The organism is [Erwinia] mediterraneensis (assembly GCF_900604315.1).
GTDB classification, from domain to species: domain Bacteria; phylum Pseudomonadota; class Gammaproteobacteria; order Enterobacterales; family Enterobacteriaceae; genus Pantoea; species Pantoea mediterraneensis_A.
Genome location: NZ_LR026978.1, coordinates 3579316 through 3636820, shown reverse-complemented (window position 1 = coordinate 3636820; position 57505 = coordinate 3579316). Strand labels below are relative to the sequence as shown.

Sequence of the window (57505 nt, the reverse complement as noted above, 5' to 3'; positions counted from 1 at the left end):
ATAGGCAGCATTGTGTTGGCGGCGACATCCAGCGGAGAGAGCATGCGATCAAAGCGCTGGATAGCATTACTGGCAAAATTCAGCGACTGTTGTTCCACACGCGCTTTTTCTTCTATAAAGCGAAAGGCCAGAGTAATAATCAGAACCAGTAAGGCGATCATTAATGCAATAAACAAACGTTTGCGGCGAAACTGTCCAACAAATTGCTGGGCACTTTGCATCAGTAACCACCTTCCATAGATAAAAATAACAGCAGGCTAACGGGGGTGTTATCGGCATCCCGCCTGTTGGGTTTAGCCGTAGTTAATCAGTGGTTCTGCGCAGGCGCTGCTGGATGACAGCGCCATGCGTACTGATCTCATGCTGAAAAAGAAAAGCGGATTCTGCACGCCGCAGCCGGGGAAAATCGACTGGGGCGGGTGACAGTGTCACTAATCGCACTGCACTTTGATCGCCAGGCCACCGCGTGACGTTTCGCGGTATTTCGCATTCATGTCTTTGCCCGTTTCGTACATGGTTTCAATCACTTTATCCAGCGACACGCGCGGCTCGCTGGTGCGGCGCAGCGCCATGCGCGCGGAGTTGATCGCTTTTACCGAGGCGATAGCATTACGTTCAATACAGGGCACCTGCACCTGACCCGCCACCGGATCACAGGTCAGCCCCAGATTATGCTCCATCCCGATTTCTGCCGCTACGCAAACTTGCTCCGGGCTGCCGCCGAGCAGTTCCGCCAGGCCGGCGGCCGCCATAGAGCAGGCGACGCCCACTTCGCCCTGACAGCCCACTTCTGCGCCAGAAATCGAGGCGTTCATTTTATACAGCACGCCGATGGCCCCGCAGGCAAGGAAGTAACGCACGTAGATATCGGGAGTCACTTTTTCAATAAAGTGATCGTAATAGGCCAGCACGGCCGGAACAATACCGCAGGCGCCATTGGTGGGCGCGGTCACCACGCGTCCGCCAGCGGCATTTTCCTCGTTCACCGCGAGGGCATACATATTGACCCAGTCGATTACGTTCATCGGATCGTTGGAGTGTTTCGATGAGGAAACCAGCAGCCGACGCAGCGACGCAGCGCGGCGCGGGACACGCAGCGGGCCGGGCAGCACGCCTTCGGTGTTGAGGCCACGATCGATACAGGCTTGCATGGTGTGCCAGACGTGGCCAAAGTAATCGTAAATTTCCTGACGCGAATGCAGAGCCAGCTCATTTTGCATCACCAGCCCGGAGAGCGACATACCAGTCTCGTGGCAATGCGCCAGCAGCGCTTTTGCTGAATGAAACGGCCAGGGCACTTTCACTTCATCCAGGGTGGACTGACCGAAATGTTCTTCATCTACAATAAAGCCACCACCAATGGAGAACCAGGTTTTGCTCATGATCACCTGATCGCCGGCAAAGGCGGTGATACGCATCCCGTTTTCATGCAGCGACAGGGTTTCGCTGCGGAAAATCATACCGCCCTCACGCGGGAAATCGACTTCATGCGTGCCGTTGGCGATCAACAGACGCTGACGCTGTTCAACGTCTTTAATAAAAGCGGGGATAGCATCGATATCCACCGTATCGGGTGCCGCACCAGCCAGTCCCATAATAATGGCGATATCGGTATGGTGGCCTTTTCCGGTTAGTGACAGCGATCCATAGACATCGACTGCAATGCGCGTCACGTCCTGCACTTTTCCCTGTTCAGTGAGCAGGTCGACAAACCGCTTGCCCGCTTTCATGGGCCCGACGGTATGGGAACTTGATGGGCCAATTCCCACTTTGAACATGTCAAAAACGCTAATCACAGTGACACTCCTCACAATAATACGTGTGTACTGCAGCCGCAGTAATGGCGCTAATAGTAAACGTACGCACAGGGAAAAGATGACCTTTTCACATGAAATAAACTAATTTCGGGTAATAGAAATTATTATCCTGGAAAGGTAAACCCGCACGTTGCGGAACAAGACTGATCACGCGCAAACGTTGCGTTAACTTTCCATGTCCGTCAGTGCTATCTGGTGACTCAGGGCCCGGATAATCCCGGCAGTCATGCCCCAGACAAAATAATCCTGATACCAGGATAACCAGACCTGATGGGTGCGGCCCCGACGATGAATATTGAGCGGTACATAGCGGCTCAGCTGTAATGCTTCGGCAAGCGGCATTTCAAACGCGCTCTCTACCTCGGCAGGATTCAGACGTAAAGGGAGATCGGGCGGAATAATGCCCACCACCGGCGTCACCTGAAAACCGGTGCTGCTGGTCACTGCAGGCAGCGAGCCAATCACGCGCACCTGCTGGGCGCTGATGCCGACTTCCTCTTCCGCTTCACGCAGCGCGGTAGCGATCAGGGAAACATCATCCGCATCCTGCATACCGCCGGGAAAAGCGACCTGGCCGGCGTGTTTACGTAACCGGGCCGAGCGGCGCGTCAGTAGCAGGCCCGGTTGTTGCCGTGCTACCAGCGGCACCAGCACCGCGGCATGGCGTCCGGCGGGCAGCGGCGACGCATCCTGATGGGGCATCTGCAGCACAAAGCGGCTGAGAAAACTATCCAGCGTCAGGGAAGAGAGGGTCACAGGAGACTCCAGAGAGACAGGGCAGAATACGCTGTAATTTATGCAGGGTTTCCTGATATTCCGCAGCCACATCACTGTCGGCCACGAGACCACCTCCTGCAGCACAGTAAAGCTGCTGATTTTCAGCAATCAGCGTACGAATCGTAATACTGGTATCCATGCGGCCGCACAGGCTGAGGTAGCCGATACTGCCGCACCAGGCATTACGGCGATGCGGTTCCAGCTCTTCAATAATTTCCATCGCACGAATCTTCGGCGCGCCGGTGATTGAGCCACCGGGGAAACAGGCGCGCAGCAGGTCGCTGGCGTGCAAATCTGCCGGTAACCGGGCGCGTACCGTGCTGACCAGATGATGCACGGCGGGAAAAGGCTCCACCACAAACAGCTCCGGCACCGAAACCGATCCGGGGAGAGCGACACGGCCAATATCATTACGCAACAGATCCACAATCATCAGATTCTCGGCGCGATCTTTCTCCGAGGCAGCCAGCTTTTCTGCCTGTCGCGCATCGGCGCAGGCGTCATCGAGGCGCGGCAGAGTGCCCTTAATAGGGCGGGTTTCAATCACGCCCTGTTCCAGTTTCAGAAAACGCTCGGGCGACAGACTCAGAATGACGCTGTCGGGCAGGCGCAAAAACGCACTGAAGGGTGCCCGATTGGCGCTGTTCAGCGCGCAGAACGCCTGCCACTCATCGCCCTGATAACTGGCCTGAAAACGCTGAGCAAGATTCACCTGGTAACAGTCGCCCGCCTGAATATAGGCCTGCACGGCGGCAAAGCGTCTGGCATAGTCGTCATAGCTGAGATTTGAGCGCCAGTCACTGGTGAGGCGGAAGCGTTCCGGCTGGCGCTCCGGCCAGCTTGTCAGCCAGCGCAGTCTGTCCTGCACATCCGCGTGGGCGACCAGCGTCAGGCGCTGCAGATGATGATCGGCGATCAACGCCCAGTCAAAAATGCCGACAGCCATATCCGGCGTCTGCAAATCGGCGCTGGCGCGGACCGGCAGCTTTTCGAAACGTCGTCCGAGGTCATAGCCAAACAGACCCAGCGCACCGCCCTGAAAAGGCAGGTCGGGATGTGCTGTCGCCATTTCTCCCAAAGCTGTACACTGCTGCTGCACCAGGGTGAGGGGATCCGCCGCGCTTTCGGTGACACCGTCACTTGTACTGACCACTGTGATCTCGCCGCGGGTTACCAGGGTTGCGCGCGGATCGGCAGTAAGGATATCAAAGCGATTATCCGCATGATCGGCCGCACCCGACGAGAGCAGCATTGCCCAGGGCAGATGGGCAATACGTGAGAAATGATGCGTCAGGGCATCAGGCGTGTAGGCTAAGTTCAGAGTCTTCGGGATCATAGCTGTCAAAAATAAAAATCAGGGGAAACAGCCTGCCATATTTTTTTGCTGCTGGCACCTGGTAACGCCTCATGAAATAATAGCTTTTTGCCATTCAGGAGGAACATATGATTACAGGTTTACCCGCGCTTTCTCATGAAGAGCAACAGCAGGCCGTAGAACGCATCCATGCGCTGATGGCGGAAGGGATGTCCAGCGGCCAGGCGATCGCCCAGGTGGCGCAGGAGATTCGCCAGAACTATAAAGGCGCTCCGGTTCCGATGCGCTTTGATGAGGAAGATGAAGAGGAGTAGCGCGCCCCGCTGACAACGCTCGCTGCGGCAATGGCGCGCCCGTCAGGTTACATTGCCGCGACGATTTTAATTTCCACTTTATATTTCGGATTCATCAACCCCGCCTGTACGGTACAGCGCACCGGGGCATTACCGGGAGAAACCCAGGCGTCCCAGGCGCGGTTCATCGCCGCAAAGTCCGCTTTATCCACCAGAAAAATGGTGGCGTCGAGAATTTTACTTTTGTCTGAGCCGACACGCGTTAACAGCGCATCAATCACCGCCAGCGCATTAGCAGTTTGCGCTTCCGCATCCTCATCCAGATTTTCCGGCACGCTGGTGTAGTAAACAGTGTTGTTGTGGATCACCGCTTCTGACATACGGTGCTCGGGATCAATACGTGTAATAGTCATTGTTTTCTCCTTTAACGACGCGGGCGCTAGCCTGGCACAGTTACCACCGACCTGTCATCTGTTGCGGCGCTGGCAGGTTTAACAGCTTTGCTGTCAGCGCCACCTTGTTGCTGAAGTTTTTCCAGATTTAGTGCCGTCGTCGCAACCGGGAAACTAGCGACTCAGTAACTTGTTGCCATAGCGGTAAATAAAGAATTTTTCTTTTTTGGTTATTGTATCGATGTTTGTCGTGCTTTCATGTTCAGCGATTAATTTTCTCAAATCAAAACCCTCTTCGCTGAGTTTTTGATGCTTCTGGATGAAACTTTCAAGATAACGGGCATGCTTGTGATTTTTAAGTACCTTAGCGACCTGAACCAGAGCAGTGATAAGCTGGTCTTTTTTAAAGCCCGCGTTCAGAACAGGTTCCACAGACTTTTCTAATATTCCAGTCCATACCGTTGTTCTGAGCAGCTCTGTTGCACTGTCTTCATAATGATAGGCGGTTAAAATATCTTTCAGAAATTTTATGTCTTCGTCTGCCCAGTGTTGTTCGTCGCGTATTTTGGCATTGAGTGAATATAAATACGAGCTTGCCTCCTGCAATACGCTGTACTTGAGGCTTTCCACATTAATCTGGTACTTCCCGGCGACCTCCTGCCAGTTAACCGGGACCGGATTTTCAAGATTGTCCGACTTATTTGTCACTAGGCTCGGGGTGTCCCGTCGCCAGTTAGAAACTATTGCATCGCTACAAGTTAAATGTCGGGGATTATTAGAGAGAATACTCTTTTTAGCGGCGTCTATAATATCATCAATATCATCTTTAATCTTACCTGCCGGAACATCAAACGCTTTGGCGATTTCACAACGGTTTTTAGCGTCATTTTCCTCAATACGCTTGCGGGCCTGGTCGACGGAAAATTTTTGCAGAACATCCTGGTGATTTTGTTCATTGAGGTCGTATTTGTTGGCAACCTGCTTCCAGGTTTCACCGTTAGCAATATCTTCCAGGGCCCGCGCAATAATAAAGTTTTCAATCTCCCGTTGATAAACTTTATTTTTAATAGGCAGTCTGCTGGAGACCTGCTTCCAGTTTTCGCCCTGAGACACACGGATAATAGCTTCTGCAAAACGTAAAGTATCATCACATGTTATACTGCTGGCATGACCATTCCTGTCCATAAAGCTTTTGATATTCTCTGTAAAGAGGGAATTGCCAGCATGATTAATTACTGAGATCGTAGTAACGCCCAGAGGTTTTTCTGGAACAGCGCTTTCAACGTTTTCAGTCTGTGTGGATGCATTAATACATTGGGTTTCAGAAATTTTTGTCATTGGCATGCTAATCTCCTTTTTATAACATTCTGGCATTCTTTAAAATTTGCTGTTTCAATAAAACGCTCAGGTTTTTCATCTGTGTCTTTTTTTGTGGATTAGCTTATGGTCAAGCAGAGTGCGCTTATCCGGATATCTCTGAAGATGTTTTATAAAGAAATGTACCGTATCAACAATAATTACCCGGGTACGGGTTTTTATAAATATAACTTTTAATATTAAAAAACATGACCAGCATCTTTCATCCGTTAATTTCACTCAGGGAAAAGGCGGGGCTTTCCTCTGTAACCATGAAATGTCATTTAACCGCATGAAGGGTTTTGCTCCCTCCCGCTGATACTGACATAATCCCCCCTGTTTTTGCCCGGTTGAGAGAGGATGTGTGGCGGACGATTTTGCAACAGATGGCGCGCTGGCGCAGGCGATCCCTGGCTTCAGGCCGCGCGCAGCGCAGCAGGAGATGGCCACAGCGGTTACGCAAACGGTGAAAGAGGGCGGTGAACTGATCGTCGAAGCTGGCACCGGCACCGGCAAAACCTATGCCTACCTGGCACCCGCACTGCGTGCCGGAAAAAAAGTGATCATTTCCACCGGTTCCAAAGCGCTGCAGGATCAGCTCTACAACCGCGATCTGCCGGGCGTCGCGCGCGCCCTGACCTTTAGTGGCAAAACCGCGCTGCTGAAAGGGCGTTCCAACTATCTCTGTCTGGAGCGCATGGAGCAGCAGACCATGGCCGGAGGTGATCTCAGCGCTCAGGCGCTGGGCGATCTGGTCACGCTGCGCGCCTGGTGTTCGGAAACTGTCGACGGCGATATCAGCAGTTGCAGCGGCGTGGCTGAAGACAGTCCCATCTGGCCGCTGGTCACCAGCACCAATGACAACTGCCTGGGCAGCGACTGTCCGTTGTACAAAGAGTGCTTTGTGGTAAAAGCGCGCAAACGGGCGATGGAAGCGGATGTGGTGGTGGTTAACCATCATCTGTTTCTTGCTGACCTGGTGGTGAAAGAGATCGGTTTCGCCGAACTGATCCCGGAGGCGGAGGTGATGATCTTCGACGAAGCGCATCAGATCCCCGATATCGCCAGCCAGTATTTCGGTCAGCAACTCTCCAGCCGCCAGCTGCAGGATCTCGCTAAAGATATCATTATCGCTTACCGCACCGAGGTGCGGGACGTCCAGCAGCTGCAGAAATCAGCGGACAGGCTGGCGCAGTGCGCACAGGATTTCCGTCTGGCGCTGGGCGAACCCGGTTTTCGCGGTAATCTGCGCGATCTGCTGAGCGATCCAAACGTGATGCGCATGCTGACGCTGCTGGATGATGCGCTGGAGCTCTGTTACGACGTGATCAAGCTGTCGCTCGGGCGCTCCGCGCTGCTGGATGCTGCCTTTGAGCGCGCGGCGCTCTACCGCAGCCGTCTCAGGCGCTTACGCACCATTGATGAGCCGGGCTTCAGTTACTGGTATGAATGCAGCGCGCGTCATTTTACTCTCGCGCTGACGCCGTTATCCGTGGCGGAGCGTTTTCGTGAAGTCATGGATAACCGTAAAGCGGCGTGGATTTTTACCTCCGCCACCCTGGCGGTTAACGAGCAACTGGGGCATTTTGCCGAGCGGCTGGGCCTCAGCCAGGCTAAAAGTCTGATTCTGAACAGCCCGTTTGATTATGCGCAGCAGGCATTGCTCTGCGTGCCGCGCAATCTGCCCGAGCCGAACCGGCCCGGTGGCGCGCGTCAGCTGGCGCGGATGATGAAGCCGTTGATCGAGGCGAATAAAGGGCGCTGCTTCTTTCTCTGTACCTCGCACGCCATGATGCGTGAACTGGCGATTGAGTTTCGCGCCTCAATGACGCTGCCAGTGCTGCTGCAGGGCGAAACCAGTAAGGGACAGCTGTTAAAGCAGTTTATCGACGCCGGTAACGCCTTGCTGGTCGCGACCAGCAGCTTCTGGGAAGGGGTAGATGTGCGCGGCGATGCGCTCTCGCTGGTGATTATCGACAAGTTGCCGTTTACCTCGCCGGAAGATCCGCTGTTGAAGGCGCGCATGGAAGATTGCCGTCTGCGCGGCGGCGATCCCTTTAACGATGTGCAGCTGCCGGACGCGGTGATTACCCTGAAGCAGGGCGTCGGGCGTCTGATTCGTGACGTTGAGGATCGCGGTGTGCTGGTAATCTGCGATCAGCGGCTGGTATCCCGCCCCTACGGCGCGCTCTTTTTAAACAGCCTGCCACCGACGCCGCGTACACGTGATTTGACGCGTGCGGTGCAATTTATCCGTGCCGACAGGGCTCAGTAATTTGTACCAGTCTGTGTTAAAATGTGCGCCATTTTGCACTACCCTGAGGATGTTATGTCTGCCCGAATTTTAGCGCTGGACACGGCGACGGAAGCCTGTTCCGTGGCCCTGATGAATGGCCAGCAACGGGATGCGCGCTTTGAAATCGCGCCGCGCGACCACACGCAACGCATTTTGCCGCTGGTTAATGAACTGCTGCAGGCGCAGCAACTGACGCTTACCGCGCTCGATGCGCTGGCTTTTGGCCGCGGCCCCGGCAGTTTTACCGGTGTCCGTATTGGTATCGGTATTGCCCAGGGCCTGGCGCTGGGTGCCGGACTGCCGATGATCGGCGTTTCGACACTGCTGACCATGGCGCAAGGCGCATGGCGTCGTCAGGGTGCTACCCGGGTACTGGCGGCAATCGACGCGCGTATGGGAGAAGTCTACTGGGCGGAATATCAACGTGACGCCCAGGGCTACTGGCAGGGCGAGGTCACGGAAAGCGTCCTGAAGCCGGAAGCCGTGCTGGCGCGTCTGCAGGCGCTGGGCGGTGCCTGGACCACGGTGGGAACCGGCTGGCAGGCGTATCCGCAGTTGCAGCAGGGTCATGCGCTGACGCTGACCGCCAGCGACGTTTTGCTGCCGGCCGCCGAAGATATGCTGCCGCTGGCGCTACAGGCCTGGGAAGCGGGTGATACGGTTACGCCGGAGCATGCAGAGCCAGTCTATTTGCGTAATGAAGTGACCTGGAAAAAGCTGCCGGGCCGCTGACAGACACGCAACTAAATGCTTTCCGCTCAGTCTAACAGGAGAACAAAGGAGAGGTTTATGTCAAAACGTCCTAAAGGAACTCACGGCCTCCTGTTAGCAGTGGCGCTGCTGCTTGGCGGCTGTGTTTCCGTGCCTGATACCCTCAAAGGTAGCTCTCCGCTCCCGCAGCAGGATCTGTTACGCGTGATGAATGCACCACAGCTCTATGTCGGCCAGGAATCCCGTTTCGGCGGAAAAGTCGTCAGGGTGACCAATCTTAACGAGGTGACCCGTCTCGAAATCGCCACGCAACCCCTGGATGAGCAGGCGCGGCCCCGTCTGGGCAGCGCCTCGGTGGGACGTATCTATGCTGATATCCGCGGCTTTGTGGATCCCCTCAATCTTAATAACCAGTATGTCACCGTCCTGGGCACCATCAAAGGCAGCGAAGTTGGCGAGGTGGGGCAGGCGAACTATCGCTTTATCGTCATCGATGTGAAAGGTTATCAGCGCTGGCGCATGGTGAAACAGGTTGTGGCACCGCCGCAGCCGATGATCGATCCCTGGATCTGGTCCGGCCCCGGGCGTCACCGTCACGGTTACTGGGGACCCAATCCTTACTGGGGAATGTACAGTTCCGGCCCGGCACGGGTCGAAACCATCTTAACGGAATAAGGCACGCTGCTGAGGAAAAGCAAGCCATACTGGCCTGGCCGTGACCTGCACGACCGGGCCATTTTATTGCCAGCTTAAAACCACGTCCTGCGGGCGTGGTCATCAATACGTTTTGGCTCTGCCTTATCGTCTCTGGATTTGAATCTTACGGAACAGGCAGAGACTGCTTTTTAAGGTTTTTGGTACACCCCTATGGGGTGCAATCAAAGCCGCCTTCTATGAAGGCGGATTTTTACTGGCGCACTGCTGCGGCGTAAAATTTAGTGATGTGCTTCGCAACCTGAAACGGCGCTACCGATCATACTGGTACAATCAGTTAATATAATGTTAAAAAACGGTCAGCAGGGGTAGCGATGGCAATAATAAATAAATCCTGGAGTGATTCCTTGAATAAGGTTTGGCTGAAACGTTATCCGGCAAATGTACCTGCCGAGATCGATGCGGACCGTTATGACTCATTAATCGATCTGTTTGAACAGGCTGTGGCGCGTTACGCTGACCGACCGGCCTTTGAAAACATGGGCCAGCAGATGAGCTACCGCGAGCTTGAAACCCAAAGCCGGGCCTTCGCCGCTTATCTGCAACAGGAACTGCAGTTGAAAAAGGGGGATCGCGTTGCGCTGATGATGCCGAACCTGCTGCAGTATCCGGTGGCCTTGTTTGGCGTGCTGCGTGCCGGCCTGGTGGTGGTGAATGTTAACCCGCTCTACACGCCCCGTGAACTCAAACTCCAGCTCAATGACAGCGGCGCCAGCGCCATTGTGATTGTTTCCAGCTTCGCGCATACGCTGGAAAAGGTGCGGGCAGAAACGCCCGTTAAACATGTGATTCTGACCCATATGGGCGATGCGCTGGCACCGCTCAAAGCCACCCTGGTCAATTTCGTCGTAAAATATGTCAAAAAGCTGGTGCCGGACTATCAGCTGCCCGGCGCCATACCTTTTCGCCGCGTGCTGCAGCAGGGCAGGCAGCTGCGTTATCAGCGTCCGGATATCACCAACAGCGACCTGGCCTTTCTGCAATATACCGGTGGCACCACCGGTCAGGCCAAAGGCGCGATGCTGACCCATCGTAATATGCAGGCCAATCTGGAGCAGACCAAAGCGACTTACGGCTCCCTGCTGCGCGACGGTAAGGAGTGTATTGTCACCGCGCTGCCGCTTTATCATATTTTTGCCCTGACGGTGAACGGGCTGTTGTTTCTCGAGCTGGGCGGCCATAACCTGCTGATCACCAACCCACGCGATATTCCTGCGTTTGTGAAGGCGCTGAGTAAATTTCCTTTTACTGCTATTACTGGCGTGAACACCCTGTTCAACGCGTTGCTGAATGAGCCGAAGTTTCATCAGCTCGACTTTTCTACCCTGCGTCTTTCGGCAGGGGGTGGCATGGCGGTGCAAAAAGCGGTAGCGGAGCGCTGGGAGAAGCTCACCGGCCACTATCTGCTGGAAGGTTACGGCCTGACCGAGTGCTCGCCGCTGGTATCGGTGAACCCGTATGATATTACCTGCCACACCGGCAGTATCGGCTTACCGGTGCCGTCGACGGATATCCGTATTATCGACGAGCAGGGCAATGAGGTGCCGGAAGGTGAGCCGGGCGAACTCTGCATCCGCGGCCCGCAGGTGATGCTCGGTTACTGGCAGCAGCCGCAGGCCACTGAGGAAGTGTTAAAAAATGGCTGGCTCAGGAGCGGTGATATTGTTACCGTTGACCATGAAGGTTTTATCCGTATCGTCGATCGTAAAAAAGATATGATTCTGGTCTCGGGCTTCAATGTCTACCCGAACGAGATTGAAAATGTGCTGATGCTGCACCCCAAAGTGCGCGAGGCTGCCGCCATCGGCGTACCCAGCGATCTTTCCGGCGAGGCGGTGAAAGCCTGTGTGGTGAAGAAAGACCCGTCGCTGACGAAAGAAGAGCTGCTCGAGCACTGCCGTCGCCAGCTTACCGGCTATAAAGTGCCTAAAATTATTGAGTTTCGCGATGATCTGCCCAAAACCAACGTGGGCAAAATTTTACGTCGCGAACTGCGTGATGAAGCGAAAGCCGCACTGCGCTGATCGCGTCTGGCAACACAGGTTGAACGCCGGTACTGACCGGCGTTTTTATTGCCAGCTTAAAACCACGTCCTGCGGGCGTGGTCATCAATAAGTTTTTGGCTCTGCCTTATCGTCTCTGGATTTGAATCTTACGGAACAGGCAGAGACTTCTTTTTAAGGTTTTTGGTACACCCCTATGGGGTACAATCAAAGCCGCCTTCTATGAAGGCGGATTTTTACTGTTTTCAACATGGAGCGCTGCGCGTAGTTTGCCGCAGTGAAAATATCTGAACGTGAATTATTCCTTGATCGATAATGACGCCAGACTGGCCGAAGTCTGCCTGGCGGCGCGCCAGTATCAGAGCGTTGCGCTGGATACAGAGTTTGTTCGCACCCGTACCTACTATCCGCAGCTTGGCCTGATCCAGCTGTATGACGGCGAACAGCTGACGCTCATCGATCCGCTGCCCATCAGCGACTGGTCACCTTTTGTCGATTTACTCACCGATACCCGTGTCACCAAGTTTCTCCATGCGGGCGGGGAAGATCTGGAAGTCTTCCTGCACCGCTTCAGCGTACTGCCACAGCCGATGGTGGACACGCAGATTCTGGCGGCTTTCGCCGGTCAGCCGCTCTCCTGGGGATTTGCCTCTATGGTGGCGCATTTTCATCAGGTGCAACTTGACAAGAGCGAAGCGCGCACCGACTGGCTGGCGCGTCCGTTAACCACCCGTCAGTGCGAATATGCCGCTGCGGATGTGGCCTGGCTGCTGCCCATCGCCCACAAGCTGATGGCGCAGGCGCAGGAGGCCGGTCATCTGGCGGCCGCGCTGAGTGAGTGTGAAACCCTCTGTCAGCGTCGCCTCGATATTCAGCAGCCGGAAGAGGCCTGGCGTGACATTACCAATGCCTGGCAGCTGCAACCGCGTCAGCTGGCGGCGCTGCAGCGTCTGGCGGCCTGGCGCTTAAGACTGGCGCGAGAAAAGGATATGGCAGTCAATTTCGTGGTGCGCGAAGAGAATCTCTGGAAGGTGGCGCGTTTTCTGCCGGGTTCTCTGGGGGAACTGGATCATCTGGGCCTCTCAGGGCATGAAATCCGCTTCCACGGCAAGACGCTGCTGGCGCTGGTGGCCGAGGCGCAGGCGCAGGAAGAAGGCACGCTGCCAGCGCCGCTCAGTAATCTGGTGGATCAGCCGCACTATAAGCAAAAGTTTAAGGCGATTAAAGCGCTGGTGCAGCAGGTGAGTGAGCAAACGGGCTACAGCCAGGAACTGCTGGCGTCACGTCGGCAAATCAATCAGGTTTTAAACTGGTACTGGCAATTAAAACCGCAGATGCGTATGCCGGAATTGCTGACAGGATGGCGTGGCGAGCTGTTGAAAGCGGGCATCGATCAGTTACTGACCAGCGAATAAAAGCCCGACGGGCAATTTCCCCTGCTACAGCGCAGGGGAATTTCAGGATATGCAGAGCGTCATTTCGTCACTTCTTCTGTTTCCGGTAGCGTTACGTTCAGCTCCAGAATCGAAATATCATCACCTTTCTGATCGAGCTGAACGGTGACCATATCAGGGTCAATTTTGACGTATTTACAGATCACTTCCAAAATGTCGCGCTTGAGCTGCGGAAGATAGTGGGGCTCATTATCGCCCCTCCTGCGTTCTGCCACGATGATCTGTAGCCTTTCCTTGGCAATGTTGGCAGTGTTCTTCTTCCGGGATAAAAAGAAATCGAGTAATGCCATGGTTTATCCCCCGAACAGGCGTTTCAGGAAACCCTTCTTCTCTTCTTCAATAAAGCGGAAGGGGCGTTCTTCGCCGAGCAAGCGGTCTACAGTGTCAGCATAGGCTTTACCCGCATCGGATGTTGTGTCCAGGATCACCGGTTCACCCTGGTTAGAGGCGCGCAGTACCGATTGATCTTCCGGAATCACGCCAACCAGTGGAATACGTAAAATTTCCAGTACGTCTTCCATACTCAGCATGTCGCCACGATTAACGCGGCCAGGGTTGTAACGGGTGAGCAACAGATGCTCTTTTACCGGCTCGGCGCCAGTTTCAGCGCGGCGGGATTTTGAAGCGATAATCCCCAGAATACGGTCGGAGTCGCGAACCGAGGAGACTTCCGGGTTGGTGGTGATAATAGCTTCATCCGCAAAGTAGAGCGCCATCAGCGCCCCGGTTTCAATTCCGGCCGGAGAGTCGCAGACCACGAATTCAAAATCCATCGCGTTGAGATCGTTCAGCACTTTCTCCACGCCTTCGCGTGTCAGTGCGTCTTTATCACGTGTTTGTGATGCGGGCAGGATGTAGAGCTGCTCGGTGCGTTTATCTTTGATAAGCGCCTGATTCAGCGTGGCGTCACCCTGAATCACATTGACAAAGTCATAAACCACACGGCGTTCGCAGCCCATGATCAGATCAAGGTTACGCAGGCCGATGTCAAAATCGATGACAACCGTTTTTTTGCCTTTTTGCGCTAAACCGGTGGCGATGGCCGCGCTTGACGTGGTTTTGCCAACGCCCCCCTTACCTGATGTAACTACAATGATGCGTGCCATAAATGTTGATTTCCTTAACGAAAGAAAAGGGGCCTAAATTAATGTCTGAATGGTAAGGGCGCCGTCTTTAAGGTACAGGCGCGCCGCCTTACCGAAAAACTCCGCCGGTATCTGATCCATGATCCAGTATTCGCCTGCGATCGAGACCAGTTCTGCGGCGAGGTTCGTGCAGAATATCTGGCAGTCGCGATCGCCGCCGGCGCCAGCCAGCGCGCGACCACGCATCATGCCGTAAATATGTATATTGCCATCCGCCACCAGCTCGGCACCGGCACTGACGCTGCTGGTGACGATTAAATCAGCATTGCGGGCATAAATTTGCTGCCCTGAGCGTACCGGCGTGGTGACGATACGGGTTTTGGTGGCCGGCTCTGGCGCTGCGGCTGCCGGTGCGTCCGGCGGCGCAGCCTCTTCGCTGCGTTTTTTTGCTTCTTTACCTTCAGAAAGGACCGGCAAGCCCGCTTTCACGATCATGCGCTTCAGGCTTTCATCTTTACAGCCGCTGACGCCAACAATACGCAGCCCGGTTGACGCCACGGCCTGCTGCAGCTGCTTCCAGTTCACGTTGCCGCTCAGCCCGGCCACGTTTAACACTACCGGGGCGTTTTTCAGAAAGTCGGGAGCCTGCTCGATTTTGTCCAGGAGCGCCTGACGAATCACCTCGGGCTGCGAATGATGCAGATGAACTACAGACAGGGTAAAACTGCTGCCTTTGAATTCGATTGGCGTTTGCGACATCTGTCCTGACTCAGTCCTGTTGTCTTTACCGTCTGATAAGCGCTGATAAAATCGCCATTTATACCAAAACGGTGAATATTCGAAGTACTGCAAGCATGTTATAGTTACTGCTATATTCAGGCAAGTCACCACCCCAGTTAATTCGAGTAAAAAATATGTTTTGTGTGATCTACAGAAGTCCACTCCGTGACCAGACTTATCTTTATGTTGAAAAAAAAGACGATTTCTCGCGCGTCCCTGAAGAACTGATGAAAGGTTTCGGTAAACCTCAGTTAGCTATGGTGTTATCGCTGGATAAGCGTGACAAGCTGGCTGGCGCGGATATCAATAAAGTGAAGCAGAATTTAAGTGAAAAAGGCTTTTATTTACAGCTGCCGCCTCCGCCAGAAAGTCTGCTAAAGATTCATCTGGAATCAGTTAAAAAAAGTTAATTCGGATTCATCTGTAAATATTATCTGCTGGCTTCTGACTGGTAATGAAATAGGTAGCGAAAACGTTAACTGAATATAAAAGGTGATCGGCATGAAGCATTCTGCATTGCGTCTTCTCTTTTTATCGCTACTGTTAACGGGTTGCGCTGCCAGGAGTCATCAGACGCAAGCCCCGATCCCCGCAGCGGAAAAACCGGCCCCGACCACGCAACGTCTTTCTGAACAGGGGCGCGATCCGGCGCAGTTTCCTGCCTACGTCGAAACATTACGGGCAGAGGCGCGGGCGCAGGGCATCTCCGACGCCGTTATCCGTGAAGCCTTCGCACAAATCCATTTTGTCGATCACGTTATCCAGGCCGACCGTAATCAGCCAGAACAGCAAGTGACGCTGGATGATTATCTGGCGCGCGTGCTGAGTACGGAAAAAATTGCGCGCGGCAAAACCCTGCTGGCGCAATACCAGCTGCCGCTAAAGAACATCGGCCAGCGCTATGGCGTTGAACCCGCCGTTATTGTGGCGCTTTGGGGCGTAGAGAGTCAGTATGGTGAAATTCAGGGCAAAGAGGATATCGTCTCGGCGCTGGCGACCCTGGCCTTTGAAGGGCGCCGCGAAGCCTTTTTCAAAAAAGAGCTCTTTTCTGCGCTGCGGATGATCCAGCGCGGAGCCATTGACGCCAGCAGTATGAAAGGCTCCTGGGCTGGCGCGATGGGGCAAAACCAGTTTATGCCCGGCTCCTATCTGACCTACGGTGCGGATGGCGACGGCGACGGGCGAATCGATATCTGGAACACGCCTGACGATGTGTTTGCTTCCAGCGCCAACTACCTGGCACGGCAAGGGTGGCAGCGCGGGCGGCACTGGGGCAGCGAAGCCAGCTTGCCCGAGCGCTTTGACAGCGCGCTGGCGGGCACGAAGAGAGCGCAGGGGAAAACAGTGGCGCAATGGCAACAGCGCGGGGTAAGTGCGCCTGCGAACCGGCTGGCTGCCGCGCAAACCGCCTGGATCGTACTGCCGGACGCGGGCACCGGGCGGGCGTTTATGGTTTCTGACAATTTCCGCACACTTCTGCGCTGGAATCGATCTTATTATTTCGCTATCAGCGTCGGCATGCTTGCTGATGCCATCGCACAATAAACGCGCCAGTCGCTGGCGTTACACTCAATGGAAAGCAGGGGAACAGCATGTATCAGCATCGTAACTGGCAAGGCGCTCTGTTGGACTATCCGGTCAACAAGGTCGTTTGTGTGGGAAGTAACTATGCCAGGCATATTAAGGAAATGGGTAGCCAGACGCCGACCGAGCCCGTGCTTTTTATCAAGCCGGAAACGGCGCTTTGTGACCTGCGACAGCCGTTGTCGATTCCAGACGCCTTTGGGGAAGTGCACCACGAAATTGAACTGGCGGTGCTGATTGGCGCCACGCTGAAGCAGGCAAGTGAAGAGCATGTGACGCGCGCCATTGCCGGCTACGGTATTGCGCTCGACCTGACGCTGCGTGACCTGCAGGCCGGGCTGAAGAAAGCGGGACAGCCCTGGGAAAAAGCCAAAGGTTTTGACAACGCCTGTCCGCTGTCAGGGTTTATTCCCGTGGGGGAGTTCAGCGCCGATCCACAAAATGTGGAGCTGAAGTTAATGATCAATGGTGAGGTCCGCCAGCAAGGCAACACGGCAGATATGATTTATAAAATTCTGCCGCTTATTGCCTGGATGAGCCGCTATTTTACCCTGCGCGCCGGTGACGTGGTGTTGACTGGTACACCGGAAGGCGTCGGTCCGTTGCGTTCCGGCGATGCGCTGGAACTCTCGCTGGCGGGACACGGTATCAGCACGCGCGTACTCTAAAGCTTGCATCAGCGCACCTGAGGCTTTATAAGGTGCGCTTTGTTTTCAATGCGGAACAGCAACATGACCGAGACCCCTTTCTGGCAACATAAACGCCTTGAGCAAATGAACGATGAGGAATGGGAATCCTTGTGTGATGGCTGCGGGCAGTGCTGTCTGAATAAGCTGCAGGATGCCGATACCGATGAAATCTATTTCACCAACGTCGCCTGCAATCAGCTCAACATTAAAACCTGCCAGTGCCGTAACTACGCACGCCGCTTTGAATATGAAGAAAACTGCATCAAGCTGACGCGTGAAAATCTCACCACCTTTAACTGGCTACCGCGCACTTGTGCCTATCGTCTGCTGGCGGAAGGGAAAAGCCTGCCGGCCTGGCATCCGTTGCTCACGGGCTCGAAGAACGCGATGCATGCGCAGCGTATTTCGGTACGCTATATCGCCGTGCGCGAAAGTGAAGTGCGCGACTGGGAAGATCACATCATTGATCCCCCGGACCGTAACGGCTGAAGAATCAGGGCAGGAAAGAAGGGCCGGCAGCTCAGCGGCAGGCCCTGTGTCAGAGGGTTTAGCGGGAAAAGAGATCACGCCGTTTGGGCTTAAACGGCTGCGCGATCAGCACCAGCAGGGCCACCATCAGATAGGCAGCAAAGATGATCATCATCCACTGCGGCATGGTCAGGGTCAGAAAGCTCCAGCTACGCTCGGCACAGTCGCCACTGGCAACAAACACCGACGGCAGCCACTTATCCAGCGGTAACCAGCCAGGAAAGCGGGCGGCAAAATCACAGGTGACAAAGGGATTGGGATGCAGCTGCAGATTGGTGTGTTCATAAGCGAGCCGTACACCCTGCCAGGCGCTGACCAGCCAGGCGGCTAGTGCCAGATAGCGCAGGGGGGATTTCGGCGCAATTGCACCCAGGATACCTGCGCCCATCACACCAAACAGCGCACAGCGCTCATAAATACACATTACGCAGGGTTTCAGCATCATGACATGCTGAAACCAGAGCGCCACCAGTTCGAGTATCAGCGCCGTGACCGCCATCAGCAGCCAGGCTCCGCGTCCGCGCGAACACTGGTTCAAAAATCGCAACATAGCCTTTTCCCTGTTGTCGTTAATGTTTCGCAGTGTAAACCAAAAGCGAAGCCGTGCCAGCCCGGCTTCTGAAAAAAATCATCTAAAAAAATGACTTAAACCTGATCCTGCTTAATGTACTACAGGGTTCAGGGCTGGGCGATCCAGCCCTGTTGCATAAAATACTCTGTAGCGGGTATCAGGGTATATTCAATACAGAACAGTCCCACCAGCGTCAGTACCAGCGTAAAGGGCAGCGCCATCCACACCATACGGCCATAAGAGAGCCGGATCAGCGGCGCCAGCGCTGAGGTCAGCAGGAACAGAAATGCTGCCTGGCCGTTAGGGGTTGCGACAGAAGGCAGGTTAGTGCCAGTGTTAATCGCCACCGCCAGCAATTCAAACTGTTTCGCATCAATCACGCCGCTGGTAAAGGCGTTTTTTGCTTCATTGATATACACCGAACCGACAAAGACGTTATCGGAGATGGAGGAGAGCAGGCCGTTGAAGACATAAAACCAGGTCAGCTGAGCGCCAGGTTCCGCCTGCAGTACAAAGTGAATCAGCGGGCTGAAGAGACTCTGATCCACAATCACCGCTACCACGGCAAAGAACACCGCCAGCAGGGCAGTAAAAGGCAGCGCTTCGGTAAAGGCTTTACCGATGGTATGCTCATCAGTAATGCCGCACAGCGAGGTTGTGAGAATAATCACCGACAGGCCAATCAGGCCCACTTCAGCCAGATGCAGACCCAGCGCCACAATCAGCCAGATGCCAATCGCACCCTGAATCCACAGGGCGATCCACTCCTGACGCGTACGCTGCCCGGTGGATTGACGGTCAAAGTCCAGCAGGATGGTACGTACTTTCTCCGGCAACACTTCCCCGTAGCCAAACAGTTTAAAACGCTCCACCAGCACACAGGTCAGCACGCCGCAGAGCAACACCGGCAGCGTCACCGGCGCCATACGCAGGAAAAAGGAGATAAAGTCCCATTCTGCTGCCTTGGCGATAATCAGGTTTTGCGGTTCGCCTACCATGGTCATTACGCCGCCCAGCGCGGTACCGATACCGGCCTGCATCATCAGGCTACGCAAAAACGCACGGAATTTTTCCAGCGTGGCGCGATGTTCTTCCTGAATATTCTCATCGCTGGCGGTTGCCTCATCGGATTTCTGGCTGGAGGCTACGCGATGGTAAATACCATAAAAGCCGGTTGCGACGCTGATCACCACGGCGATCACCGTCAGGGCATCCAGGAAGGCGGAGAGGAAGGCGGCGGCGAGACAAAAAGCGAGACTCAGCACCACTTTAGATCGAATGGAAAGCAGCAGGCGGGTGAAGACAAACAGCAGCAGCTGCTTCATAAAAAAGATGCCCGCCACCATAAAGATCAACAGCAGCAATACTTCCAGGTTCGCGGCCAGCTCCTCTTTGACCTGTTCTGCGCTGGCCATGCCGATAGCAATCGCTTCCAGCGCCAGCAGACCGCCCGGCAGCAACGGATAACATTTCAGTGCCATCGCCAGGGTAAAGATAAATTCAACCACCAGCAGCCAGCCGGCGAGAAAAGGGCTGACGAAAAAAAACAGCAGGGGATTAAGCACTAAAAAGAAGAGTAGTGTCCCTTTATACCAGTTCGGCGACTTGCCGAGAAAATTACGGCTAAACGCCGCGCCGTATGAAATTTCCATCTGTGTAGCTATCCTCATAAACTGAGTTTTTAAAATGTGCTGCAAAGGGTAAACGTCAGCGCGCACCCAGGCAATCATTCTGCGCGCGGAATTGCGCCTGCGTTGTTTTTTGCGGCATGGCGCGCTTTAAATCTCCGGCAGGCTATATCCATTTCTGACCGTCTGGTATGATGAGTGCAAATTACGATTAAGAAAGCGACGAGAATAAAACGTTATGGTGATCAAGGCGCAGAGCCCTGCGGGATTTGCTGAAGAATATATTATAGAAAGCATCTGGAACAGCCGTTTTCCCCCCGGATCGATTTTACCCGCTGAACGTGAGCTTTCTGAATTAATTGGCGTTACGCGAACCACGCTGCGTGAGGTGCTGCAGCGCCTCGCCCGTGATGGCTGGCTGACCATTCAGCATGGCAAGCCGACGCGCGTGAACGATTTCTGGGAAACCTCCGGTCTGAATATTCTGGAAACCCTTGCCCGTCTCGACCACGACAGCGTACCGCAGCTGATTGATAATCTACTCTCGGTGCGTACCAATATCGCGTCAATTTTTATTACGCGCGCCTTACGCCATTATCCTGATAAAGCGCGTCCGGTGCTGGAAAATACCGTTGCCGCCGATGAACAGGCGGAAACCTATACCGAGATCGACTATCGCGTTTTCCGTGGGCTGGCCTTTGCTTCCGGCAATCCCATTTACGGGCTGATTCTCAACGGGCTGAAAGGGCTCTATACGCGAGTAGGACGTCACTACTATTCCAATCCGGACGCGCGTGAACTGGCGCAGAAGTTCTATCAGCAGCTGCTCTGGTTGTGTGATAATAACCCCGGCAAAGAACAGATTGTCGAGGCGGTGCGTGACTACGGACGTCGTAGCGGCGAGATCTGGCACAGCATGCAAAAATCGATGCCAGAAGATTTAGGCAGCAAGCGTTAATAAAAAACCGGACCTCAGGTCCGGTTTTTTGTTTTACAGCGCCGACCCGCGCGAGGGGCAGCGCTCCAGCAACTCCACGCTGCCATCATCGTTCTGCTGCTCCAGGTTAACATCAAAACCCCACAGCCGGTGAACATGCTTCAGCACCTCGCGACGACTTCTGTCCAGCGGCGCGCGGTTTTGCGGCACGTAACGCAGCGTCAGAGAGCGATCGCCACGCAAATCGACGTTATACACCTGAATATTAGGTTCCAGGTTACTCAGGTTGTATTGCGCAGAGAGCTGCTGACGAATCGCACGATAACCCGCCTCATCATGAATCGCGGCAATCTCCAGATAATTGTTGCGGTCGTCATCCAGTACGGTAAACAGCCGGAAATCGCGCATAATTTTGGGAGATAAAAACTGGCTGATAAAGCTCTCATCTTTAAACTCACGCATGGCAAAATGCAGGGTTTCCAGCCAGTCTGAACCCGCAATATCCGGGAACCAGTAGCGATCCTCTTCGGTGGGGGACTGACAGATGCGTTTAATATCCTGGAACATGGCAAAACCCAGCGCGTAAGGGTTAATACCGTTATACCAGGGACTGTTATAGGGCGGCTGGAACACCACGTTGGTGTGGCTGTGCAGGAACTCCATCATAAATCGTTCCGTCACTTTTCCCTCATCATAAAGATGATTGAGGATAGTGTAGTGCCAGAAGGTCGCCCAGCCTTCATTCATCACCTGCGTCTGTTTCTGCGGATAGAAATACTGACTCACCTTACGCACGATGCGCAAAATCTCACGCTGCCAGGGCTCCAGCAGCGGGGCATTTTTTTCCATAAAGTAGAGCAGGTTTTCCTGCGGCTCAGAGGGATAGCGCGTCGCTTCGACCTGCACCGTCTCTTTTTCCCTGCGCGGCAGGGTGCGCCAGAGCGTATTCACCTGGCTCTGCAGATACTCTTCCCGGCTTTTTTGCCGCGCTTTCTCTTCCTGCAGCGAAATCTTTTGTGGGCGTTTGTAGCGGTCAACACCGTAGTTCATCAGCGCATGGCAGGAGTCAAGCAGGCGCTCCACTTCCTCCACGCCATAATGCTCTTCGCATTCAGAGATATAATTTTTGGCAAACAGCAAATAGTCGACGATCGAGCTGGCGTCAGTCCAGCTACGGAACAGATAGTTATTTTTAAAGAAAGAATTATGGCCGTAACAGGCGTGCGCCATCACCAGCGCCTGCATGGTCATGGTGTTCTCTTCCATCAGATAAGCGATGCAGGGATTGGAGTTGATCACAATCTCGTAAGCCAGCCCCTGTTGACCATGTTTATAACGCTGTTCAGTCTCGATAAATTTTTTGCCGAATGACCAGTGCGCATAATTGATCGGCATGCCGACGCTGGAGTAGGCGTCCATCATCTGCTCAGAGGTGATGACCTCAATTTGATGGGGATAGGTATCGAGGCGGTAGAGTTTGGCAACGCGGTCAATCTCTTGCAGGTAGACATCCAGCAGGTCAAAAGTCCAGTCAGGTCCATCACTGAGTCGTTTGCTGTCCTTAATGGGATCGTCAAAGATTGTCGTCATAGCGCACCTCTGTTATGCAAACAGGCCTGGCCCGACGGGCATAGCCTGTTCCGGTTATTTAAGGCTTCATCCTGAGAAAGAGAGCCCAAAGAACTGAGCGAACACTTCAATGATAGTCCACTCTGATCTATCTGAAACCGGAACTCAAATGAATTCTGCCACAGAAAATCATTCAAACCGCGGACTGCGTAAATTTAATAGTGTGATATGTTGATTATTTTATTAATAGTAATATATGCATCTGCTAACCCATCTCTGTCGGGACACTAATTGATTCTCCTGAAAAAAGTTCATTTAACTGCTTTCAGCCTGATTAACCGCTGAGAAATAATTTTTTGCCATAAAAAATACTGAATTTTACTCAGCGCTATGATTTTAGTTACCCGTTGAGTAAAAAAGATGTGAAATGGTTGTCTGGAAAAAAGGGTAATGAGGCCTGATTCGTTCATGCTGCTCATGGTGGAATGAGCAGTGAATTATGCTTTTATTAATGGCGATGGGGTTGATATGCGCATTGTGATTCTTGGAAGTGGTGTAGTTGGCGTGGCGAGTGCGTGGTATCTGGCGAAAGCAGGACATGAGGTCACCGTCATTGACCGCCAGTCTGGCGCCGCGCTGGAAACCAGCGCCGGCAATGCCGGACAGATTTCACCCGGCTATGCTGCGCCCTGGGCGGCACCTGGCGTTCCGCTGAAAGCGATTAAGTGGATGTTTCAGCGTCATGCTCCGCTGGCGATTCGCCTGGATGGCAGCCGCTTCCAGCTGGAATGGATGTGGAACATGCTGCGCAATTGCGATATGCGTCATTATCAGGAAAACAAAAGCCGTATGGTGCGTATTGCCGAGTACAGCCGTGACTGCCTGAAAGCGCTGCGTGAAGAAACCGGCATCCGCTATGAAGATCGTCAGGGAGGAACGCTGCAGCTGTTCCGCACCGCACAGCAGTATGAAAGCGCCAGCAAAGACATCGCGGTGTTGCAGGAGGCGGGCGTGCCTTATGAATTGCTGGAGGCGAGTCAGCTTGCCAGCGTTGAGCCTGCGCTGGCGGCGACCCAACATAAGCTCACCGGCGGCCTGCGCCTGCCCAATGACGAGACCGGCGATTGCCAGCTGTTTACCCAGCGTCTGGCTAAAATGGCTGAGCAGGCGGGCGTCACGTTCCGTTTCAATACCCGGGTTGATCAGCTGCTGCGAGAAGGCAATCGTATCTATGGCGTGAAGTGCGGCGAAGAGATCGTCAAAGCGGATGCCTATGTGGTGGCTTTTGGCTCCTATTCGACTGCGTTGCTGAATCACATTGTGGATATTCCGGTATATCCGCTGAAAGGCTACTCGCTGACCATTCCGGTGAAAAACCCGGATGCGGCACCGGTCTCTACGGTGCTGGATGAGACCTATAAAGTGGCGGTTACCCGCTTCGATAACCGTATCCGTGTTGGCGGTATGGCGGAAATCGTCGGTTTTAACACCAAACTGTTACCGGCACGCCGTGAAACACTGGAGATGGTGGTGCGTGATCTCTATCCTGAAGGCGGCCATATTGAGCAAGCCACGTTCTGGAGCGGTCTGCGCCCCATGACGCCAGACGGTACGCCGATTGTCGGACGCACTCCGCTCAGCAACCTTTATCTTAATACTGGCCACGGTACGCTCGGCTGGACAATGGCCTGTGGTTCTGGTCAGCTGCTGGCCGACGTGATATCCGGACAGAAACCGGCAATCGCAGCCGACGATCTGTCAGTGCTGCGTTATCTGCCGGGTTTTGACTATCAGGCTTCACCGTTGCGTAACGCCAACGCGACCCGTTAAGCATTCAGGGAGAAGAAGTATGTCACGTCCAATTGTCGCAACCATTCATCAACAGGCGTTGCGGCAGAATCTGGCGATTGTACGCCAGGCAGCCCCGCATTCCCGCGTCTGGTCTGTTGTGAAAGCCAACGCGTACGGGCACGGTATTGCCCGTTGTTGGCAGAGTCTGGCGGAAACCGATGGCTTCGCCTTGCTTAACCTGGAGGAAGCGATCCTGTTGCGCGAGCAGGGCTGGAAAAAACCCATTCTGCTGCTGGAAGGCTTCTTTCACAGCGACGAGCTGGCTCTGCTCGATCGCTATCGCCTGACCACCAGTGTTCACAGTAACTGGCAAATTCATGCGCTGGCCAAAGCACAGTTAAACGCGCCGCTGGATATCTACCTGAAGGTGAACAGCGGCATGAACCGGCTCGGCTTTCGTCCCGAGCAGGTTTCGGCGGCCTGGAACAAACTGCGGTTGCTGGACAATGTGGGTGAGATGACGCTGATGGCGCATTTCGCGGATGCCGAGAAACCGGACGGGCTGATTGAGCCGCTGCGGCGCATCGAACAGGCTGCCGAAGGTCTCGACTGTCCGCGTTCGCTCTCCAATTCGGCGGCGACCCTCTGGCATCCGGAAGCGCATTACGACTGGGTACGTCCTGGCATCGTGCTGTATGGCGCCTCGCCGAGCGGGCAGTGGCAGGATATAGCCAGCACCGGTCTGAAGCCGGCAATGACGCTCAGCAGTGAGATTATTGCGATTCAGCAGCTGAGTGCCGGGGATGGAGTCGGTTACGGCTATCGCTATCATGCGACCGGCGAACAGCGTATCGGCGTCGTTGCCTGCGGCTATGCCGACGGTTATCCGCGCCATGCGCCCACTGGCACGCCAGTGATGGTTGACGGTGTGATGACCCGCACGCTGGGGGCGGTTTCTATGGATATGCTGATGGTCGATCTGACCCCATGCCCGCAGGCGGGTATCGGTTCGAAAGTGGAGCTGTGGGGCGAACAGGTCAAAATCGACGATGTCGCCCGGGCAGCAGGTACGGTGGGTTATGAGCTGATGTGCGCGCTCGCCCCACGCGTGCCGGTAGAAGTGATCTGAATCAGAGCGCGGTGACGGTGCCGCGCATCTTTTTACTGCAGCGCCAGGCGATAAATACCAGCGCCGAACCCACCAGCATCATCAGCGCCAGCGCAGTTTTTTCTGCAATCGGCAAGGCAACCATTAACAGACTGCCCGCCGCGCCCAGCGCCATTTGAATAAACCCCTGCAATGCCGACGCCACCCCTGCTTGTTGCTGATAAGGCTCAAGGGCGTAGCTGGTCGCCGGGCCGACGGTAAAGGCGAGACCAGCAACGGCGATCGCCACCGGGATCATATAGAGAGCCCAGTGGGTCTGCCACGCCAGCGGCAGCAGCGTCTCACCGCCAGCCAGCAGCAGGGCGCCGGTCAACATAGTAATAAATCCCATCCCCAGACAGAAAGGGCGGCCCGCTTTGCGAATGGTTTTATTGACGAAGGCGCTGACCGCAAGGATCCAGAATCCGTTCGCGCCAAAGGCGAAGGAGAACTGCACCGGCGACAATCCGCCTTCGATCATCAGAACCTGTGGGGCAAGAGAGACATAGGTTAGCACCATGCCCAGCGCGCCCGCATTGGCAAAGGCGAAGGCAAGGAAACGCGGCTGGCGCAAAATCGCGCCATACTGACGCAGCGGCAGCCCGACTACTTTCAGGGTATTGGCCGGGCGTGTCTCCGGCAGCCAGAAGAAAACTATCACCGTGATCAGCAGGGCATACGCCGCCAGAAACCAGAAAGGCGCACGCCAGTCATAAGCCTCCGCCAGTAACCCCCCCAGCAGCGGCGCCAGCGCGGGCACGATATTTAAAGCGCCATTCAGAAAACCATAGGCGCGTGCCGCTTCTTCCCCGTTCAGGCGATCGCGCACGCCACTGAACGCCACCACGGCGGTGCAACAGACGGCACAGCCCTGAATCAGGCGCGCCAGTAAGAAAATCGGCCAGAGGGTGGCGGTAGCGGCAACTACGCTGCCCAGGATATAGAGGGCAAGGCCAATTAATGCCACCGGTTTACGGCCAAAGTTATCTACCAGCGGACCGGTGACCAGCTGCCCGATACCCATCACCAGCAAAAACAGCGGAATGGTCGCCTGAATATTGGTCACGGGGGTAGAGAGTCCCTGCGCAATTTGCGGCAGGGTAGGTAAATAGAGATCGATGCCTAACGGCGCCAGCAGCACCAGACTAAGCAGAAGCAGGGTAAATTTTTGCATGTTATCCGGCAAACATCCTGTCAAAAGAGCGGAGAGAGTAATGATTCAGGGATAAAAAGGGAAGGGCAGCATACAAAAATGCGCTGCCGGCGCAACGGGCACCGGCAGCGTACGGATGATGAATCAGTAAGCGCCGTCGCGACGCAGTACCACGCCCGCAGTTTTAAACAGGATAGCGATGTCCGTCCACAGCGCCCAGTTTTTCACGTACCAGGAATCAAAATAGACGCGTGTGTCGTAATCGATATCGTTACGGCCGCTGACCTGCCACAGGCCGGTCATGCCCGGTTTCGCCATCAGATAATAATCCACGTCGCCAGCATAGCGCTCCAGTTCGGCTTCAATCACCGGACGCGGGCCGACCAGACTCATCTCGCCGCGGATCACGTTCCAGAGCTGAGGCAGTTCATCCAGGCTGGTTTTACGCAGGAAATTGCCGATTTTGGTGATGCGCGGGTCGTTTTTCAGTTTGAAATCACGATCCCATTCAGCCCGCGCCGCTTCACTGGTTGCCAGCAGATTTTGCAGCACTTCCTGTGAGTTAGTTACCATTGAGCGGAACTTCAGGCACTTAAATTTTTTGCCTTCGTGACCGACACGTTCATGACCATAGATTGCATTGCCGCCATCACGTTTTACCATCCAGCAGATCACGCCAAATACCGGGGCCAGAAACAGCAGCAGTAAAGACGCGACCACAATATCAAAAGCGCGCTTCAGGATACGGGAAGAACGCTTCGCCAGATTGTTGCTGACGCGCAAAATCATCACTTCATGGCTGAAGATAAATGACATATCTGTACCGTAAAGCGGCACGCCACGCAGCGTCGGAATGACCGAGATTGAGCGGCACTGCATTTTTGACAAAAACTTCAGCCATTTATCACGCGCCGACTGCTGTTCATACTCCATCGCCACGATGAACTGAGTATTATCCCGGTCCATGGTCTGCCAGTTAATATCTTTCCAGGTGATCACCGGCACGCCATTCAGGTTTTCAGGATGATTACCTTCATCAACGGCAATAAAGGCCTGCACGTTGTAGCCAAGAATCTCTTCGCTCTGCAACGCCGCATAAGCCTCCATGGCGTTTTTACCGGAACCGATAATAATGGTTTCCTTTTGCCACTGGCCCGCTTTATTAATCGCCCGTTTCACCAGGGCACGCATCAGCGGCAGCAACAGCAGCGCATAGCTCCAGCTGAAGCCCCAAATCAGGCGTGAGAAGTCCCATTTCGAAAAGGCGATCAGCGCCAGATCGAGCAGCGAAAAGACCACCAGCGTTTTAATAATCTCTTTCAGTTCAAACCAGAACGGTTTGCGATACGTATAGTGCCGCATACGCATCCAGAACCAGCCGGTGCACAGCAGCGACATAATAAATTGTGCTGTAAAACGGTAGCCAATCTGCTGCGGCGGAATAAAACTGTCCAGCTCTCCCCAAATACCCTGGACAGTTGCGGCAGATAAAAACAATGCCAGATTTAAAGCGATAAGATCTGAAACGCTCAGAGCAATTTTCGCAATAATATTTTTACGCAACCCGCTCCAGGAGCGGCTTGCATCATTCATTACCAATGTACTTGCCATAAAACCTGCTCTCTTTTCTTAAGTAAAAGATGGCCTGACCAGAATCAAGTACGCGCTCAGGTGTAATCGGCTGACAGAAAAAAACGTTTCTGTTTCAGCTTGCTACGAGTCAATGCTGCCATAAGCGCTGCACCAAAAGGATTGTCGGTGACGTGATTAACGTCACGAAAAGCTGCAGCAACGTTAAAGAGTATGCAGTAGATATTTGACTTAGTTAATATGGAAATAGTCTGAAAAGGACACTACAGATTAAAGTTACTCTTCTTTAATCTTTTGAAAAAAAAGGATAAATCAGGAGGGTAGAGAATTATAACAATAAATTTTAAGACTCTTTTTAGGAATTACCGCCAAACGTTCAGGAATGGCGGCAAAAACAAAAATCAGACCGCTTTTTTTAAAACCCAGCAATCATGCTCCTTATCATAGTGATCTAATGCCAGCTCCACCTGATTGCCGTCAATTTGTGCCGATATGCTGGTTTCACTATCCCAGCCATCCAGCTGACGAACCAAACCAGGATTAGTCTGGCAGGGAATGCGCACCGTCTGCAGGTTATCAACATCCATTTCTGCATCGACGATTTCATAAGGATTAATTTTAAGCACGTGACCCATTATTTCCTCCCGTAAGCTCTGGGCTAAATAGAAATCATAGTTGTTATGGGAGGAATATCGAGTTCACGCGTCAGGATTATTCCTTCTGTTCCGCTACACGCACGCCAATTTTAATAATGTTGTTATCCTCTTTTTCCGCTACCGTCCAGATTAAATGATTCCACTCTACCTGATCACCCACAACCGGGGTACTGCCTAACAGTCCCATAATCAGTTGCCCCAGCGACTGCAGGTCATTTGTCGCATCATTCAGTTCCAGCCCGTAGATTTGGGCGACGTCACGCAGGCGTGCATCGGCATCAAGAATAAAGTCCCCGAAGAAGCGCTGATCGAGCGACACCGGCGGCGTCTGGCTAAACATTTTCCCCAGCGCCGGCAAATCGCGTTCGCGTCCGATCACGCAGATCACATCCCCTTCTTTCAGGCGCGTATTGCCGCTGGGGTGCATCAGCGCATTGTCACGGAACAGGGCCGCAATGCGTGTCTCGCGCGGCATTTTCAGGTCGCGCAGCGCGGCGCCGATACACCATTTATCCGCGCTGAGCTGATAGACAAACTGTTCCCATGGGTTTTCCGGATGGATATCCAGTCCTACGCGGCTAATCGGCGAGGCCAGCGGCGGTACAATGACCCTGGCTTTCCGGGCGGCAAAACCCAGGGATGTGCCCTGCAGCATCAGAGAAACCAGCACGACAAAGAAGGCGATATTAAAATAGAGCGAGGCGTTTTCCAGACCCGCCATCATCGGGAATACCGCCAGAATAATCGGCACCGCGCCGCGCAGGCCAACCCAGCTGATAAAAAAGCGTTCGCGTCCATTAAACCCACGGAACGGCAGCAGTCCTATCAGAACAGAGAGAGGGCGGGCGATCAGGATCAGCCACAGGGACAGGATCATGGCCGGAACGGCAATGTGCCACAGGTCTGATGGCGTAACCAGCAGACCAAGGACGATAAACATGCCAATCTGGCTGAGCCAGGCCATACCGTCAAAGGTTTGCAGAATTCCATGGCGGTTGCGAATCGGCCGGTTACCTAACAGGAAACCACAAAGATAGACGGCCAGAATACCGCTTCCTTCCAGCACGGTAGTTAAGGCAAAAACCAGGATACCGCCGCTTACCGCCAGCAGTGGATATAAGCCATTCGCCAGCGAGATGCGGTTGATAAGTTGCTGTAATGCCCAGCCGCCGCCCAGACCCAGCACAATACCGAGACCAAATTGCTGTACCAGATGCACCAGGAACATCCAGCTCAATCCGGTTTGCCCCTGCTGGATCATCTCAATCAGGGTAATAGTCAGGAAGACCGCCATCGGATCATTACTGCCCGACTCGATCTCCAGCGTGGAGTTAACGCGTTCGTTAAGGCCTTTGTCGCCCAGCAGGGAGAAGACCGCCGCGGCGTCGGTGGAACCGATGATGGCGCCGATCAAAAATCCCTGCATCAAATCCAGCCGGAACAGCCAGGCGGCCGCCAGCCCGGTCAGACCGGCGGTGATTAACACGCCCACCGTAGCCAGCGAGAGCGCTGGCCCGAGCGCAACTTTAAAAGAGCTGGCTTTGGTGCGCATACCACCATCAAGCAAAATGACCGCCAGCGCCAGGTTAGAAACCAGATAGGCCAGTGGATAGTTGTCGAACGCAAAGCCGCCGATGCCATCAATACCCGTTAGCATCCCCAGTGCGAGAAAGATGACCAGAATTGGAATACCAAGGCGTGAGGAGAGGGAACTTAGCAGGATACTTGCTGCAACCAGCACAGAACCGATGATGAAAAGACTGTAAATCATGCTGGCATTCAAGACGCTTACTCCTGCGAGCTGAGGGTGATGGCTTAGAACAGTGTGTTGCATTAGCGCTTCACTTGTCAAAAGATAACGCTTAATCAACAGCTTGTCAGCGCTTATCACCACAAAATTCTTTTTGTTGTTACAACGTAGTTTTACCTAACTGGCTAAAAAAAACACTGGATATTTAAACAGGTGGCTGTATACTATTTCTACTGCCCAATCGGGTGAACGCTGTTGGTAAGTAAGTGGTGAAGCCTATGATGATTTCGACAGAAAACCTGAATTCGCTGAATCAATCGGTCACAATGAGCAGCCGTGAAATTGCCAAAATGACAGGCATAACCCACGGCGAAGTGAAACGTTTGATTAAAAGTCTTGAAACGGCGCAACGTCTTTCGCAGCCGCTGAACACCAGCGTCTATGAAATTGATGGTGAGATGCGCCAGGAGTATTGCCTGAATAAGCGTGATTCGCTGCTTGCTGTTGCACGCCTTTCTCCGGGTTTTACCGCCGAAGCTCTGGATCGCTGGCAGGAACGTGAGAAGCATACCAATCTGCCCGATTTTACCAATCCGGCGGCAGCGGCGCGTGCCTGGGCTGAACAGTTTGAACAGCGTCAGGCCGCTGAGCAGCAGCTGGCCCTGTCGGCCCCAAAGGCCGAGTTCTTTGACCGCTTCGTGCAGGTTGAAGAGTCGATGGGCTTTCGCCAGTTGTGCAAAATGCTCAAGGTAAAAGAGCCAGAGTTCCGCCAGTTCCTGCTGGAGCGCAATATTATGTATCGCGCTAATGGTGTACTGACGCCTCAGCAACACCATCTGCAGGCCGGCTACTTTACGCTGCGCGCGGGGGTGGGTGAAAATCTGCACGCCTTTTCGCAGGCGCGTTTTACCGCTAAAGGGGTAAAATGGGTAGCCAGTCTCTGGGCGGGCCATCTTGCCTCCCAGCCGAAAGGGGCTGCCGCCTGAAGCGCGGCAAGTCAGGTGCTCTGTTAAAAACCGGTGCTGTCACCGGTTTTTTATTGCCAGCTTAAAACCACGTCCTGCGGGCGTGGTCATCAATAAGTTTTTGGCTCTGCCTTAATAAGTTTTTGGCTCTGCCTTATCGTCTCTGGATTTGAATCTTACGGAACAGGCAGAGACTGCTTTTTAAGGTTTTTGGTACCCCTCTATGGGGTGCAATCAAAGCCGCCTTCTATGAAGACAGATTTTTACTGTGCGCGGCAGGCTGCTCTCAGTCATCGCCTTCAATGGGATAACCTGCCCGACGTATCGCTTCTTTACAGTCATTCACGCCACTGGCATAACCCGCTTCGATTTCGCACACCGGGCTGGCGCTGCAGTAAGGCAAAAGAACCGGCGGCGCAGTCAGCGCGGCAAGAGCGAAACAACAAGTGTAATAATCAAACCTCTCTTCTTCGCTTAATGCACACTGACGCGTCAGTTGTGTCTGGTAATCACTGATGCGTATCTGGAGTTTTTCTATCAGCTGCTGTTTTTCGGTGTCATTAATCGTCATCACTTTCTGCAGTCGCTTCCTGTTCTCGCGCTTGCACGGCGGCAACACCTTTTGCGCAGTGGGGTAGCGCAACCGGAAATAACAAAGCAGCCGTGCAGGCTGCTTTTGACTGGTTTATCCGGCGTTAAACGGCGCCAGGCAACGCTAACGTACATCCTCCGCCTGCTTGTGGAAGAGCTCTCGAAATACCGGATAGATATCTTCCGGCTCGCGAATATGCTGAATCGCAAAATTGTCGAATATGGTTTGCAGATGTTCATATTCGCGCCACAGGGTCTGATGCGCCCGCCGGGTGATTTCGATGTAGCTGTAGTAACGCACCACCGGCAAAATGTTTTTTGCCAGGATTTCATGACACAGCGGTGAATCGTCAGCCCAGTTATCACCGTCTGAGGCTTGCGCCGCATAGATGTTCCACTGTGCCGGGTCATAACGCTCTTTCACCACCTCATCCATCAGCTTCAGCGCACTGGAGACAATGGTGCCCCCGGTTTCCTGCGAGTAGAAAAACTCCTGCTCATCGACTTCTTTTGCCTGGGTATGGTGGCGAATATAGACCACCTCAACATTCTTATAGGTACGGCTGAGAAACAGATACAGCAAAATATAAAAGCGTTTTGCCATATCTTTGGTGGCCTGATCCATCGAGCCGGAGACGTCCATCAGACAGAACATCACTGCCTGGCTGGAGGGTTCCGGACGTTTCTCAAAGTTTTTGTAGCGCAAGTCAAAGGTGTCGATAAAGGGCACCCGCTCAATGCGCGCGCGTAGCTCGGCAATCTCCTTGCGTAAACGCTCTTCCTCCAGCAACTGCGCTGGTTCTGTGCTCTCAACCTCTTCCAGCTCCGCTTCCAGTTCATGCAGCATACGGCGTTTCCCCGCTGTCATCGCGGTACGGCGCGCCAGCGAGTTTTGTAACGAGCGTACCACGCTGATATTGGCGGGCACCCCGTTTGAGGTAAAGCCCGCACGGTGGGTTTTGTACTCATTTAACTGCCGGTGCTGATTTTTACGCAGGTTAGGCAGCGCCAGATCTTCAAACAGCAGATCGAGATATTCATCCCTGGAGATTTGAAAGACGAACTCATCCTGACCTTCACCATCCTGACTGGCGTTACCCTGACCGCTTCCGCCGCCACCGCCGCCACCTTGCGGGCGTTCAATACGGTCATTTTGTACAAAGTGATCGTTACCCGGATGCACACGATGGCGATTGCCGCCGCGCCCCTGATGGAAAATAGGTTCGTTAATGTCATCTACCGGAATAGAGACGGACTCACCGCTTTCCACATCGGTAACCGAACGCTTGTTGATGGCCTCGGAGATCGACTGCTTGATTTGCGACTTATAACGGCGCAAAAAGCGTTGTCGGTTGACCGCGCTTTTATTTTTGCCGTTGAGTCGCCGATCGATGAAATAGGCCATATGATTCCCCCAAACTACAGTGCAAGCCAGGCCGGGCATGCCCGGCCTGGGTTATCCGACACCCATGCGCCGGCCAGCTTACAGGTATGGATTATGACGATTTACGCACACGCAGATACCATTCGCACAGCAGGCGCACCTGCTTGCGGGTATAGCCTTTCTCCATCATGCGATCGACAAAATCGTCATGTTTCTTCTGTTCGTCCGTTGAGGTTTTAGTATTGAACGAAATCACCGGCAGTAACTCTTCGGTATTCGAGAACATTTTTTTCTCAATGACCGTGCGCAGTTTCTCATAGCTGGTCCAGTTCGGATTGCGTCCGTTGTTCTGAGCGCGGGCACGCAGCACAAAGTTCACAATTTCGTTTCGGAAATCTTTCGGGTTGCTAATCCCGGCAGGTTTCTCGATTTTCTCCAGCTCGGCATTCAGTGATTCGCGATCAAACAGCTGTCCGGTATCGGGATCTCGATACTCCTGATCCTGAATCCAGAAGTCAGCGTAGGTCACATAGCGGTCAAAAATGTTTTGTCCATATTCAGAGTAGGACTCCAGATAGGCGGTCTGAATCTCTTTGCCGATAAACTCCGCATATTTCGGGATCAGATAGCCTTTCAGGTGCTCAAGATATTTTTCTGCCTGTTCCTGCGGGAACTGCTCACGTTCAATCTGTTGTTCCAGCACATAAAACAGGTGTACCGGGTTAGCCGCGACCTCGGTATGATCAAAGTTAAACACGCGTGAAAGAATTTTAAAGGCGAAACGGGTAGAAAGACCGTTCATACCTTCATCAACGCCGGCGTAATCATGGTACTCCTGCCAGGATTTCGCTTTGGGATCGGTGTCTTTCAGGCTCTCCCCATCATAGACGCGCATTTTTGAATAGATGCTGGAGTTTTCCGGCTCTTTCAGACGCGACAGGATGGAGAAGCGCGCCAGGGTTTCCAGGGTACCCGGCGCACAGGGCGAAGTAGCCAGCTCACTGTGGTTCAGCAGCTTCTCGTAAATCTTGATCTCTTCAGAGACACGCAGGCAATAAGGCACTTTGACGATATAGACGCGGTCAAGGAACGCCTCATTGTTTTTATTATTACGGAACTGTACCCATTCTGATTCGTTGGAGTGCGCCAGAATAATACCGTTGAACGGCAGGGCGGAAATCCCTTCAGTACCGTTGTAGTTACCCTCCTGGGTGGCGGTCAGCAGCGGATGCAGCACCTTGATAGGCGCTTTAAACATCTCGACGAATTCCATAATGCCCTGGTTAGCCCGGCAGAGCGCACCGGAATAGCCGTAGGCGTCCGGATCGTTCTGAGCATGGTTCTCCAGTTTACGGATATCCACTTTACCTACCAGCGCGGAGATATCCTGGTTGTTTTCATCACCCGGTTCGGTTTTAGCGATCGCCAGCTGTTCCAGAATGGAAGGCCAGACTTTTACCACTTTAAAGCGGGTAATATCGCCGCCAAATTCATGCAGCCGTTTTGCTGCCCAGGGCGACATAATGGTGCCGAGATAGCGCCGCGGCACACCGTACTCCTTTTCAAGGATATGGGCATCTTCCTGAGGGTTAAACAGGCAGAGCGGGTGATCGTTGACCGGGCTGCGTTCCCCATCGGCACTCAGCACGTAGACAGGCACGCGCTGCATCAACGATTTCAGCCGTTCGGCCAGCGAGGATTTACCACCGCCCACCGGTCCGAGCAGATAGAGGATCTGTTTCTTCTCTTCCAGCCCCTGAGCGGCATGTTTCAGATAGGAGACGATCTGCTCAATCGCATCCTCCATACCATAAAACTCTTCAAAAGCCGGATAGCGTGCGATAACACGGTTAGAGAATAGTCTGGAAAGGCGTGGCTCCTGAGCCGTATCGACCATTACTGGCTCACCGATGGCCATCAACAGTCGCTCTGCGGCGTTAGCGTATGCACTGCGATCCTGCTTACAGATGGTAAGAAATTCCTGCAGTGTGAACTCTTCGTCCTTGGCAGCTTCATAACGCTGACGATAGTGATCGAATATATTCATAGCAATGCCCGTCCTTTCGTTTTTAGCACAGGTAAAGGAGCGTAATTCAGATGCTCATGCAGCTCCCGGAAGATATTCTCTTTTGAGTACAGCAACCCTTATGCCAACCTGACGATTTTATATCGGGATACACAATTGTTATGGTTACTCTGCTCGAACAAAAAGTCTCGTCTTACTTTTAACTGTAGAAGGCATTTAAGAATTTACCTCCGCGACACCTCCTTATTTAGCGATATATCAATAACAAAGTCAGATAAGCGCAGCCAGCGCGCTTGTGAGAGGAGCTCAGGCCTGCGGACGACTGATCGGCAAGGCCTTTGCTTTTTCGCTGATACCTTATAATGTAAACCCGATACCGAATTCGGTAGACTCAGCGGTGATTGTTATATTTATGGAATGAATAAATTGTGAACCAATTCAAACTTAAGGTCGTTGCTGCTTTTTTACCTGGCTGTTTTGCGGTGTGTGGCGTAGAAGCGGAACCGCTCTCCCTGGGAGCCTCGGTGATTTATGCCCAGTCTCCGTATCGGGGCGGCCAGGATCGCTATCTTCCCGTTCCGGTTATTAACTACGAAGGAGAAAAGTTCTGGTTGCGTAGTCTGCAGGGAGGCTATTACCTGTGGAAAGATTCGCAAAACCGCCTCTCGCTAACCCTGTCAGGTTCGCCGCAGCAGTACGATCCCGATGATAACGATTTGGGTGACATGAAAGAACTCGACAAGCGGCGTATGACATTAATGGGCGGCGTCAGTTACCGTCATGAAGCGGAGTGGGGCATCCTGCGTACCGGGCTGCTGGGCGATGTGCTGAACAACAGTAACGGTATCGTCTGGGATCTCGCCTGGCTCTATCGTCTCGACTTCGGGCAGTTCAGCGTGACGCCAGGCATTGGTGCCACATGGAACAGCGCAAATCAAAACCGCTATTACTATGGCGTGTCAGGACATGAGGCCGCTCGTACCGGTATCCGTGGTTACCGCCCCGATGACAGCTGGTCGCCCTATGTGGAGTTAAGCGTGAATTATCGCATTAACGCGCAGTGGAATGCTTCTCTGATCGGGCGCTATACCCGCTTTGATGATGAAATCAAAGACAGCCCGATGGTGGATAAAAGCGGTCAGACAGCCCTCTGGACAGGCATCAGCTACAGTTTCTGATCGCGTCAGGTCTGCATTAAAAGAGGGCAATTCTTGCCCTCTGCTTTTTTGACTGCCTCATGATGATGCAAGGAGAGGTTATGGCTCACAGCATTATTTTTTCCCGGAGAGTCGCAGCCGCTTCCGGCCATTGGCCAGGGCACCTGGTATATGGGAGAAAACCAGGCGCAACGTCAGCAGGAGGTGCGCGCGCTGCAGGTCGGACTGGAACAGGGTCTGAAAGTCATCGATACGGCAGAAATGTATGCGGATGGCGGCGCAGAAGAGGTGGTCGGCGCGGCGTTAAAAGGACGTCGCGACACTGCCTGGCTGGTATCCAAAGTCTACCCCTGGAATGCCGGAGAGGCAGAGGCAGGCAAAGCCTGCGAGCGCAGCCTGCGCCGTTTACAGACTGATTATCTCGATCTTTATCTGCTGCACTGGCGCGGCAACCTACCACTGGACGAGACCGTGCGAGCCATGGAAAAACTGCAGCAGCAGGGCAAAATCCGGCACTGGGGAGTGTCCAACCTCGACAGCGATGAGATGCAGCGCCTGTGGCAGTTACCGGGCGGGGAAGGCTGCGCCACGAATCAGGTGCTTTATCATCTGGCCTCGCGCGGCATTGAATATGATCTGTTGCCCTGGTGCCAGCAGCACCATCTGCCGTTGATGGCTTACTGTCCGCTGGCGCAGGCCGGGCGACTGCGGCACACCCTGATGAGCGACGCCACGCTGCGCGACATTGCACAACAAAGGGGCATTAGCGTAGCGCAGCTGCTGCTGGCCTGGGTGATTCGGCATCCCGGCGTGCTGGCAATTCCCAAAGCCAGCACTGTAGCGCATGTGGAAGAGAATGCCCGAGCCCTGACGATCGCTTTCAGCGCGGAGGAACTGGCCCGCATTGAGCAGGCGTTTCCGGCCCCGAGCGGCAAACAGCCGCTGGATGTGGTGTAACGGCGCAGAGCGCGCCGTAGAAACTCAGCTTTTTTTACGGATGCGGAAGGTGGTGGCCAGACGGGCAGGTTGTTCCCCGGCGCTGGTCATCGCCTGCGAAATACGCGCCGTTTCAACGCACACCATTGTTTTGTAACCTTCGTTCGCCATATCGCTCATGCTACAGGCCAGTTCGGCACCCGGGTTCCAGGTGACAACGTCACTGTGATAATGGTGATACACTTCTATGCAGCGTTGTCCGCCGTTATCGCTGATCAGCGAGCAATCTTCCGGGTGGGTAAAAATGCGATCGATACGGCCGGGGTAGGTCTGTTTGCCTGTCAGCTGGCCTTGCACGCCGTTGTTCACCTTATCGATAAAATCGGTGCCTAAGCCGCTGACCTCAACCTGACTGATATCCGCAACCTGGAAGTAGCTGTGCAGCGCGCCGGTAGCTTCAAAGTCGCCATGGGCTTCCAGCTCAATTTCACAGTGCTGACTCAGGCGGAAACGGGCAAACAGGGTAAAGTCATGGGGCCAGAGTTTTTTCGTCTGCGCGTTACTCTCCAGCACAAACGTCAGGATCACGCCCTCGTCATTTTCGTCATGGGCGGACAAAACCCAGGGCTGGGTGCGGGCAAAGCCATGAGACGGTTCTCCGGCCGGGCCGAACCAGGGCCAGCAGATGGGCACGCCTCCGCGAATCGCTTTGCCAGAGGCCAGCGGGGTTTTATCGCTCAGCCAGATCACCGGCTGCTCACCGCCTGGCTGCCAGGCTAACAGCTGCGCGCCCTGCAGCGCGACAGCCGCACGCAGGCGTGGATGATTAATCACCAGCACCGGCAATTCGCCCGCCTGGCGTCGGGAAAGGTAGGGGGAAAGTTGTTCGACAACGGGTAGCGAAAAAAGCTTATCTTGCATAAAAGACCCTCTTTTTAGCTGACCAGCATAAAAAAGGGCGACCTTAGTCGCCCTTGATTATTGCGTATGAATGCTTATTTAGAAGCAACCAGAGCAATCAGATCCAGTACTTTGTTAGAGTAACCGGTTTCGTTGTCATACCAGGAAACCAGTTTTACAAAGTTGTCGTTCAGTGCGATACCCGCTTTGGCATCGAACACGGAAGTCAGCACTTCGCCGTTGAAATCGGTAGAAACCAGCTCATCTTCGGTGTAGCCCAGCACGCCTTTCAGGTCGCCTTCAGACGCCGCTTTGATGGTTTCACAGATTTGCTGATAGGTAGCCGGTTTTTCCAGACGTACGGTCAGGTCAACCACAGACACGTTCGGGGTCGGTACGCGGAACGCCATACCTGTCAGTTTGCCGTTCAGTTCCGGCAGCACTTTACCTACCGCTTTTGCAGCACCGGTAGAAGACGGGATGATGTTCTGAGACGCGCCACGGCCGCCGCGCCAGTCTTTGTGAGACGGGCCATCAACGGTTTTCTGGGTTGCAGTGGTTGCGTGAACGGTGGTCATCAGACCTTCAACGATACCGAAGTTATCGTTGATCACTTTAGCCAGCGGTGCCAGGCAGTTAGTGGTGCAGGAAGCGTTGGAAACGATATCCTGGCCAGCATAAGTTTCAAAGTTAGCGCCACGTACGAACATCGGGGTCGCATCTTTAGACGGACCGGTCATCACGACTTTTTTCGCGCCAGCGGTGATGTGTTTACGTGCAGTTTCGTCGGTCAGGAAGATACCGGTTGCTTCAGCTACTACGTCTACACCGACTTCGTCCCACTTCAGGTTAGCCGGGTCTCTCTCAGCGGTAACACGGATTTTTTTGCCGTTAACGATCAGCGCGCCATCCTGCACTTCTACGGTGCCGTCGAAACGACCGTGAGTGGAGTCATACTTCAGCATGTAAGCCATGTAATCGGCATCGAGCAGATCGTTGATTGCAACGATTTCAATGTCAGAACGTTGTTGAGCAGCACGGAAAACAATGCGACCGATGCGGCCAAAACCGTTGATACCTACTTTGATAGTCATATATTCCACCAGCTATTTGTTAGTGAATAAAAGGTTGGCTGTAAAATTACAAAAACCTTACCAGGCGTCAAGCGGAATCGTGTCAATTATTGCGATAGCTCAATTCGCCAGCGCGGAATTATTCCAGTGCGCAGCCGCTTGCGCGTACAGATGTCGCCACGGATTTTTTTGCCTGGATCGCCGAATATAAAGGGATATGAGTTGTAAAAGGTGATCCGAGTCACAAAACTGCGCCGTGACGGACGGGGTTCAACGATAAGCACGAAAAACAACCCGGTTCTTGTTAGCCATTTGTTAGAATAGTAGTCGAATTTTCCAGAATAACACTCTCCGGGACCGTTAAAATGGCTAAAGAAACCACACCCGACGCGAAAATTGCCCAGCTGACAGAGATGCAGCGCTATGTGACGCAGCAGCGCGGCACCGAGCCGCCGTTTAGCGGGGCACTGTTGCATAACAAGCAGGAGGGCATTTATCACTGTCTGGTTTGTAATGCACCGCTGTTCCTTTCAGAAACCAAATACGATTCTGGCTGTGGCTGGCCAAGCTTTTATCAGCCGCTTAAGGACGATGCGATTCGCTATCTGGAAGATAATTCCCATGGTATGCAGCGCATTGAAATCCGCTGTGGCAACTGCGACGCGCATCTGGGACACGTTTTCCCCGATGGGCCACAGCCTACCGGCGAACGCTATTGCGTCAACTCCGCATCGCTGAGTTTCACCGATGAGAACGGCGCACAGGTAAAAGGATAAGCGATGAAACAGGAACTCGACGCCCTGCTGACGGCGATGACGCCTGAGGTTTACCAACGCCTCGCGACCGCCGTCGAAACCGGTAAATGGCCAGATGGCGTGGCACTGACGCCAGAGCAGCGGGAACACTGTCTGCAGCTGGTGATGCTGTGGCAGGCACAGCATAACGAGACGCCACAACATATGACTATCGCCAAAGGCGGTGAAATGGTGACGAAATCGAAACGGCAGTTAAAGGAAGAGTTCGGGATTGAACCGGACGTCACCCGCATTAATCTGCACTGAAAATGATACGGGCTGGCGTTGCGCCAGCCCCGGAGTTCAGATCACCACTGCGCCCTGTGCTGCCATCCGGGCGAAGGCGATTGCGCTGTCGTCGGCGTTAAGGTTGACGCCACGGCAGCCTGCGCGGATCACTTCAACCTGATAGCCCAGCTCCAGCGCATCCAGCACGCTATATTTCACGCAGTAATCGGTCGCCAGTCCCAGCATCACTAAATGGGTGATGGCATGTGCACGTAGCCAGCTGTCCAGGGCAGTTTGCCGCCGGTGGCCGTTATCAAAAAATGCGCTGTAGCTATCCACCTGCGCATCTTCCCCTTTATGAAAAACCGCATCGATCAGCGAGCGATCAAGCTCAGGATGAAAGTCAGCGCCAGCGGAGTGCTGGATAGCGTGATCGGGCCACCAGATTTGCGCCAGTCCATTCAGCTCGCCGCAGGTAAAGGCCGGTTCGCCTGACACTGAGGCGAAGCTGCCATGATTAGCAGGATGCCAGTCCTGCAGCGCCAGCACCGGCTCGCCACGGGCATGAAATTCCTGCGCATAGCGATTCGCTACAGCAACCACCTTGTCGCCTTCATGAACGCCCATGGCACCGCCGGGGCAGAAGTCATTCTGGATATCAATCAGTATCAGGGCCCGCTTCATGTTACGCTCCATTTTATCCGTCGGTGAGTTCACCACGCAGATTCTGCTGCATTCTGGCACGAATTTGTGCGCTATTAAGATCCTGGCTCAGCAAAAAATGCAATTTTGTCAGGGCGGCTTCCACCGTGAGATCGAAACCACTGATGACGCCAGCGTGCTCAAGGGCATTCCCCGTAGCGTAGCCGCCCATATTGACTTTGCCCGACATACATTGGGTCAGATTAACCACCACGATGCCGCGCTCGCAGGCCTGCTTCAGTTCCGCCAGAAACTCCGCATTTTGCGGCGCATTACCCACACCATAAGAGCGCAGAATCAGCGCTTTTACTGGCTGACGCAAAAAATTGCGCACCACATCAGCTGAAATGCCAGGATAGAGCGTCACCACGCCAATCGGCTGCGGCGTAATGGTATGCACCTTTAACGGCCCCGTTCCTTGCGGTGCTGCTGGCGTATTCAGCCGACGAATATGGATGCCCGCTTCCAGCAACGGCATCAGGTTCGGGGAGGCAAAGGCATTAAAGCCATCGGCATGAGCTTTAGTGGTACGGTTGCCGCGATATAAGCTGTTATTGAAAAACAGTGTCACCTCATTGACCGGGTAGTTGGCGGCCACATAAAGCGAATTAAGCAGGTTTTGCTGCCCATCTGAACGCAGTTCTGCCAGCGGGATTTGTGACCCTGTAACAATAACCGGCTTCGCCAGATTCTCCAGCATAAATGAGAGCGCAGAGGCGGTAAACGCCATGGTATCTGTGCCGTGCAGGATCACGAAGCCGTCATAATTGTCGTAGTTCTGACGGATATCTTCCGCGATGGCCTGCCAGTCTGCTGGCGTCATATCCGAGGAATCAATCAGCGGCTGATACTCGTGAATGGTAAACGCAGGCATTTCAGGGCGATGAAACTCCGGCATAGTTGCCAGCTGTTGCTGCAGATGGCCTGAAACCGGAATATAGCCCTGCGCAGAACGCTGCATACCGATGGTCCCACCCGTATAAGCAACGTAAATATTTTTCTTTTTCATGGAAAACTCAAGCTTGCCGTAAAAAGGCAGTATAAGAGGAAAGCGGGGGAAAAGCAGCCCGACCAGCGGCCGGGCTGTGCGCGCTATCGCACGTCGCCGCAGTTAAGACACAGGGCGTAGCGGTTTTGCGGATCGTTAAAGCTGTTAAATAAGCCAGGCTGCTGATTCAGCGTCACCAGTGCACTGCGCAGCGGCGACGGGAGCAGCGCTTTCAGCGTTTCTGGCAGCAGCGCGCTGGCGGAAAGATTCACTTTATTCAGCATCAGATCGATAAAACCGGGATCATCCTGATACCAGTTCAGCTGAGGCGTAGCAATTTTCGCCAGTTCGGCAGCTTTCTTCACCGCGTCATCAAAATCGCCCAGCGCATCAACCAGACCATTGGCTTTGGCATCACTGCCGGTCCAGACGCGTCCCTGCGCAATGGCATCGATCTGCGCCGGGGTTTTATGACGCGAGGCCGCCACCAGACCGATAAAATTACGGTAGCCATTTTCAATGCTGATCTGCATCATCTGCTGCACTTCCGGCGGCAGCGCTTTGGTTGCCGAGAGATCGGCCAGCGGCGAGGTGGCAACGCCATCGGTATGGACGCCCAGTGCATCCAGGCTCTTCTCCAGGGTATTAATCACGCCGAAGATGCCGATGGAGCCGGTAAGGGTGCTGGGGTTTGCCACAATATAATCTGCCGGTGTCGAGATCCAGTAGCCCCCGGACGCCGCCAGACCGCCCATGGAAACCACCACCGGTTTCCCTGCTGCGTGGGCGGCGGCCAGTTCTTCACGAATCGCTTCTGATGCCGTTACGCTGCCCCCCGGGCTGTTGACGCGCAAAATAATCGCTTTGATGCTGGCGTCCAGGCGCGCGTCGCGGATCTCCGCAGCGGTGGTATCGCCACCCACATTTCCGGGTGTTTCCTCACCATCCATAATGGCGCCGTTCGCCAGAATGACAGCGATGTTGCCATTGTTCTGCGACTGCTGCGGCTTAACCGGATAATCGTAAATACTGACGTTATGATAATCGTTATTCTGCTTATCCCAGCCAAACTGCTTAATCAGCAACTGATCAACGCTGGCGCGTGCCGCCAGTGCATCCACCAGCTTGTTGTTCAGCGCATATTGCGCCGTGTCACCCTGAACGGCCTGCAGACCGGCGATAATGCCCTGCGCGCCGGGGAACAGCTGTTCTGGCGTTAACTGCCGGTTAGCGGAAACGGTATTCAGGTAATTCTGCCACAGCTGGCCGACCCAGCGGCTGTCGGCGGCACGGGCCGCAGGGGACATATCATCACGCAGGAACGGCTCTACCGCCGATTTATAGGTGCCAACCCGGAAAACGTGCGAGGTCACCTTTAACTTTTCCAGCAGCGTCCTGTAATAGAGGCCGTTGGTGGCGAAGCCGTGCAGATCGACAGTACCCTGTGGCGACAGATAAATTTTGTTGGCGTAGCTGGCAAGATAATATTGCGCCTGGCTGTAACTGTCGCCCAGCGCATAGATCGGCTTGCCGCTGTCACGAAATTCGCGCAGCGCCTTACCAACATATTGCAGGGAAGGCTGATCGCCGCCGGCAAAATCGCGCAGATCCAGCACCATACCGGTGATGTTTTTATCATTTTTAGCCTGGCGTATGGCATCAACCACATCAAACAGCGAGTTCTCCTGCAGACGATCGCTGCTGGTGCCCAGCAACTGACGTCCCAGTTTGCTCAGTTTATGGCTGACGGAGGGTTTATCAACCAGCACACCAGTGAGGTCAACGCGTAATGCGCCTTGCTGCAGCGTAGAGGAGGAGTCTGAACCGCTGATCTGCAACCAGATCCCTACACCGACCAGTACCAACAAAATCAAAAACAGATTGAGAATAAATTCCCTGATGAAATTCAGCACCCGCCAGGACCATTTAAACAGTCCTGCGATGATTCGCCACAATGTGCGCATAGTATCTCCGTATTCACTTAACTGAGGTGACACGCCCTGACAGGCCGCACCTCGTTCACGCCATCATCCTAAAGAGCAGCGTAGTAAAAGTCAGCAGGAAATCACGCTGCACTGTTACAAAAAAAACGCTTGTGCCAGGATTAAAGAAAATGCGCTGTACTATCAGGAGATAAAAATGGATGCACTTGAATTACTGGTTAATCGTCGTTCCGCATCACGCTTAGCGGCCCCGGCTCCCGCTGGCGAAGCACTGGAGAACATTTTGCGTGCCGGTATGCGTGCGCCCGATCACGGCACTTTGCAGCCCTGGCGCTTCATTATTATTGAGAACGACGGACGTGAACGCTTCAGTCAGCTGCTGGAGCAGGCGGCGCGCGAAGATGGTCTGGATGAGAAAGCCATTGAAAAAGCCACCCAGTCGCCTTTCCGCGCCCCGATGATTATTACCGTGGTTGCACACTGCGAGGCGCATCCCAAGGTGCCGCGCTGGGAGCAGGTGGTGTCAGCTGGCTGTGCCGTGATGGCGATGCAGATGGCGGCGCTGGCGCAGGGCTTTAACGGTATCTGGCGCAGCGGTCCCTGGACCGATCATGAAAAAGTGCGCGCGGCGTTTAACTGTCGCGAACAGGATGCGATTGTCGGCTTCCTCTATCTGGGCACGCCGCAGCTGAAATCGAGCACCACGGTATTGCCGCCCGACACCCGCTCCTTTGTCAGTTATTTCTGACCGACTTTTCATCACGCTGCCGGCAGGGCGGCAAGGGCTGACCCTGCTGATTGATGGCGCATTGTGCGAAAGATCGAGAACCTCTCTGCCAGTGCTTACGCCATTCTTCCTGCCAGGCTAACATAGCGCCATCACCGTGCATTACCCTTATTGCCTGAAGTAAAGGATTATCACCATCCATGCGTTTGTTTATTGCGGAAAAGCCCAGTCTGGGGCGTGCTATTGCTGATGTCTTACCCAAACCGCACCGGCGTGGAGAGGGCTATATCGCCTGTGGCGATGACCAGGTCGTGACCTGGTGCGTGGGGCATTTACTGGAGCAGGCTCAACCGGACAGCTACGACAGCCGCTATGCGCGCTGGTCACTGGCCGATCTGCCGATCATCCCGGATAAATGGCGCTTACAGCCGCGCCCCTCAGTGGCAAAACAGCTGAAGGTGATTGAGGGCCTGCTGAAAAAGGCCAGCGAAATTGTCCATGCAGGAGACCCGGATCGTGAGGGGCAATTGCTGGTGGATGAAGTGCTCGATTATCTGCAGCTTCCTGCGGCAAAGCGCGAAAAAGTGCAGCGCTGCCTGATTAACGATCTCAACCCCCAGGCGGTTGAGCGTGCCGTCAGTCGGATGCGTGAGAATCGCGAGTTTATTCCTCTTTGTGTCTCTGCGCTGGCGCGGGCGCGCGCCGACTGGCTTTACGGGATCAATATGACCCGTGCCTGGACCCTGCTGGGGCGTAATGCTGGGTACGATGGGGTGCTGTCCGTGGGCCGGGTACAGACGCCGGTGCTCGGGCTGGTGGTGCGCCGGGATGAGGAGATCGAAAACTTTATTCCCAAAGATTATTTTGAGGTTAAAGCGCATATCGTCACGCCAAAGCAGGAGCGTTTTATCGCCTCCTGGATCCCCAGTGAAGCGTGCGAGCCCTGGCAGGATGAGGAAGGGCGTCTGCTGCACCGTCCGCTGGCCGACCATGTGGTTGAACGTATTAACGGCAAACCGGCCCAGGTCACCGGTTACAACGATAAGCGGGAGAATGAAATTGCCCCTTTGCCGTTCTCGCTTTCCAGCCTGCAGATCGAGGCGGCGAAACGTTACGGTCTCAGCGCGCAAACGGTGCTGGACACCTGTCAGCGCCTGTATGAAACCCATAAGCTGATCACCTATCCGCGCTCCGATTGCCGCTATCTGCCGGAAGAGCACTATGCGGGCCGTCATGCGGTGCTGAAAGCCATCCAGGCGCATCAGCGCGATCTGGCGCTGCCTGCCGACTTTAACCCGCAGCAGAAAAATCGCTGCTGGGATGACAAGAAAGTGGATGCACACCATGCCATTATTCCCACCGCGCGCAGCAGCAGCGCTAATCTGACGGAAAATGAAGCGCGAATTTATGCGCTGATTGCCCGCCAGTATCTGATGCAGTTTTGCCCGGATGCGGTATTCCGCAAATGCGTGATCGAGCTCGATATCGCTGGCGGTAAGTTTGTGGCCAAAGCGCGTTTTCTTGCCGAAGCGGGCTGGCGCGCACTGTTGGGTAATAAAGAGCGCGATGAAGAGAATGAGGGTACGCCTTTACCAGTGGTGGCAAAAGGAGATGAACTCCTCTGTGAACGGGGGGAGGTGGTGGAAAAGCAAACGCAGCCGCCCCGGCACTTCACTGATGCTACGCTGCTCTCGGCCATGACCGGCATCGCCCGTTTTGTTCAGGATAAAGAGCTAAAGAAAGTGCTGCGTGCAACCGATGGTTTAGGAACGGAAGCCACGCGTGCGGGAATTATTGAACTGCTTTTCCGCCGCACCTTTCTGGTGAAAAAAGGGCGCTATATTCACGCCAGCGAAGCAGGGCGCGCGCTTATCCACTCGCTGCCGGAAATGGCGGCACGCCCGGATATGACGGCGCACTGGGAATCGACCCTGACGCGTATCAGTGAAAAAGCGTGTCGCTATGATGATTTTATGCAGCCGCTGGTGTCCACCCTGACCGATTTGATTCATCAGGCGCGCCAGCAACCCACTGCGCGCGCGTTTCACGGACTGCCTGCCGCCAGGCAGAAGCGGGCAGGCAAATCAGCCAGACGCAAGATCAAGGAGACCGAATAATGGGATACAAATACGCAGCGATACTGATCTTAACCTTACTCGCGACATCCACGCAGGCGGGGCGACATCAGGAAGAAGTGAGCAGCAGCACGCCGGATGTGATGGTAGAGATGCCTGCCGAAGTCTGGTCGCAGGGGCAGAACCGACAGGTTAACTGCCCGCGCTGCTGCATCTATGAAAATCGCAGCTACACGGAAGGGGCAGTGGTCAGGGCGGAAGGGGTGCTGCTGCAGTGCGCACGCGATGAACAGTCGCTGGGCACCAATAACCTGATCTGGAAAATTGTGCGCTAAACAGCAGCGTGGCATAGCGCCACGCCGTCATTCAGAAGGCGAACGTCGACCAGATCGGCGCATGGTCAGAAGGTTTTTCCATGGCGCGAATATCGTAGTCAATACCGCTCTCTGTACAGCAGGCGGCGAGAGAGTGGCTGGCGAGGATCAGATCGATGCGCAGACCGCGGTTGTCATCAAAACCTTTAGAGCGGTAATCGAACCAGGAGAAGCGATCCGTGGTGTGCGGATGCTGCGCGCGCCAGGTATCAACCAGTCCCCAGCCTAGCAGGCGATCCATCCACTCACGCTCTTCCGGCAGGAAAGAACATTTCCCGCTGCGCAGCCAGCGTTTACGGCTCTCTTCACCGATACCGATATCGCTGTCGGTGGTACTGATATTCATATCGCCCATAATCAGCACCGGTTTATCAGCTGTCAGATGTTCGGTCAGATAGCTTTGCAGATCCTGATAAAACTTCGCTTTTGCCGGGAATTTTGTCGGATGGTCACGGCTCTCGCCCTGCGGGAAATAGCCATTGATGACGGTAATATCCCCCATCGGACTGGGAATTTCCGCCATGATAAGGCGACGCTGCGCTTCTTCGCTGTCACCAGGAAAACCACGCCGTACCATCACCGGTGTCGCTTTCGTTAACAGCGCGACGCCATAGTGGCCTTTTTGCCCATGGTAGAAAACGTTGTAGCCCAGTTTGCTTACCTCTTCGAGCGGAAACATATCATCGTGGACTTTGGTTTCCTGCAGGCCAATAACGTCGGGCTGATGCTGTTCGACAAGTGCTTCAAGTTGATGAGGGCGTGCGCGCAACCCGTTGATATTAAATGAAACAAATTTCATATGGCCAGTCACTGTCGGAAAAAAGAGTGGCAGGATGGTAGCGGTTTTCCGCAGAAAAGTCATCGACTGGGTTGCGGGAAAAGTAAGGCGTTGTCTCGCGTTGCCCGATACTAACCTTATCGAAGGTTCTCATCCTTCTCCATCAGCTATATGCAGGCAGAGAGAACATATTGGGACGTGGGACAGGGAGTTATCTCAGGATGGTGGTGGGAGAAGGATTCGAACCTTCGAAGTCTGTGACGGCAGATTTACAGTCTGCTCCCTTTGGCCGCTCGGGAATCCCACCAGGGATATTATTGCTATGCGGATGCGAACAGGGGAATGAATTCAGATGGTGGTGGGAGAAGGATTCGAACCTTCGAAGTCTGTGACGGCAGATTTACAGTCTGCTCCCTTTGGCCGCTCGGGAATCCCACCACTGGCCTGAATCATTATGCCTGAAAGCGGGCGCATCATACCAAATGAAACCAGGGTGTAAAGCACTGAAAAGAAAATAGTGACCTGTTTGTCCACTTTTTGCCCGGGGCGCTGCATTGTCAGACAATGTCGCGCCCCGGAAAGATTACAAAATGATCGTCCGGTTGCCGTAAACAAACACGCGCTGGCCCAGCACCTTATACAGTGCGCGGCTCAGCACGTTTTTCTCTACGTCACGTCCGGCACGCATCATCTCTTCTGCGGTATAGCTGTGATCGACATTAATCACGTCCTGCATGATGATCGGACCTTCATCCAGATTATCGTTCACATAGTGCGCCGTCGCGCCGATAATTTTAACGCCACGCTCATAAGCCTGATGATAAGGGCGAGCACCAATAAAGGCTGGCAGGAAGGAGTGATGAATATTAATAATCTGGTTCGGGTAGCGCTGCACAAAGGCGGGCGTTAACACGCGCATGTATTTAGCCAGCACCACGTAATCGGGCTGGTAACGGTCAATTTCATCGGCCATTTTATTATCGTGCTCTTCGCGCGACAGGCCTTCATGGCTGACCAGCACAAAAGGAATATCAAAGCGCTCAACCAGCGAACGTAAGGTATCGTGGTTGCCGATCACGGCAGCAATTTCCATATCCAGACCGCCAAAGCTGCTTTTCATCAGCAGATCGCCCAGGCAGTGCGCCTCTTTGGTTACCAGAATCACCACGCGACGACGACCCGCGCTGTTCAGTTCACGCACCGAGCCCGCAGGCAAGGCGCTGTCCAGATCCGCCAGCAAGGTAGTGTCGTTGAAAATTCCTTCCAGTTCTGTGCGCATGAAGAAGCGGCCCGTACGATGATCAACAAATTCATTGTTTTGCACGATATTCAGTTCGTGTTTGTAACAAATGTTAGTGATTTTTGCGATCAACCCTTTCGCGTCAGGGCAAATGGTTCGTAAAACTTTTCTTTGTATAGTTTGCGCTTGCATCTCGATCAGAGTCCTGTCAAAGCAATAATGGTAGTGCCGTTGGGCAAAGGAGGCCTTAGCCACAACATTTTTTGTATTTCTTCCCGGAGCCACAGGGACAGCGATCATTTCGCCCCACTTCAGGCGAGGTACCATCAACATAGTACCAGCGTTGATCCTCACGAAGAAAGCGCGAACGCTCATACAAAGCCGCGGGACGCTCTTTTTCGAGGTATCGCGCAAAAAAAGTTACAAAAGCTTCATTCTCTTGGCTTCCATGATTACAACAGGTTACAGTCAACCCCAGCCATTGCGTATCGTGAAAACTTTCAGATAATAACTGTTCCATCTCCGGTACGCGCTGGCCGGGATACCAGGTAGAAACCAGATAAGCCGCCTTTTTCTGCACATAAGCGGTATAGCGGGAGCGCATCAGCGCCTCTGCACTGACAGGCAGCTCAGCACCGGAAAGATAGGGTTCACAACATAGGCTATACTGCTTTCCGCTGCAGCATGGGCATTTTTCTGACACATTCGCTCCTGTGAGTAGTAAAGTTACGTACTATTGCGGCTATGGTAGCGGACTCGGTGTAGTGACGCTACGTGTTGCAGCCGACACCAGAGGTAAAATGAGACAGGTTAAAATTGGACTGGCACTGGGATCGGGTGCCGCCAAAGGATGGGCACATATCGGTGTGATCGCTGCACTGGAGCGTGCGGGGATTGAAATCGATGTGGTTGCTGGCTGTTCCGTCGGCGCGCTGGTAGGCGCGGCTTACGTCAACGGACGCCTCGATCCCATGGAAAAATGGGTTAAAGCTTTCCGCTATTGGGATGTTATCCGCCTGATGGATCTCTCCTGGCAACGTGGTGGCCTGTTACGCGGCGAACGCGTATTCAACCATGTGCGTCAACTGATTCCTCATGACAACCTTGAAGCGTGCGATAAACCCTTTGGGGTTGTAGCCACCAATCTCAGTACCGGACGTGAGCTGTGGCTCACCGAAGGAGACCTGCACCAGGCGGTACGCGCGTCCTGCAGTATGCCAGGCTTATTGCCGCCAGTTGGCTACAATGGTTATTGGCTTGTCGATGGTGCTGTCGTTAATCCTGTGCCCATTTCACTGACGCGCGCGCTGGGTGCCGATATCGTGATTGCTGTTGACCTGCAGCACGATGCGCATCTGATGCAGCAGGATCTCCTCTCCGTGACTCCACAGAGTGATGAAGAGGCCGCAACGGCCGCGGCGTTCAGCTGGGGGAAAAAGATCCGCCAGCGGCTGACTGGCTTAACACAACGCCGCGTTTATCAAACCCCTGGAGCGATGGAAATCATGACCACTTCGATTCAGGTACTGGAAAATCGCCTGAAACGCAACCGTATGGCAGGCGACCCACCCGATGTGCTTATTCAGCCTTTTTGTCCGCAAATCTCGACGCTGGACTTTCATCGTGCTGAAGAGGCGATCGCGGCTGGCATGGCTGCCGTTGAGAAAAAAATGGATGAACTATTACCGCTGGTCCGTAACAGATAAACAGGTTGTTCATTCACGGAGATTTGTTCAGTTGATTCTGAAAGGCGCAACTGCGTTTTATGAACCACTATTGATTTATCTGGTACGCAGGGGGAAAGAATGGAAAAACCACTAATCGGCAAAAAGATACTCATTGTCGAAGATGAGGCCATTTTCCGTTCATTACTGGAAAATTTTCTACTGGCGTTGGGCGCAACCACGCTGTTAGCCGGGGATGGTCTGGAAGCCATCGCCCGGTTGCAGACGACGGCAGTAGACCTGGTCATTTGCGATCTTGAAATGCCGCGCATGAACGGCATCAAGTTTGTTGAGCATATTCGCACCCGGGGCAACAGTGTGCCGATCCTGGTGATCTCAGCCACGCAAAACATGGCTGATATTGCGTATGTGCTGCGTCTGGGAGTGCAGGATGTCCTGCTCAAACCGCTCAAAAATCTCGAACGCTTCCGTGAAGCGGTCTATGAGTGCCTTTATCCTTCGATGTTTACTTCCAAAGTGGAAGAGGATGAGCAACTCTTTCAGGACTGGGACGCGCTGGTGCGCGATCCTACCGCCGCCGCGAAGCTGTTGAAGCAGTTACAACCCCCGGTGCAACAGACCATTGCCAGCTGTCGCGTCAACTACCGGCAGTTAACCATGGCGGAACAGCCGGGCCTGGTGCTGGATATTGCCGCATTGTCAGAAAAAGATCTCGCGTTCTACTGCCTCGACGTCACGCGTGCTGGCGATAACGGCGTTCTCGCCGCTTTGCTGCTGCGCGCGCTGTTTAATGGTCTGTTGCAGGAGCAGCTGTCGGGACAAAAACAGCGCCTGCCGGAATTAAACGGTTTATTGCGTCAGGTAAATTTATTATTGCGTCAGGCCAACCTCAAGGGTCAGTTTCCCTTACTGGTCGGTTATTACCATCGCGGTACAAAAAATCTGATTTTAGTTTCCGCCGGTTTAAACGCCACGTTGCACATTAATGCACAGCAGATTCAACTCAGTAATGGCGTTCCGCTCGGTACTATGGGGAACACCTATCTTAATCAAATCAGTCAGCGCGCTGACAACTGGCAATGTCATGTCTGGGGTGCCGGGGGCAGGCTGCGACTGATGTTATCGGCTGAATCTTAAGCAAAAAACTTTTATTTACTGACGTGCTGGAGACAGGGCCAATTCTACGCTTTACACTTGGGTAATAGTCTTAAATTCGACGGATTAAGTCCATCCAGGATAAATCCGTCTGATGGTAACTGATATACTCATTTCGTTTTTTAAATCGACATATCAAGTAGTAACTTGAACGGCCTATGAGAGAGGTATCTTGATGTCTGCCTATAAGTCTAAAGTAAAAAAAGCGGTAATCCCGGTAGCAGGTTTGGGTACGCGTATGCTGCCCGCTACCAAAGCTATTCCTAAAGAAATGTTACCGCTGGTTGATAAGCCGTTAATTCAGTATGTCGTTAACGAATGTATCGCCGCGGGTATTAATGAGATTGTGCTGGTTACACACTCGTCGAAAAACTCGATTGAAAACCATTTTGATACCAGTTTTGAACTGGAAGCGATGCTGGAAAAACGCGTTAAGCGCCAGCTGCTGGACGAAATTCAGTCTATTTGCCCGCCGCACGTCACCATTATGCAGGTTCGTCAGGGCATCGCAAAAGGTCTTGGTCACGCTGTTATGTGCGCGCATCCGCTGGTTGGCGATGAGCCGGTCGCGGTGATCCTGCCCGATGTGATCATTGATGAATATGAATCCAATCCCACCAAAGACAACCTGGCGGAGATGCTTTCCCGTTTTGAAGAGACGGGCCGTAGCCAGATCATGGTTGAGCCGGTTGCCGATGTCACCGCCTATGGTGTGGTTGACTGCCAGGGCGCAGAGCTGAATCCTGGCGACAGCGCGCCGATGGTTGGCGTGGTTGAAAAACCGAAAGCGGCAGAAGCACCTTCTAACCTCGCCGTGGTTGGACGTTATGTTCTCTCTGCGGATATCTGGCCACTGCTGGCGAAAACGCCTCCGGGAGCTGGCGGCGAAGTTCAGTTAACCGACTCTATCGCCATGCTGATGGAAAAAGAAACGGTTGAGGCCTATCACCTGAAAGGTGTCAGCCACGACTGTGGTAACAAACTCGGCTACATGCAGGCTTTTGTTGAGTACGGCGTGCGTCACCCGGTGCTGGGCAAAGATTTTACGCAGTGGCTCGAAAGCACGGTCGACAGCAAAAAGTAACTCATTAAAAACAGGATAACTTAATGAAAGTCACTGTATTTGGTATCGGCTATGTCGGTCTGGTTCAGGCTGCGGTGTTGGCCGAAGTCGGACATGACGTTCTCTGTATTGATGTCGATGAAAATAAAGTCGAGAACCTGAAAAAAGGCATCATCCCGATTTACGAACCAGGCCTGACACCGCTTGTGATGTCTAACTATGAAGCGGGTCGCCTGCAGTTCACTACCAATGCGGAAGAAGGGGTGAAGCACGGCGTGATGCAGTTTATCGCCGTGGGTACGCCGCCTGATGAGGATGGCTCCGCTGACCTCAAATATGTCACTGCGGTGGCGCGTACAATCGCGCAGCACATGGACAGCCATAAAGTGGTGATCGATAAATCTACGGTTCCGGTTGGCACCGCAGATAAAGTGCGTACGGTAATGAATGAAACCCTGCGCGCGCGCGATGCCAACATCAGCTTCGATGTGGTTTCTAACCCGGAATTCCTCAAGGAAGGGGCTGCGGTTAATGACTGCATGCGTCCTGAGCGTATCGTGGTAGGTACGGACAACGAAGAGGTGGTTGAGCTGCTGCGTGAGCTTTACGAGCCGTTTAACCGTAACCACGATCGTATGATCCTGATGGATATTCGTAGTGCTGAGCTCACCAAGTATGCGGCTAACTGCATGCTGGCAACCAAAATCAGCTTTATGAATGAGATTTCTAATCTGGCAGAGCGTCTGGGTGCGGATATTGAAAAGGTGCGTCAGGGCATCGGTTCAGACTCCCGTATCGGCTATCACTTCATCTATCCTGGCTGCGGCTACGGGGGCTCCTGCTTCCCGAAAGATGTGCAGGCGTTAATTCGTACTGCTGAATCGATTGGCTACAAGCCACGCTTGCTACAGGCTGTAGAAGATGTCAATGACAGCCAGAAAAACAAGCTGCCTGAGTTTATCAAGCGTCATTTTGGCGAAGACCTGAGCGGAAAGACCTTTGCGCTGTGGGGACTGGCCTTTAAACCCAATACGGACGATATGCGTGAAGCTTCAAGTCGCGTGCTGATGGAAGCGCTGTGGCAAGCAGGTGCAACCGTACAGGCGTTCGATCCGGAAGCGATGGATGAAGCGCAGCGTATCTATGGTCATCGCAGCGATCTTAAGCTGATGGGAACGAAAGAGGCAGCGCTGCAGGGTGCAGACGGTCTGGTAATCTGTACGGAATGGCAGAATTTCCGTGCGCCTGATTTCGACATTGTTAAAAACTCACTGAAAGAACCCGTGATTTTTGATGGTCGTAACCTGTATGATCCAGAGCGTATGAGCAGACGCGGATTCGTTTATTATGCAATCGGCCGCGGAGCGTCCATTAATATTGCATAATTGATGAGGGATTTATGAACTTTCTGGTAACCGGCGCCGCAGGATTTATTGGTTTTCATGTCAGCCAACGTCTGTTGGCCGCCGGTCACCAGGTTGTTGGTCTCGACAACCTGAATGATTATTACGACGTTACGCTTAAACAAGCCCGTCTGGATCAGATTAGCCACTATCCCGACTTCCACTTCGTTCATGCTGACTTAGCCGATCGTCAGGCGATCGCTTCCCTGTTTCAGCAATACCCGATTCAGCGTGTTATCCATTTAGGCGCGCAGGCAGGGGTACGCTATTCCATTGATAATCCGCACGCCTATGCAGATGCTAATCTCATCGGGCATCTGAATATTCTGGAAGGGTGTCGCCAGCATAAAGTCGAGCATTTACTGTACGCCTCTTCCAGCTCGGTTTATGGCCTGAATCGTAAAATGCCTTTTTCGACTGATGACAGTGTGGATCACCCGGTATCACTTTATGCAGCGACAAAGAAAGCCAATGAATTGATGTCGCACACTTACTCACATCTTTATAATTTGCCCACCACCGGATTACGTTTCTTTACTGTCTATGGTCCCTGGGGCCGTCCGGATATGGCGTTGTTTAAATTTACTCGTGCGATAATCGCAGGAGAAAACATCGACGTTTATAACAACGGGCAAATGAAGCGCGACTTTACCTATATTGATGATATTGCCGAAGCGATAGTGCGATTACAGGATGTGATCCCACAAAAAGATGAAAACTGGACGGTTGAAACGGGTTCACCGGCAACCAGTTCGGCACCATATCGGGTTTATAACATTGGTAACAGTCAACCGGTGACCTTAATGGCTTATATTGAAGCTCTGGAAAAGGCGCTGGGAACCACAGCGAAAAAAAATATGCTGCCCATGCAGCCGGGCGATGTGCTGGAAACCAGTGCTGATACCCAGGCGTTATACAACGCTATCGGCTTCAGGCCGCAAACCAGCGTAGCAGAGGGTGTACAACGCTTTGTCGACTGGTATCGTCAGTTCTACCATGTTTAACGTGACGTAAAAAAGGAAGCCTGAGGCTTCCTTTTTTTCCTGATGTTAACGACAACATGTCAAAACCTCTCCCTGGCTAAGCTGACCTGATGAAGCACATGACTGGCAGGTTTACAGCAGGAAGTCTTCCAGCTTTTTACCTTGCTCTTCGATTGCTTTTTTAATCACTGCGGGAGTACGGCCCTGACCGGTCCAGGTCTGCGTTTCACCATTTTCGTTGGTGTACTGATATTTCGCCGGACGCGCAGCACGTTTCGCTTTGGTGGTGGTTTTGGTTTCAGCTAATGACTGCAGTAATTCGTTGGGATCGATTCCGTCAGCAATCAGCATTTCACGATACTGGGCTAATTTACGAATGCGCTCTTCATTTTCTGCCTGAGCATGAGACTCTTCTTCGCGGCGTTCATTAACCACGACTTCAAGTTTTTCCAGCATTTCTTCCAGCGTTTCCAGTGAACATTCTCTGGCTTGCGCGCGCAATGTACGGATATTATTAAGAATTTTAAGTGCTTCGCTCATTGTCCTAATCTCTGAATATTATGGTGGGAGAATTGTTCTGCCCGCTAATAATAGTGGTGGCATAAAAGAACTTCAATAGTTAAGTGGGCGGGAAAGTAAAAAGCGCAAAAAGAGTAAACAGCGCCCGCTATTTTATGAAAATTTACAACTAACATTTATTAGTTATCTCTGCCTTTTTCTTTTAAGTGCTGAGGCGTGAGTGATAGTGAAAATCAGGGGGGGAATTAAAGGCGGGCGGCAGTAATTCAGAAAATAGTGATGAAAAAAACAACGTGCTGGCATATTTTTTTTGTGGGTATTCATTAACTTTCTGGCTGGTGACAGAAAAACCGTGCGCTAACCTTGCTGTTTTGCTTCTCTTTTGTGCGTTTCTTCGTGAATAAAGCACTCCGGCGTGCGCTGCGCTTTATGATAAACTTCGTGCCAACAAATTTATACATCTCAATGAGAGCGTTGCGCGATGGCACAGCTGTATTTTTATTACTCCGCGATGAACGCCGGTAAATCAACGGCTTTATTGCAGTCTTCTTATAATTATCAGGAACGGGGCATGCGCACGCTGGTCTATACGGCCGAAATTGACGACCGATTCGGTAGCGGCAAAGTCAGTTCGCGTATTGGCCTTTCTTCTCCGGCATCGCTTTTTAATAGCGCCACAGATATTGCCGCTGACATTGCCGCAGCGCATGCGCACCAGAGCGTTCATTGCGTGCTGGTTGATGAGAGTCAGTTTCTTACTCGTGAGCAGGTAAAAGGGCTTTCCGACGTAGTGGATGAACTCGATATTCCCGTGCTCTGTTACGGTTTACGTACCGATTTCCGCGGCGAGCTCTTTACCGGCAGCCATTATCTTCTGGCGTGGGCAGATAAACTGGTTGAACTCAAAACCATCTGTCATTGCGGACGTAAGGCGACCATGGTTCTGCGTCTCGACAGTGAGGGCAAACCCTTCAGCGAGGGGGAGCAGGTGGTGATCGGGGGTAATGAGCGTTATATTTCCGTCTGCCGCAAACACTATAAGCAGGCCATAGAAGAGGGCAGTTTGCAGCCGGTTCACAGTGCCGGCGTCTCTACTTCCGGTGAACAGGGCTGACGAGCTACGGCGTGCAACGCCGCAGTGATGCGGACGGGCGAGTGGGCAGAAAGAGGAGCAGACAGGCGCGCTCTGCTGCGGTAAAGCGCGCCTCTACAGACAAAACCCGGCAGTGC

At 53.5% G+C, this 57505-nt stretch carries 55 protein-coding genes and 2 tRNA genes (1 of these 57 cut by a window edge); 27 read left to right on the top strand and 30 right to left on the bottom strand.

The window, feature by feature from the left end:
• The 4 genes from pdeD to pabB form a co-directional block, all read right to left on the bottom strand.
• A protein-coding gene (gene pdeD / locus E0E17_RS17125) for a cyclic di-3',5'-guanosine monophosphate phosphodiesterase PdeD (RefSeq protein ID WP_130835201.1) crosses the window boundary here: on the bottom strand, positions 1-221 show its 5' end (the start). Its footprint begins 1342 nt before the window's first position; only the first 221 of its 1563 coding nucleotides appear in the window; it begins with the start codon at positions 219-221; the stop codon falls past the left edge of the window.
• Positions 222-431: 210 nt separating this feature from the next.
• Positions 432-1796 (bottom strand): L-serine ammonia-lyase, encoded by a 1365-nt coding sequence (locus E0E17_RS17120; RefSeq protein ID WP_130835200.1) that lies wholly within the window; start codon positions 1794-1796, stop codon positions 432-434.
• Between the two features lie 186 nt (positions 1797-1982).
• A complete protein-coding gene (locus tag E0E17_RS17115; protein WP_237680836.1) occupies positions 1983-2519 on the bottom strand; it encodes a CoA pyrophosphatase in 537 nt (178 codons plus the stop codon).
• Between the two features lie 25 nt (positions 2520-2544).
• Positions 2545-3930 carry an aminodeoxychorismate synthase component 1 gene (gene pabB / locus E0E17_RS17110; protein WP_130835198.1) on the bottom strand — a complete coding sequence of 462 codons (1386 nt, stop codon included), beginning with the start codon at positions 3928-3930 and terminating at the stop codon, positions 2545-2547.
• Positions 3931-4037: 107 nt separating this feature from the next.
• On the opposite strand from pabB, the gene E0E17_RS17105 reads away from it, so the two are divergent.
• Positions 4038-4223: a YoaH family protein gene (locus tag E0E17_RS17105; RefSeq protein ID WP_130835197.1), complete on the top strand. Its 186-nt coding sequence runs from the start codon at positions 4038-4040 to the stop codon at positions 4221-4223.
• A gap of 47 nt (positions 4224-4270) precedes the next feature.
• Here the strand turns inward: E0E17_RS17105 and E0E17_RS17100 are convergent, their stop codons facing one another.
• Positions 4271-4615 carry a RidA family protein gene (locus E0E17_RS17100; protein ID WP_130835196.1) on the bottom strand — a complete coding sequence of 115 codons (345 nt, stop codon included), beginning with the start codon at positions 4613-4615 and terminating at the stop codon, positions 4271-4273.
• A 153-nt stretch (positions 4616-4768) separates the two neighbouring features.
• Positions 4769-5938, bottom strand: coding sequence for a hypothetical protein (locus tag E0E17_RS17095; RefSeq protein ID WP_130835195.1), 1170 nt, complete (start codon positions 5936-5938; stop codon positions 4769-4771).
• A 376-nt stretch (positions 5939-6314) separates the two neighbouring features.
• Between E0E17_RS17095 and yoaA the strand changes: the two genes are divergently transcribed.
• The 5 genes from yoaA to rnd all read left to right on the top strand — a co-directional run bounded on the left by yoaA (position 6315) and on the right by rnd (position 13089).
• Positions 6315-8225, top strand: a complete 1911-nt coding sequence (yoaA, locus tag E0E17_RS17090) for a DNA repair helicase YoaA (protein ID WP_130835194.1) — start codon at positions 6315-6317, stop codon at positions 8223-8225.
• A 54-nt stretch (positions 8226-8279) separates the two neighbouring features.
• A complete protein-coding gene (gene tsaB / locus E0E17_RS17085; RefSeq protein WP_130835193.1) occupies positions 8280-8978 on the top strand; it encodes a tRNA (adenosine(37)-N6)-threonylcarbamoyltransferase complex dimerization subunit type 1 TsaB in 699 nt (232 codons plus the stop codon).
• Between the two features lie 57 nt (positions 8979-9035).
• Positions 9036-9632, top strand: a complete 597-nt coding sequence (locus tag E0E17_RS17080) for a Slp family lipoprotein (RefSeq protein ID WP_130835192.1) — start codon at positions 9036-9038, stop codon at positions 9630-9632.
• A gap of 386 nt (positions 9633-10018) precedes the next feature.
• On the top strand, positions 10019-11695 hold the full coding sequence (fadD, locus tag E0E17_RS17075; RefSeq protein ID WP_130835191.1) for a long-chain-fatty-acid--CoA ligase FadD: 1677 nt from the start codon (positions 10019-10021) through the stop codon (positions 11693-11695).
• Between the two features lie 272 nt (positions 11696-11967).
• Complete coding sequence (rnd, locus tag E0E17_RS17070; protein ID WP_130835190.1) at positions 11968-13089, top strand: ribonuclease D; 1122 nt, start codon at positions 11968-11970, stop codon at positions 13087-13089.
• Positions 13090-13148: 59 nt separating this feature from the next.
• On the opposite strand, the gene minE is transcribed toward rnd, so the two are convergent.
• From minE to minC, 3 genes are read right to left on the bottom strand one after another with little or no spacing between them, the layout of a single operon-like run.
• The gene (minE, locus tag E0E17_RS17065) at positions 13149-13418 is read right to left on the bottom strand and encodes a cell division topological specificity factor MinE (protein ID WP_130835189.1); all 270 of its coding nucleotides are present in this window, start codon (positions 13416-13418) and stop codon (positions 13149-13151) included.
• A gap of 3 nt (positions 13419-13421) precedes the next feature.
• A complete protein-coding gene (gene minD / locus E0E17_RS17060; protein WP_130835188.1) occupies positions 13422-14234 on the bottom strand; it encodes a septum site-determining protein MinD in 813 nt (270 codons plus the stop codon).
• 33 nt (positions 14235-14267) lie between these two features.
• Positions 14268-14972: a septum site-determining protein MinC gene (gene minC, locus E0E17_RS17055; protein WP_130835187.1), complete on the bottom strand. Its 705-nt coding sequence runs from the start codon at positions 14970-14972 to the stop codon at positions 14268-14270.
• A gap of 155 nt (positions 14973-15127) precedes the next feature.
• Here minC and E0E17_RS17050 point away from each other — a divergent pair, with 155 nt between their 5' ends.
• The 4 genes from E0E17_RS17050 to ycgN all read left to right on the top strand — a co-directional run bounded on the left by E0E17_RS17050 (position 15128) and on the right by ycgN (position 17755).
• Positions 15128-15403 (top strand): YcgL domain-containing protein, encoded by a 276-nt coding sequence (locus tag E0E17_RS17050; RefSeq protein WP_130835186.1) that lies wholly within the window; start codon positions 15128-15130, stop codon positions 15401-15403.
• A 91-nt stretch (positions 15404-15494) separates the two neighbouring features.
• Entirely contained in the window at positions 15495-16538 is a 1044-nt protein-coding gene (locus E0E17_RS17045) for a lytic murein transglycosylase (RefSeq protein ID WP_130835185.1), read from the top strand.
• Between the two features lie 47 nt (positions 16539-16585).
• Entirely contained in the window at positions 16586-17245 is a 660-nt protein-coding gene (locus E0E17_RS17040) for a fumarylacetoacetate hydrolase family protein (protein ID WP_130835184.1), read from the top strand.
• A gap of 63 nt (positions 17246-17308) precedes the next feature.
• Entirely contained in the window at positions 17309-17755 is a 447-nt protein-coding gene (gene ycgN / locus E0E17_RS17035; protein ID WP_130835183.1) for a cysteine cluster protein YcgN, read from the top strand.
• A 58-nt stretch (positions 17756-17813) separates the two neighbouring features.
• Here ycgN and dsbB read toward each other — a convergent pair whose 3' ends face one another.
• Together dsbB and nhaB are read right to left on the bottom strand one after the other, a co-directional pair.
• The gene (gene dsbB / locus E0E17_RS17030) at positions 17814-18344 is read right to left on the bottom strand and encodes a disulfide bond formation protein DsbB (RefSeq protein ID WP_130835182.1); all 531 of its coding nucleotides are present in this window, start codon (positions 18342-18344) and stop codon (positions 17814-17816) included.
• Between the two features lie 128 nt (positions 18345-18472).
• Entirely contained in the window at positions 18473-20017 is a 1545-nt protein-coding gene (gene nhaB / locus E0E17_RS17025; protein ID WP_130835181.1) for a Na(+)/H(+) antiporter NhaB, read from the bottom strand.
• Positions 20018-20231: 214 nt separating this feature from the next.
• Here nhaB and fadR point away from each other — a divergent pair, with 214 nt between their 5' ends.
• Positions 20232-20951 carry a fatty acid metabolism transcriptional regulator FadR gene (gene fadR / locus E0E17_RS17020; RefSeq protein WP_130835180.1) on the top strand — a complete coding sequence of 240 codons (720 nt, stop codon included), beginning with the start codon at positions 20232-20234 and terminating at the stop codon, positions 20949-20951.
• A gap of 33 nt (positions 20952-20984) precedes the next feature.
• Here fadR and E0E17_RS17015 read toward each other — a convergent pair whose 3' ends face one another.
• Positions 20985-22520 carry a SpoVR family protein gene (locus E0E17_RS17015; RefSeq protein WP_130835179.1) on the bottom strand — a complete coding sequence of 512 codons (1536 nt, stop codon included), beginning with the start codon at positions 22518-22520 and terminating at the stop codon, positions 20985-20987.
• Positions 22521-23027: 507 nt separating this feature from the next.
• Between E0E17_RS17015 and E0E17_RS17010 the strand changes: the two genes are divergently transcribed.
• Positions 23028-24329 (top strand): D-amino acid dehydrogenase, encoded by a 1302-nt coding sequence (locus tag E0E17_RS17010; protein ID WP_130835595.1) that lies wholly within the window; start codon positions 23028-23030, stop codon positions 24327-24329.
• 19 nt (positions 24330-24348) lie between these two features.
• Positions 24349-25419 carry a catabolic alanine racemase DadX gene (gene dadX / locus E0E17_RS17005; RefSeq protein ID WP_130835178.1) on the top strand — a complete coding sequence of 357 codons (1071 nt, stop codon included), beginning with the start codon at positions 24349-24351 and terminating at the stop codon, positions 25417-25419.
• A gap of 1 nt (position 25420) precedes the next feature.
• Here dadX and E0E17_RS17000 read toward each other — a convergent pair whose 3' ends face one another.
• The 4 genes from E0E17_RS17000 to E0E17_RS16985 form a co-directional block, all read right to left on the bottom strand.
• Positions 25421-26611, bottom strand: coding sequence for a multidrug effflux MFS transporter (locus tag E0E17_RS17000; protein WP_130835177.1), 1191 nt, complete (start codon positions 26609-26611; stop codon positions 25421-25423).
• A 123-nt stretch (positions 26612-26734) separates the two neighbouring features.
• The gene (gene wbaP / locus E0E17_RS16995; RefSeq protein ID WP_130835176.1) at positions 26735-28201 is read right to left on the bottom strand and encodes an undecaprenyl-phosphate galactose phosphotransferase WbaP; all 1467 of its coding nucleotides are present in this window, start codon (positions 28199-28201) and stop codon (positions 26735-26737) included.
• A gap of 380 nt (positions 28202-28581) precedes the next feature.
• Positions 28582-28815: a DUF1480 family protein gene (locus E0E17_RS16990; RefSeq protein WP_130835175.1), complete on the bottom strand. Its 234-nt coding sequence runs from the start codon at positions 28813-28815 to the stop codon at positions 28582-28584.
• A 76-nt stretch (positions 28816-28891) separates the two neighbouring features.
• Positions 28892-30619: a potassium/proton antiporter gene (locus E0E17_RS16985; protein ID WP_130835174.1), complete on the bottom strand. Its 1728-nt coding sequence runs from the start codon at positions 30617-30619 to the stop codon at positions 28892-28894.
• 245 nt (positions 30620-30864) lie between these two features.
• On the opposite strand from E0E17_RS16985, the gene E0E17_RS16980 reads away from it, so the two are divergent.
• Positions 30865-31572: a phage antirepressor KilAC domain-containing protein gene (locus E0E17_RS16980; RefSeq protein ID WP_130835173.1), complete on the top strand. Its 708-nt coding sequence runs from the start codon at positions 30865-30867 to the stop codon at positions 31570-31572.
• A gap of 265 nt (positions 31573-31837) precedes the next feature.
• Here the strand turns inward: E0E17_RS16980 and E0E17_RS16975 are convergent, their stop codons facing one another.
• From E0E17_RS16975 to yeaG, 3 genes are all read right to left on the bottom strand, one after another.
• Positions 31838-32122, bottom strand: a complete 285-nt coding sequence (locus E0E17_RS16975) for a hypothetical protein (protein ID WP_130835172.1) — start codon at positions 32120-32122, stop codon at positions 31838-31840.
• Between the two features lie 144 nt (positions 32123-32266).
• Entirely contained in the window at positions 32267-33547 is a 1281-nt protein-coding gene (locus E0E17_RS16970; protein WP_130835171.1) for a YeaH/YhbH family protein, read from the bottom strand.
• A 91-nt stretch (positions 33548-33638) separates the two neighbouring features.
• The gene (gene yeaG, locus E0E17_RS16965; RefSeq protein WP_130835170.1) at positions 33639-35573 is read right to left on the bottom strand and encodes a protein kinase YeaG; all 1935 of its coding nucleotides are present in this window, start codon (positions 35571-35573) and stop codon (positions 33639-33641) included.
• 407 nt (positions 35574-35980) lie between these two features.
• Between yeaG and E0E17_RS16960 the strand changes: the two genes are divergently transcribed.
• On the top strand, positions 35981-36730 hold the full coding sequence (locus E0E17_RS16960) for a MipA/OmpV family protein (RefSeq protein WP_130835169.1): 750 nt from the start codon (positions 35981-35983) through the stop codon (positions 36728-36730).
• 129 nt (positions 36731-36859) lie between these two features.
• Complete coding sequence (locus E0E17_RS16955) at positions 36860-37666, top strand: aldo/keto reductase (RefSeq protein ID WP_237680835.1); 807 nt, start codon at positions 36860-36862, stop codon at positions 37664-37666.
• Positions 37667-37690: 24 nt separating this feature from the next.
• On the opposite strand, the gene E0E17_RS16950 is transcribed toward E0E17_RS16955, so the two are convergent.
• Positions 37691-38566 (bottom strand): D-hexose-6-phosphate mutarotase, encoded by an 876-nt coding sequence (locus E0E17_RS16950; RefSeq protein ID WP_130835167.1) that lies wholly within the window; start codon positions 38564-38566, stop codon positions 37691-37693.
• 74 nt (positions 38567-38640) lie between these two features.
• A complete protein-coding gene (gapA, locus tag E0E17_RS16945; RefSeq protein ID WP_130835166.1) occupies positions 38641-39639 on the bottom strand; it encodes a glyceraldehyde-3-phosphate dehydrogenase in 999 nt (332 codons plus the stop codon).
• Between the two features lie 344 nt (positions 39640-39983).
• Between gapA and msrB the strand changes: the two genes are divergently transcribed.
• Positions 39984-40394, top strand: coding sequence for a peptide-methionine (R)-S-oxide reductase MsrB (gene msrB, locus E0E17_RS16940; RefSeq protein ID WP_130835165.1), 411 nt, complete (start codon positions 39984-39986; stop codon positions 40392-40394).
• Between the two features lie 3 nt (positions 40395-40397).
• Complete coding sequence (locus E0E17_RS16935) at positions 40398-40679, top strand: YeaC family protein (RefSeq protein ID WP_130835164.1); 282 nt, start codon at positions 40398-40400, stop codon at positions 40677-40679.
• Between the two features lie 36 nt (positions 40680-40715).
• Here the strand turns inward: E0E17_RS16935 and pncA are convergent, their stop codons facing one another.
• From pncA to sppA, 3 genes are all read right to left on the bottom strand, one after another.
• On the bottom strand, positions 40716-41324 hold the full coding sequence (gene pncA, locus E0E17_RS16930) for a bifunctional nicotinamidase/pyrazinamidase (protein ID WP_130835163.1): 609 nt from the start codon (positions 41322-41324) through the stop codon (positions 40716-40718).
• Between the two features lie 13 nt (positions 41325-41337).
• Complete coding sequence (gene ansA / locus E0E17_RS16925) at positions 41338-42351, bottom strand: asparaginase (RefSeq protein ID WP_130835162.1); 1014 nt, start codon at positions 42349-42351, stop codon at positions 41338-41340.
• 83 nt (positions 42352-42434) lie between these two features.
• Entirely contained in the window at positions 42435-44294 is a 1860-nt protein-coding gene (gene sppA / locus E0E17_RS16920; protein ID WP_130835161.1) for a signal peptide peptidase SppA, read from the bottom strand.
• A 175-nt stretch (positions 44295-44469) separates the two neighbouring features.
• Here sppA and E0E17_RS16915 point away from each other — a divergent pair, with 175 nt between their 5' ends.
• From E0E17_RS16915 to E0E17_RS16905, 3 genes are all read left to right on the top strand, one after another.
• The gene (locus E0E17_RS16915) at positions 44470-45021 is read left to right on the top strand and encodes an NAD(P)H nitroreductase (protein ID WP_130835160.1); all 552 of its coding nucleotides are present in this window, start codon (positions 44470-44472) and stop codon (positions 45019-45021) included.
• Positions 45022-45200: 179 nt separating this feature from the next.
• The gene (locus E0E17_RS16910; RefSeq protein ID WP_130835159.1) at positions 45201-47117 is read left to right on the top strand and encodes a DNA topoisomerase III; all 1917 of its coding nucleotides are present in this window, start codon (positions 45201-45203) and stop codon (positions 47115-47117) included.
• Complete coding sequence (locus E0E17_RS16905; protein WP_130835158.1) at positions 47117-47410, top strand: YnjH family protein; 294 nt, start codon at positions 47117-47119, stop codon at positions 47408-47410. The genes E0E17_RS16910 and E0E17_RS16905 overlap by 1 nt, the downstream gene beginning before the upstream one ends.
• Before the next feature lie 31 nt (positions 47411-47441).
• On the opposite strand, the gene xthA is transcribed toward E0E17_RS16905, so the two are convergent.
• From xthA to E0E17_RS16880, 5 genes are all read right to left on the bottom strand, one after another.
• Entirely contained in the window at positions 47442-48248 is an 807-nt protein-coding gene (gene xthA, locus E0E17_RS16900) for an exodeoxyribonuclease III (RefSeq protein ID WP_130835157.1), read from the bottom strand.
• A 201-nt stretch (positions 48249-48449) separates the two neighbouring features.
• A tRNA-Tyr gene (locus E0E17_RS16895) sits at positions 48450-48534 on the bottom strand.
• Between the two features lie 46 nt (positions 48535-48580).
• Positions 48581-48665, bottom strand: a tRNA-Tyr gene (locus E0E17_RS16890).
• 145 nt (positions 48666-48810) lie between these two features.
• The gene (gene purU, locus E0E17_RS16885) at positions 48811-49659 is read right to left on the bottom strand and encodes a formyltetrahydrofolate deformylase (RefSeq protein WP_130835156.1); all 849 of its coding nucleotides are present in this window, start codon (positions 49657-49659) and stop codon (positions 48811-48813) included.
• Between the two features lie 55 nt (positions 49660-49714).
• Positions 49715-50170 carry a YchJ family protein gene (locus E0E17_RS16880; RefSeq protein WP_130835155.1) on the bottom strand — a complete coding sequence of 152 codons (456 nt, stop codon included), beginning with the start codon at positions 50168-50170 and terminating at the stop codon, positions 49715-49717.
• 97 nt (positions 50171-50267) lie between these two features.
• On the opposite strand from E0E17_RS16880, the gene rssA reads away from it, so the two are divergent.
• From rssA to E0E17_RS16855, 5 genes are all read left to right on the top strand, one after another.
• On the top strand, positions 50268-51173 hold the full coding sequence (gene rssA, locus E0E17_RS16875; RefSeq protein WP_130835154.1) for a patatin-like phospholipase RssA: 906 nt from the start codon (positions 50268-50270) through the stop codon (positions 51171-51173).
• A gap of 99 nt (positions 51174-51272) precedes the next feature.
• Positions 51273-52289 carry a two-component system response regulator RssB gene (gene rssB, locus E0E17_RS16870; RefSeq protein ID WP_130835153.1) on the top strand — a complete coding sequence of 339 codons (1017 nt, stop codon included), beginning with the start codon at positions 51273-51275 and terminating at the stop codon, positions 52287-52289.
• Between the two features lie 193 nt (positions 52290-52482).
• Positions 52483-53391 (top strand): UTP--glucose-1-phosphate uridylyltransferase GalU, encoded by a 909-nt coding sequence (galU, locus tag E0E17_RS16865; protein ID WP_130835152.1) that lies wholly within the window; start codon positions 52483-52485, stop codon positions 53389-53391.
• A gap of 23 nt (positions 53392-53414) precedes the next feature.
• Complete coding sequence (locus tag E0E17_RS16860) at positions 53415-54755, top strand: UDP-glucose dehydrogenase family protein (protein ID WP_130835151.1); 1341 nt, start codon at positions 53415-53417, stop codon at positions 54753-54755.
• 14 nt (positions 54756-54769) lie between these two features.
• Positions 54770-55777: an NAD-dependent epimerase gene (locus E0E17_RS16855; RefSeq protein WP_130835150.1), complete on the top strand. Its 1008-nt coding sequence runs from the start codon at positions 54770-54772 to the stop codon at positions 55775-55777.
• 111 nt (positions 55778-55888) lie between these two features.
• Here E0E17_RS16855 and hns read toward each other — a convergent pair whose 3' ends face one another.
• On the bottom strand, positions 55889-56296 hold the full coding sequence (hns, locus tag E0E17_RS16850) for a histone-like nucleoid-structuring protein H-NS (RefSeq protein ID WP_130835149.1): 408 nt from the start codon (positions 56294-56296) through the stop codon (positions 55889-55891).
• A gap of 460 nt (positions 56297-56756) precedes the next feature.
• Here hns and tdk point away from each other — a divergent pair, with 460 nt between their 5' ends.
• Positions 56757-57389, top strand: coding sequence for a thymidine kinase (gene tdk / locus E0E17_RS16845; RefSeq protein ID WP_130835148.1), 633 nt, complete (start codon positions 56757-56759; stop codon positions 57387-57389).
• The last annotated feature ends 116 nt before the right edge of the window (positions 57390-57505 follow it).

Coding starts and splice junctions, on each gene's coding strand:
- hns (WP_130835149.1), bottom strand. CDS start 56,296: ATGAGCGAAGCACTTAAAATTCTTAATAATATCCGTACATTGCGCGCG.
- msrB (WP_130835165.1), top strand. CDS start 39,984: ATGGCTAAAGAAACCACACCCGACGCGAAAATTGCCCAGCTGACAGAG.
- purU (WP_130835156.1), bottom strand. CDS start 49,659: ATGCAAGCGCAAACTATACAAAGAAAAGTTTTACGAACCATTTGCCCT.
- E0E17_RS16905 (WP_130835158.1), top strand. CDS start 47,117: ATGGGATACAAATACGCAGCGATACTGATCTTAACCTTACTCGCGACA.
- E0E17_RS17050 (WP_130835186.1), top strand. CDS start 15,128: ATGTTTTGTGTGATCTACAGAAGTCCACTCCGTGACCAGACTTATCTT.
- E0E17_RS17095 (WP_130835195.1), bottom strand. CDS start 5,938: ATGCCAATGACAAAAATTTCTGAAACCCAATGTATTAATGCATCCACA.
- E0E17_RS17115 (WP_237680836.1), bottom strand. CDS start 2,519: ATGCCCCATCAGGATGCGTCGCCGCTGCCCGCCGGACGCCATGCCGCG.
- E0E17_RS16975 (WP_130835172.1), bottom strand. CDS start 32,122: ATGACGATTAATGACACCGAAAAACAGCAGCTGATAGAAAAACTCCAG.
- minC (WP_130835187.1), bottom strand. CDS start 14,972: ATGTCGCAAACGCCAATCGAATTCAAAGGCAGCAGTTTTACCCTGTCT.
- E0E17_RS16860 (WP_130835151.1), top strand. CDS start 53,415: ATGAAAGTCACTGTATTTGGTATCGGCTATGTCGGTCTGGTTCAGGCT.
- yeaG (WP_130835170.1), bottom strand. CDS start 35,573: ATGAATATATTCGATCACTATCGTCAGCGTTATGAAGCTGCCAAGGAC.
- E0E17_RS16990 (WP_130835175.1), bottom strand. CDS start 28,815: ATGGGTCACGTGCTTAAAATTAATCCTTATGAAATCGTCGATGCAGAA.
- E0E17_RS16855 (WP_130835150.1), top strand. CDS start 54,770: ATGAACTTTCTGGTAACCGGCGCCGCAGGATTTATTGGTTTTCATGTC.
- tdk (WP_130835148.1), top strand. CDS start 56,757: ATGGCACAGCTGTATTTTTATTACTCCGCGATGAACGCCGGTAAATCA.
- E0E17_RS16980 (WP_130835173.1), top strand. CDS start 30,865: ATGATGATTTCGACAGAAAACCTGAATTCGCTGAATCAATCGGTCACA.
- pncA (WP_130835163.1), bottom strand. CDS start 41,324: ATGAAGCGGGCCCTGATACTGATTGATATCCAGAATGACTTCTGCCCC.
- E0E17_RS17000 (WP_130835177.1), bottom strand. CDS start 26,611: ATGCAAAAATTTACCCTGCTTCTGCTTAGTCTGGTGCTGCTGGCGCCG.
- galU (WP_130835152.1), top strand. CDS start 52,483: ATGTCTGCCTATAAGTCTAAAGTAAAAAAAGCGGTAATCCCGGTAGCA.
- rssB (WP_130835153.1), top strand. CDS start 51,273: ATGGAAAAACCACTAATCGGCAAAAAGATACTCATTGTCGAAGATGAG.
- xthA (WP_130835157.1), bottom strand. CDS start 48,248: ATGAAATTTGTTTCATTTAATATCAACGGGTTGCGCGCACGCCCTCAT.
- nhaB (WP_130835181.1), bottom strand. CDS start 20,017: ATGGAAATTTCATACGGCGCGGCGTTTAGCCGTAATTTTCTCGGCAAG.
- E0E17_RS16950 (WP_130835167.1), bottom strand. CDS start 38,566: ATGCAAGATAAGCTTTTTTCGCTACCCGTTGTCGAACAACTTTCCCCC.
- E0E17_RS17080 (WP_130835192.1), top strand. CDS start 9,036: ATGTCAAAACGTCCTAAAGGAACTCACGGCCTCCTGTTAGCAGTGGCG.
- E0E17_RS17040 (WP_130835184.1), top strand. CDS start 16,586: ATGTATCAGCATCGTAACTGGCAAGGCGCTCTGTTGGACTATCCGGTC.
- dadX (WP_130835178.1), top strand. CDS start 24,349: ATGTCACGTCCAATTGTCGCAACCATTCATCAACAGGCGTTGCGGCAG.
- ansA (WP_130835162.1), bottom strand. CDS start 42,351: ATGAAAAAGAAAAATATTTACGTTGCTTATACGGGTGGGACCATCGGT.
- tsaB (WP_130835193.1), top strand. CDS start 8,280: ATGTCTGCCCGAATTTTAGCGCTGGACACGGCGACGGAAGCCTGTTCC.
- E0E17_RS16910 (WP_130835159.1), top strand. CDS start 45,201: ATGCGTTTGTTTATTGCGGAAAAGCCCAGTCTGGGGCGTGCTATTGCT.
- ycgN (WP_130835183.1), top strand. CDS start 17,309: ATGACCGAGACCCCTTTCTGGCAACATAAACGCCTTGAGCAAATGAAC.
- gapA (WP_130835166.1), bottom strand. CDS start 39,639: ATGACTATCAAAGTAGGTATCAACGGTTTTGGCCGCATCGGTCGCATT.
- minD (WP_130835188.1), bottom strand. CDS start 14,234: ATGGCACGCATCATTGTAGTTACATCAGGTAAGGGGGGCGTTGGCAAA.
- E0E17_RS16915 (WP_130835160.1), top strand. CDS start 44,470: ATGGATGCACTTGAATTACTGGTTAATCGTCGTTCCGCATCACGCTTA.
- E0E17_RS17105 (WP_130835197.1), top strand. CDS start 4,038: ATGATTACAGGTTTACCCGCGCTTTCTCATGAAGAGCAACAGCAGGCC.
- rssA (WP_130835154.1), top strand. CDS start 50,268: ATGAGACAGGTTAAAATTGGACTGGCACTGGGATCGGGTGCCGCCAAA.
- pabB (WP_130835198.1), bottom strand. CDS start 3,930: ATGATCCCGAAGACTCTGAACTTAGCCTACACGCCTGATGCCCTGACG.
- E0E17_RS17045 (WP_130835185.1), top strand. CDS start 15,495: ATGAAGCATTCTGCATTGCGTCTTCTCTTTTTATCGCTACTGTTAACG.
- dsbB (WP_130835182.1), bottom strand. CDS start 18,344: ATGTTGCGATTTTTGAACCAGTGTTCGCGCGGACGCGGAGCCTGGCTG.
- wbaP (WP_130835176.1), bottom strand. CDS start 28,201: ATGGCAAGTACATTGGTAATGAATGATGCAAGCCGCTCCTGGAGCGGG.
- E0E17_RS16935 (WP_130835164.1), top strand. CDS start 40,398: ATGAAACAGGAACTCGACGCCCTGCTGACGGCGATGACGCCTGAGGTT.
- fadR (WP_130835180.1), top strand. CDS start 20,232: ATGGTGATCAAGGCGCAGAGCCCTGCGGGATTTGCTGAAGAATATATT.
- sppA (WP_130835161.1), bottom strand. CDS start 44,294: ATGCGCACATTGTGGCGAATCATCGCAGGACTGTTTAAATGGTCCTGG.
- E0E17_RS17010 (WP_130835595.1), top strand. CDS start 23,028: ATGCGCATTGTGATTCTTGGAAGTGGTGTAGTTGGCGTGGCGAGTGCG.
- E0E17_RS17100 (WP_130835196.1), bottom strand. CDS start 4,615: ATGACTATTACACGTATTGATCCCGAGCACCGTATGTCAGAAGCGGTG.
- minE (WP_130835189.1), bottom strand. CDS start 13,418: ATGGCATTACTCGATTTCTTTTTATCCCGGAAGAAGAACACTGCCAAC.
- E0E17_RS16970 (WP_130835171.1), bottom strand. CDS start 33,547: ATGGCCTATTTCATCGATCGGCGACTCAACGGCAAAAATAAAAGCGCG.
- E0E17_RS17015 (WP_130835179.1), bottom strand. CDS start 22,520: ATGACGACAATCTTTGACGATCCCATTAAGGACAGCAAACGACTCAGT.